Source organism: Wolbachia endosymbiont (group B) of Dolichovespula media (assembly GCF_947179505.1).
GTDB lineage: Bacteria > Pseudomonadota > Alphaproteobacteria > Rickettsiales > Anaplasmataceae > Wolbachia.
In genome coordinates, this window is the sequence record NZ_CAMXBR010000003.1 from 57,672 (window position 1) to 115,342 (window position 57,671).

Consider the following 57,671-nt stretch of genomic DNA (forward strand, 5'->3'; position numbering starts at 1 on the left):
TGCGTATACTATTGCAGAGAGAATAAGGAAAATTATTGCCAAAGAACCTTTTATACTTGTGGGTAAAAATACAACCCATAATGTAACTGTGAGCATTGGAATTTCAGCAATGCAAAGATCTGACCTTGATGATGTTAAAAAATTTATAGTACGTGCTGACAAATATTTATATAAAGCAAAAAACAGTGGTAGAAATAGAGTGGTTACTGGTTGAAGTTCTTTCAAATAAGTAGTAACTAAGATTCAAATGATAGCATAAAATTTCTCAACTCCGGAAATTTCGCATTTAACTGCAGAAATAGATATTTATTTAAAAAATACCCTGTAATTTTTAACCCTAGTCTGAATTCTTGATATGAGTAGCTATTTTGTAGGTTGTTATTGTATACATCATGCAACATCTGTGGAAAAGGTAGTAATTTATCTGCATAACAGTCACCTACTTTTTTTGACACTGCTCTACCAGTTTTTGGAGAAATAAATTGTAGATTTTCTTTCACACCTGTTACAGCACATTTTGATAGGTCTAACTTAAATCCAAGTTGCGTAAGAAGCAGAAGCTCTAAGTTAAGGTAATGACTTTGCCAAAACTGGCTATTATGTTTTATTACATCGATGAAGTGTCTAAAATTATCATACAACTTGATGCAGGATTCACTTTCTGGAAGCACTTTTTCTAATATAGACGAGAAAGAAACAATAGCAATGCTTTTTAACCTATCTTGAAAGAAATGATGAAATGGAGATTCAATCAATTCGCACTTTAAAAAACCTAGATTTTCAGGTAGCTTAGCACTCCATTCTGCATGTAATAGATTACTTATTTGAAACTTATAATTGCTATTGTTTGTTAACCTAGTTAATCCTCTGCACTTTCCATGATTTTTTGTAAATAGAGAAAGAATTAAATTTTTATCACCGTATTTTTTAACAGCTATAATAACACCTTCATCTTTCCATCTCATTTAGAGTATATTGACCATATGATATTATAGAGATAATAAAATTAGTGTAGCAAATTTGAGTTTAAGTCAACTGAAATATATTGACTTTATGTGCAATATTAGCTTTAAACCAGTAAAACAAGCTGCTTAACATATGCGCCCTCTCTATTTTAATTATATTCTTCTTTTGTTTCTATGTTGTTTTTTGCTTTTTTCAATGAAAGCCCAAACGGATGATTCGTCAGTTATTCCTATACCACAAAGAAAAAAAGAATTAGTTGAGTTAGTACAACCGAGGCAAATTATTGAAATACAGGAAATTGATGAGGATATTCCAATTCCCAAAAGAAAAAAGGGTGTAGAAAGAAAACTAAGAGAAGACATTAAAGAGGTGAAAAATGAAATAAGAGATAAGAAAAATATTGAGAACAAAGATGATGAATTGGCTGTAACAGAAATTATTAATTCTATAAGGGATAAACTGACAGAGTGTTGGAGCATTCCTGAGGGCATAGTTTATAAAGAAAGTTTTAGTATAAAAATTAACTTATTATTATCCAGTAAAGGTGAGATCGTTGTAGCCAACGTAGCAGATAGTAGTTCTTATCAAAATAATCCTCTTTTTAGATCAGCAGCAGATAATGCAATGCGTGCAGTATATAAATGTAGCCCGTTAATTGGCTTACCTGCTGAGCAGCATCACATTTGGCGCGAAGTCACGTTAGATTTTATTGTACCAAATTTGGGAGAAAAACCCTGGACTTAAAGTCCATCCTTTTAAGAATATAATTTTAAGGTGAAAAATCTCAAAGAATGTGGAATATTATAGAAAAAGCAGTCACTCTGTATATGTATCACATAGTGTGGATAACAAAATATCGATATCCAGTATTAGTTGGAGATATTGAACAGAAAGCTAAAGAAATTGTACAAGAAGTATGTGCAAATAATCAAGTAGAGAGGTAGAATTGCGTCAACATGTATACGTTTCTGTACCCCCATACTTAAGTATTAGTAAGTTAGTGCAGTTATATGTACTAGACACAACTTAATCTGACAGGTGAGAATTAACTTACAGAAGAATTGAAAACTAATATCAGTCTTTTGTTTAATGTTACTAATATTTTTCTGAAAAGCAATTTGTTTGCTATCAAGAAAAGTTTGCATAGGCATAGCAATATTTGCCTGAATGAGGCCTTGTCTCATTGTAAGAACGCAGCCAATGATCAACTCTGTAATAGTTTAGATTTGATCTGACAAGCAAACAAAGTAAGATAAAAATATAAACAAGTTTTAAAGGAGTGTCAGATATGAATACAACACAAGAAAAAATACTAAAACCAAAGTTGGGATTGCTAGAACTTGCAAAGCAATTAGGAAATGTATCACAGGCGTGTAAAGTAATGGGATATTCAAGGGATACATTTTACCGCTTCAAAGAACTGTATGAAACAGGAGGAGAAGAGGCTTTACACGAGATAAGCAAAAGCAAGCCATTGTATGCAAATAGAGTGTCGGAGGATATAGAAAAAGCAGTAGTTGAAATAGCAATAGAGTTTCCAGCATACGGACAAGAAAGAGCAGCAAACGAACTGAAAAAGAGAGGAATTCTCATCTCTGCAAGTGGAATAAGATCAGTGTGGCAAAGAAACGATCTTGAAAATTTTAAAAAGAGGTTAAAGGCATTAGAAGCAAAAGTAGCTCAGGATGGTATCATTTTAACAGAAGAACAGATAACAGCTCTAGAAAAGGCTAAGGAAGAATAAAGAGGCCCATGGAGAAATTGAAACAGAGCATCCAGGATACTTAGGTAGCCAAGACAGTTATTATGTTGGTAATATCAAAGGTATTGGACGAATTTACCAGCAAACCTTTGTTGATACCTATTCCAGAGTTGCTTTTGCTAAGCTTTACACAGAAAGGACTGCTATCACAGCTGCAGATCTTCTTAATGATAGGGTAGTACCGTTCTTTGATGAACAGAAAGTATCATTGCTACGTGTTTTGACGGATCGTGGTACAGAGTATTGTGGCAGACCTGAAAATCACGTTTACCAGCTATATTTAGGGGTAGAAAATATTGATCATTCTCGAACCAAAGCTCGTTCTCCACAGACTAATGGCATATGTGAAAGGTTCCATAGAACTATGCAAGATGAATGTTACAATATTATCTTTAGAAAGAAAATTTACACCTCTTTGGCAGAACTTCAGTTAGACGTAGACCATTGGGTGCATTCTTACAATAGATCTAGACCACATTCAGGTAAATATTGCTATGCCTATGCAAACCTTTTTTGATAGTATGCATATTGCTTATCAGAAAAATATTAGTAACATTAAACAAAAGACTGATATTAGTTTTCAATTCTTCTGTCAGATCAAGTCTAAACTATTACATGTTGCTACAGCGCGTCTAGTTATTTCCACATATACACAGTTTAATCTTGGGTAGCATTCTTCAGATCTATAATCCATTACTACTGTTTTTGCAATTTTATCGTAGAAAAGCTGTTTACGTTGATCAAATATTATAGGTATAAGCATTAGGACCAATACTGGTGAAATTAAAAACCACTCATAAGTATCGAGAAATACAAACAAAAACGTCTTGAAAGTGCTTCTTATTACTACTTGCATAAAAGCAATGTTTTTCAGTGTGTTTGCATCCTTTATGTATATACCAAATAGCAATTTTCCTGGAGTCCAACCAAGTCTTATTATCATTAATACTTCTAATGCTATATATACTAAACTTGCTAGTAATGTACCTAAGTCTTCTAATATTTCATATCGTTTTGATATGAGTTCTGTATCAATGTCAGTATCAGGAAAGACATAATTAAAAAAGTTAGTAAGAGATTCTTCTGGTAATATAAATGAAATTAATAAAAAAAAGAATGAACAGCAGACTAAAAATATTGTTTGGTCAACTAAATACGCTGCAATACGTTTAGTAACTTTTGCATAGTTCATTCTAACACCCATTTGTGTGTACCCAACACCATTATCTAATGTTATTATGTTAGTGCTTAAATAATAGTAAAATTGCTGCTGATTGAGAGCATGAGAGATATTTACGTTTATATAGAAAACATGGGTTCCTTTAGCATCATAAAAATCTTGAATGTTTACTTTTTTAAAAAACATAAAAACATCGTATATTTGTGAGAACAAGCCGCGTAAAAATAAGGTTATAAAAATAGAAGATTTAAATTATTTCTATAAGCTTGAGCAAATTAGTTCGTATGTAGATATGGATGAAATGGGCTAATATGGCTAGTTTTAGTGTATAGCAAAGTCAGAATGGCTTTGTTGCATAGCACTGATAGGCATGTAAATCACAGTGAATTTACGCAGCTAATTTAAATTTAGCCATACCTATATCAGTAAATTTGTTCAATAAGTAGCACTTAATTAACAGCTCTTTTTCACGATTTACCTCTGATTTATTTTTCAAGCTAAACCCAAATATTTGCTTCAACCTATAGAAAAAGACTTCAATATAAGACCGTGCTCCATACTTAACTTTTTTCTTCCATTCATTAATACCATCTTCATAATTCTCATATGACCTAATTCTACTAATATACTTGTTTCTTTCTGATAAGTAGTCAGCTAAACAAATTTTAGTATCCTTCCTAGGGCGAATAATAGGCACAATATTGTATTTTCTGCATTCTTTATACACACTTTTTATATCATAAGCCGCATCTGCTCGAATAGAACAAATGTTATATTTATCACTGACTTCTTCTAACATATCGCAGACCGGCAAATAGTCTACAGCAACACCACTAGTGTAGTTCATGCTTATTGCTTTCTTATCATTTATGTTTAAAACAACATGTAATTTTCTTACTTGACCATAACCACTGTATTTTCTTTTTCAAATATTAAGCTTACTATGCCCACCGTTATTATTGTAGATACTAACTCTAGTGCTATCTACGGCAATTTCAACATTTTCCAGATCATCTTTATTGCTTCTATGGTCATCAATCTTCAAATTAAGCTTTTTAAATCTTCTGGAAGCTTGTGTATAGCTGATAATCTTAAGTTTTTTGCCTATTTTTGTACCATATAACCTTTTACAGAACCTACAGCTTGTCTCAAGCCAATTCTAAAAAGATGAACTATTATGTGTATTAAAATTACAACTTTATCACTATAAGTGTTATTGCCACCTGCAACTTTTGGACTATTTTCATACCAATTTTCTATGGCTTGATTAACAAAATGAAAAACATTTCCTCTTTTTTTGAGAAACTCGTTATATTCTCTTTGGTTACTTACTCTCATTTTTTGTGGCATAAGTTGTACTTGTTTGAAAAATGCCTATTTTACAACAAAATGCGTTAGTAGCCATATATTAAAAAGCTTTTCTTCTTACAATAACCTCAACCAACACTAGCTATGCAACAAAGCCATCCAGAAGCAGATCCAGAACATCACATCAGAAAATCACTAAACACAATCCAAAGGACAATAAAAACCACCTTAGCTAAAAAGTTAGGACTAAACATCGATACGTAATGATTTGATTCAAACAGTTGGTTGGCCTGGATCATCGCGTAAAGATTATGGTTACCGTATTAACCCTTTCACTGTGCTGATAAAAGTAGTTCGTTAACTGTGTTGAAGAGAAGTAAAAGATGTTATAATGGAAAAAGTAAAATTTGTGACAAGGCTTGTGATCAAGTTTTAAAGAAGCGTTCTTTGGTTGGTATTTTACCCTAAAGTCACATCTAGCTTTAAAATACAGTTTTTGTCTCATCTAAAAAAATACAAATTCTCAATTATGTAACTTACCAAAAGCCTAAATTTCTTTTGCTTTCTTCAATCTTTTCTACTCTGTTCGTTTGCCGACTTTTGTGTTTTAAGCACATCTACACTCAATGACCCTATACTAATATATACCGGATTTCTTACTACTTTTTCCGGGATTTTTTGAAAAAAAAGTTAAAATAATTTTAAGATAGCTAAGGAATTAAAGAGCTTTGAAAATCAGCTATATCTTTTACAGTAGCTTCTTCGCTATTTGAGTTGTTTCCATTTTGGAAATAACTGTTTATTTGGGTTTAAAAGAGATTATATGAGCTTTTGGCAAAACATATCCTCCCCTATCTAAATCATCAATAACGCTATAATAGCCCTTTAAAATATTTTAAAGAATTAAGTTGCAGCAGAGAGATTGTTTTGGCTCCATCCCCTTTTTGTAAAGCTAAAGATACTAATGTTAGCAAACTCTATGAACTTAAGAATAACTGCAGAAACTACCATTTTTTAAGTCAGAAAAACCATTACTTACAATTCAATAATTTTCCAAAATCAATTATGTGTGAAAAGTAACCACTATCTATAACATCATCACTTACATCATTAACGTGGATAAGGACTGGACGACATGAAAAGCCTTTTGGACGATTTAGTGCATCTATTTTCTTTTGTACCTCTTGTATTATTGAATGACCAATTTTATCTTTTGAAAATTTGATTTCGCAAATGTAGAGAGTGTTAAACTTCGTTTGAATCATATAATCAATTTGACAACCTGCACTATTACGGGTTCTTTTCTGAAAAAATGGATTCTCGCTTATTATTCCATCAATTCCTAAGATATTATGTATACTCTTTCTATTGTTCAGCACCAAATTTTCAAATTGAAGCCCAATAATTGTATACCACTCTGGTAAGAACCCTATAGAATAGGTGTCACGACTAATTTTTCCTAGATCTTTTTCGATATATTTTAGATAAAACCTTAAATAATTATCTTGAAGTCTGTACCTCCTGAGTCGTGAATCAGTACCAGTTTTTATACTCCAAGTATGATCCTTTGCAATAAAACCAGCAAGCTCAAGTTCATATAGATACTCAGAAATGCGTCCATGTCTTACGATATTTAAAGTAGCACAAATTTCTTCTTGTTCTTTAGCTCCAGTAGAAAGAGCTCTGACTATTTGCTTATAAAAAGCAGTTTTTCGCATGAATAAATCTGAGAATATTTGATTAAATTCTTCAACTAAAAACCCACCTTTTGTAAAACAAAGCCTTTTAATATTTTCTTCAGCGCTATGTTTAAAATTTACCTCCTCTAAATACTTTGGAATTCCGCCAGTTACTGCAAGCACCTTAAACTTTTCATATGCTGAAATATTTTTTGGCCAAAATTCGTTGCAATCAGAAAGTGATAATTCTCCGAGTGTTAAAGTTAACGATATTCTCCCTACGAAACCAGTGCTGCTAAGTATATTTTTCTCGATCCAGGATGAAGCTGATCCACAAACAACAAAAATTAGCTTGTTATTATTTTTTAGCTGCGTATCCCAAAAATTTTTTATTTTGCCTAAAAAGGTTGGATCTTTTGAGCCCATCCAAGAAATTTCATCAAACAGCAATAATGTTTTTCCTGATAGTAGACGTTCACCAACTGCCCATAGTAAATCGCTCCAGTCATCATACCTAGCAAAAGATGTATTAAATTGTCTAGCAACTTGTCTAGAAAATTCATTAAGTTGGTAGGACGTTGTAGTATGCCTTTCTGGTGGCAAACCTATAAAGGAGTAATATTGTTCAAAATACTTACCAAACTCTTGAATTAAACGACTTTTTCCTATACGACGTCTTCCTTTGACTACTACAAAAGATGCAGTATTTTTGTCTGTAAGCTCCAGTAGTTGTTTTAACTCAGTTTTCCTACCAATAAATAATGGAGACATAAAACACAAAATATAAATCTTTGTCTCCATTATACGAGATAAAATTAGAGACGTAAATAAATAAATTTAGATCTTTGTCTCCATCTTGAACTATTGAGAGGGTTTTGTAGCTTCTGTTTCTTCTTCTATGGCAGTAGCTAGAGACTTTTTTCCTTGAGCTTCATCTACAATTTGCTGATTTCATCACTGAGAGTTTTGCAATTAATTGCTCAGAGGTTTTAAACAAAAGCTGTTCTACTGACATACTTTGCTATACCGAAATTATGAAAACTGTTTACTTTTTTGAAAAAATATTTTACAATGAATAAAAAACTTGATAAACTAAAGTGAGGTTTTTTTATAACAAGTAAAAGATAATTTAGAAATACCTCATAATCGAGTTTTAAGCTATCTTACATGATTAACCTAGGTCTTGGTAGTATAATTATACCCTGAAGTTGTAGAATGGCTTTAAAACGCAATTACGGGCCATTTGTTTTTTCTGAGCGTTTTCTTTCGTTTCTTTTATCAGATAACTTTGAAAGAGAGCTTTCCATAGCTTATTATTGTAAGTAAAAGAGAAACGAACAGAGTAGTATGTTTTAAAGTCATACTACTATATTATTATATAATAATAGGAGTTATTCTGAAAACTGAGAGTTGAACAAAACCCTCTATATTCCTGAACTTTTTCCCTATTGCTCAGCCTGCAGCTATAAAATTCAACAATCCCTCTAAGTTGTTGAAAATCTCGCATTTCTTTCACCCTTACTAAATTCAGTCTGCATAGACTAAGCAAATTCTGAAGACAAACTGAGCAAATCCGAAGACTGAAATAACTCATATTTTCTATTTTAATTTTATTAATTGCAGATGCTATGATGAACCCAAGTATTCGGATTTTCAACTGGTAAAATGCTACCATTCTCCAGTGATTTATAGTCGGTTGGTAAGACCTTTTCATAAATTGTCACTTCTTTATTCAGTTGATGATCAAATACCTTACTTTTCTTTTCCATGCCTGCAACACAAAGCACCCCATATCTAGTTCTTGCTCCATTTTTACCTTCTCTATTAAATTTTATATAGCCCTTTGTAGCTAAAGTATCAATACGTTCACGGATCAAATATTGACTACCAAGACCTGCTTTATTCTCAAATGCCTGACAGAACGAATTTATTGTATATAGACGTCCCTTCCGTGCTTCATCATAAATTAATTGTAGAATAGTATCATACCTACGCGAACGTTCTGCATCTAACCTTTGACCATAATCTTTATTCACAAGTCTTTGCGATTCATAATCAACTACGTACCAGTTATTGTTAATTTTATCAACGTATTTTGATGCAATAGCATGACCATTGCGTAACTCAAATATTAGCTGACGACAGCTTTGTTGTTCATTTGGTCTAAACATTATCATTCCTGTAGTATAAAAACTTCGCAATGAACCAGCTCCACTAAAGCTTTGAAAGGGATCTTCTTCTAATGATTTCTTTTGAATCTTTTTTGTATGATGTACTAAAATAACCCCTTCACCTTGATTAGCCAGCTTTCTCAATTTACCAACCCTTTCTTGTAGAAAGAATAACATAGCATTGTTGTCATTTTCACTACTATTCTCACCGGCATCAAAAATATTGCGTAGTGGATCTATTGCTATTATATCAACTGCATTCGAGCCAAATGAACTTTCTATTTTATCTAAAATAATCTCTATACTATCATCATTTAGAAGTAACTCCACTTGTGGTGTAATAACTAAGTTATATCCAGCAATTTCAAGAAGTTCTTCATTTAGTTTAATCTGCTGAAGACGTTCACGCATATAGTGATAGCCAATTTCAGTTTGTAAGTAAAAGATTTTCAAAGGTCTTGTGGGTATCATGTTCAAAAATGGAACTCCTCCTGCCATATGTAATAACCAAGAAATAAGAAAATCACTTTTTCCAACCTTAGGTGCACCTGCAAACACCAATAGTCCTCCTGGAGTTAAAATTCTTGGAGCTATTATGTCTTTCGGCATTGGTGATTTATCGTTTAAATACTTTATTACTGGAATTGCTGAAAGTGAAATGCAACGTCCTGCTTTTTGAACTTTCGAGAATTCCTCGGTAGTTGATAGTTTTTTCACATATGGAACTTGAGGAATTGAAGATAAGAATTTTTCAACATTTATACCTTCTTTCACGCAATCAGCAGCGTCCCAACCCTTTGGTTTATCTTTAGGTATTTCCAAAATGCAAAGTTCTTCAACTCCAAGACAAGTAAGTTTCATAGCAGATTTTTCAGCGTATTTCTTACCTGGTGCATCATTATCTGGCCATATAATAATGTGTTTACCTTTAAGTGGAGTCCAATCTGTCTTCTCAATAGGTGCTGCTCCTGACATTGCTGTTGTTGCAGTTATTCCTTTCTCTATCAGCGCTTCTGCACATTTTTCTCCTTCTACAAGAATAACTTTATCGGACTTCAAAATACCTGGAATATTATAGAGTGGCCTTATCTTCGGTGCACCACAGTCGGACTTTTTTATATCAAAAGGAAGATATCGCTTTCCATTATCATCATCGTAACGATAGATTCTAACGATAGCTTGGCCGTTTTCATCGTAATAATCCCAATATGTAGTTGGACTACTTGAAGTTTTGAAATGACCAAGCCACTGAGCTATAGAAGTCATTACTTCAGGAAACTCTATTCTCGTACTTTTTCTATGTACTCCTGCCCAAAGATCAATGATATCACCACCTTCTCCTGTTGCAAAATCATGCCATAGGCCAGCTTCACTGCCACTTAATTCTACTACTAGACTCTTTCCTTTATCACTTTGTACATTGCCTACATAAAACTTATCACCACGAAAAGTTCCTCTTGGTAATAGATATGAAAGGCATGATCTGATATTTAACAAAAGCTGAGCTTTTAGCTGTTCTTTTTCTAATAACGGTTTGTAATGTCCATGTGGTGCTGCTGTATTAAAATCACAATAGATGTCCATAAAATTCCCCAATATATTTAAAATTTAACTTATGAAATTCAACTAAGCTGTTTTCCAGTGTCCGTTAACTTCACTGATGAATTTTGTTGGTATGGGTCTTCCATTTTTGAGTTCATACATTACTTGCAGAACATTTCTATGCTGACTAGGTTTAAATATTACTACTCCAGATGTATATAAACTTCTTAAAACATTAGCACCACTCAATGCTTGAAATGGATTCTTTTTTAACGTGGTTGTTGACACTTTTTTGGTGTAATGTGTAACTATTACTCCAGCCGTAGGATTAGTGATAGAGCGTAGTTCATCAATACCATTTTGTAGAAAAGAGATCATACTCCTATAATCAAAAAGAGAGTCTATCACTATAAGATCAACTGTTTTTACATCGAGATTTTCCGACATAATTTCTTTTATTTTTTCCACATTCAAAGTTAACTGTACTTTTTTAGTGATAACTAAGTTTTCTGTTCCTGCATCAAGGGTTTTCTTGCTGATTCTTAGCTTCTGTAAGCGCTCTCTTATGTAATCATATTCCATTTCATTCTGTAGATAGAATATCTTAAGTGGCTTTGCAGGCTTCATACCAAGAAATGATACTCCTACCCCTACAACAACATTGCAAGCATTGATTTTTCTCCATATGAAAAGAGTCTGGAAGCTCTTTTACTCTAAACACGATGTTTACATCCTCAAAATTAATCTCAATTCGCTTAACTAACGTTCTAATAATATCACGTTTAGTTAGCCAGTCTGCATTATTAAGACTTGAGTTAATACTAGAGGAAAACCCCTCTAAATTTGTTACTACTAGAGTTAACTCTTGTGTGAGTTTTTTCTGATCAAATATCTTTTTCTTTTGTTCTTCAACCATTTTTAAGTTTTGTTTCATTGCTTTAATTCTTGGCTCAAATTCTTCTTGATCAATATATTCTTGAGCATAACTATCAATTAACCTTGCAATACCTCGTTTTAATTTATCTTCTTGTGTTTCAAGCAAAGCACTTTTTTGATCTAGTGGTGATTTTTTAAGTTCTGAAAGTCTACGTTTATACTCCTCTAATATTCTATTTGGATTTTTTAATAGATGTTTTACCTCTTCCCACACAGCCATGTCTAATGTATCTGTACGAATTAATTTGTTGTTACACATTTTATTACCGCCAAAACGGTATGAATCCGTGCCAACACAACGATAATATACCTGATTATTAGTTTTTTCCCCCTCCTTATTCCTTGCAGTGCTAGTACCATAATATGCATAATTGCAAAGCTTACATACTACTAAACCTTGCAATAAATGTCTTGCTCCTCTTTGTCTTGTTCTTGCTATTTTTCTATTCTCAGCTAATTGTTCTTGAACGATTTCAAATAAATCTTCGCTTACTATACTAGGTACTTTAATATAAATCCAATCCTCTTTTGGAACAGGATAAGTAGAATAATTATCTTTTGGATGCTCGCAGGAGTTTTTTTTCGGTCTTATATGTTTTAGTTTGACACCAAACCTTGTTTTACCAAAAGCTGCTTGTCCTTTATAAGCAGAGTTTTTTAACATACTCAAAACTACAGCCCTATCCCAATACTCTTTTCCAGTTCTCGTCATAATGGACATAGCACTTAGCCTACGACATACTTCTCCTATACTGGCTCTTTCTCTTCCTACCCAAGAAAATACTTTACGAACAACTTCAGCTTCTTCTTCATAAATCTCAAATAAGGCCTGTCCTGTTTCTGTATTTTTGTTTATATAACGATAGCCATAAGGAGCAGCACTCATTACACTTATACAACCCTTATTTGCTGCATAAATCTTTCCTCGACGACTTCGTTCCATGATTTTTGCACGTTCGTATTCTGCTATCATACCTTGCATTTGTAATAGTAATTGAGATTCTGGATTATCGCTAATTTGATGATTTAAAAAAATGACTTCCACTCCTAATTTCTTAAACTCTTCAAGTAATATCATCTGATATGCATACTTACGAGATAAACGATCAGGAGAATGAATATAAACCTTATCAATGTTACCTTCTGCTATTTTATCACGTAATTTTTCCAAACCAGGACGGATTATGTTAGAACCACTATAACCATTATCAATAAATTTATATTCATTTAATAATTTATGTCCATCCATACTAATTTGATTCTCTATAGCAGCAATTTGGCTTGCTATTGTATCTTCTTGTGCTTGCTTCCCTGAAGAAACTCTTGCATATAAACTAACTGTTACCATTTTACCGTCCTCAAATCTACTTTCTTATATTCAGAGTTTTCTTCCTTTTTGCTCGCTTTTATTGGTTTACTTAACACTAATTTTTCATACGCATCTAATAGATACAACTCTGCTAATCGATTTACTTCATAACTACAACTAATACGAACTATTAATTTCTTGTTGCCCATGAGCTCTACCATATATTATCCATCGAGACATATGGTTATTCGATCATTAGCTCTATAAATAAATTCAACTCTCCGTTCTTTTTGTAGAAGCTTTCGGGAAATAGTCTTCTCAAGTTTCAGGTTTATTGCAATATTGTTGGCGGAGTCCTTGCGCTTATTATAGCAATAATGATAAGTGAGATGAGCAAAAGATACATAGAAAAGGAATTTCAGAAAAAGATGTTTATGGAACTGGAAGAGTGTAGTTCTACTGTTAATGATGTTGAGATAGAGTCAATTATGAGTAGATGCAGACAATGATATACGCTAGAGCTTTTTCTGAAGGTTTAAGACCAGATCCAGAGCTTAAAGTATCAGAGTGGGCAAATGAGTATCGAGTTCTAGCACCAACTGCAGCATCAGAGCCAGGGAAATGGAGAACAGAAAGAACTCCTTATTTAAAAGAAATAATGGATTCACTTTCTCCTTCTTCACCTGCAGAAAAAGTAGTATTCATGAAAGGAGCGCAGATTGGGGGAACAGAAGCTGGTAACAATTGGATAGGCTATATCATCGATCAAACACCAGGGCCAATGATAGTAGTACAGCCAACAGTTGAAATGGGAAAACGTTGGTCAAAAGGAAGATTTGCGCCACTGATTGAAAGTACACCATGTTTAAAAAGTAAAGTAAAAGACCCAAGATCAAGAGATTCAGGGAATACTGTACAAAGTAAGGAATTTCCAGGTGGAATAGTAGTAATAACCGGAGCAAATAGCAGTGTAGGCCTCCGATCTATGCCAGTAAAATATCTCTTTCTTGATGAAATAGATGCCTATCCAGGAGATTCGGGAGGTGAAGGAGATCCAGTTTTACTCAGCATAGCCCGTACTAATACATTTGCACGGCGAAAGATTTTTTTAGTATCAACGCCAACGATTCATGGAATAAGCAGAATTGAGAAGGAATTTGAAGCTACAGACAAGAGATATTTTTTTGTACCATGTCCGCATTGTAATTATTACCAAATTTTAAAGTGGTCACAAATAAAATGGGAAGATAAAAATCCAAATACAGCACACTATATGTGTATAGAATGTGGTGAAAAGATAGAAAATCATCAAAAGACAGAGATGCTAGACCGTGGAGAATGGAGAGCTACAGGGGCAAAAGAAGGGAAGAAAAAAGGATTTCATCTTTCAAGTCTTTATAGTCCAGTAGGCTGGTATAGTTGGCAACAAGCAGTAGAGGACTTTCTCCATGCAAAGGAAAGCGAACAATTACTGAAGGTTTGGATAAATACTACGCTTGGAGAAACCTGGGTAGATAAAGGAGAAGTACCAGATTGGAAGCAATTATTTAACAGGAGAGAATTTTTTCCCGTAGGCACAGTACCAAAAGGTGAAGTGGTTCTCACAGCAGGAGTAGATGTCCAAAAAGATCGGTTAGAAGTAGAAGTTGTAGCATGGGGAAAAAGCCGTGAAAGTTGGTCAATAGACTACCGAGTATTTGAAGGAGATACAGGAGGAGGAGAAGTATGGGGAAAGCTTTCGGAGCTCCTCAATCATCATTTTATTGGTGAAAATGGTCTTGAATATATGATAAGTATGATGGCGGTTGATGCAGGGTATGCAACGCAGGAAGTGTATAATTGGGTAAGGAGTCATCAAGGCTCTGGAAGAGTAATGGCAGTAAAAGGTGTAAATAAAGCACTAGTGCCACTTAGCAGCCCAAGTAGAGTAGATATAACAGTTGGTGGTCAAAAGCTAAAGAGAGGAATAAAGCTATGGCCAGTAGGAGTATCGATATTAAAGTCAGAGCTTTTTCAATTACTTAATGTTTTAAAAGAAGGTGAAGAAGCTCCAGCAGGATATTGTCATTTTCCCGAATATGCACCTGAATATTTTAAGCAGCTAACGGCAGAGCAATTAGTCAGCAAAGTGGTAAAAGGATACACCAAACAAGAGTGGCAAAAGGTAAGAGAAAGAAATAAAGTGCTAGATTGCCGAATTTATGCGAGAGCTGCATCTATTGCGCTTGGAATCGATCGTTGGCCAGAGAGTAAATGGAATAGTTTGAGTGGAAAAATGGAAAGCAAAAAGCCTAAAAAAGTAAGGCAAAGCCAATGGTTGAATGAGAAGTGAAATGTATAACGAAGAATATTTAATTCAAGTCGAAGAAGCGATAAAGAAACTACAAAATGGAGAGAGAGTAGTATCAATTGCATATGGTGACCATATTGTACGGTACGGGGAAGTTCAAATAAAGGATTTATTGGAGCTCAGGCAACGAATAAAAGCGGGGTTAAAAGTTGCGGGCATGAAGCCAAAGAGGAAAATTGTTTTTTCAACGAGTAAGGGGATCATATAATGATGAAAATCGTTGAAAGGAACCGTATGACAAAAATTATAGCAAAAGAATATACAGAATTTTTAGAGCAGCTGAAAGAACAGATTGCTATTAGTCGTTATAAAGCAGCAAGAACAGTAAATAAAGAGCTACTACTACTTTATCATTATATTGGAACACAGATTCTAGAAAAACAAAAGAGCCAAGGTTGGGGATCCAAAGTAATTGAGCAGTTAAGTAGAGACTTAAAGGCTGAGTTTCCAGAAATGAAAGGTTTTAGCACAAGAAATCTAAAATATATGAGGCAGTTTGCAGGGGAATATCAAGATATTGAATTTGTGCAACAACTTGTTGCCCAATTGCCATGGGGACATAATGTATTTCTGATGGACTTAGTTCGGGACAAAGAAGCGAGGCTATTCTACATAAAAGAAGCTATAGAACATGGCTGGTCAAGAAACATCATGGTAATGCAGATTGAACTTGGGTTACATAAACGTCAAGGAAAGGCTATCACTAATTTTAAAGAGAAGTTACCTTCACCTCAATCAGATCTAGCGCATTACACGTTAAAAGATCCATATATTTTTGATTTTTTAAGTATAGGAAAGGATGCTCATGAAAGAGAAGTAGAAAAAGGTCTTGTAGGACATATGGAGAAGTTTTTGTTAGAACTTGGTGAAGGCTTTGCATTTGTAGGTAGACAATTTCATTTAGATGTTGGTGATGAAGACTTCTTTGTCGATCTATTATTCTACCATCTAAAATTACGTTGTTTTATAGTAATTGAATTGAAAGATAATAAGTTTAAACCAGAATACGCCGGTAAAATGAATTTCTACCTTTCAGCAGTAGATGACTTGCTAAAACACGAGACAGATCAACCATCTGTAGGGTTGATTTTATGTAAATCTAAAAATGATGTACTAGCAAAATACACTCTAAAAGATATGACAAAACCAATAGGACTAGCAGAATATCGAATAACTGAAAGTCTACCAGAGAATATAAAGACAGCTTTACCAACGATAGAGGAATTAGAAGCTGAGTTATCTAAAGTTTCAGATAAAGAGAAGTAATGCTACTCAAATCATTCAAACAACTATTTAGTAAGCCAAAAATCAAAAGCTCAGCGTGGGATGCAGCAGGCTCAGGAAGAAGATTTTTTCACTTTCAACCAGAGTTAGGAAGTATAAACAATTTGCTGTCTCAAAGCCTTGAAACTTTACGTAGTAGATCACGTGATATGGTGAGAAAAAATCCTTACGCTGCAAATATAATTGATACGATAGTAAGTAACTCTATTGGAACAGGAATAAAACCACAATCAAAAGCAAGAGATGGAGAATTTCGAAAGAAGGTGCAAGAATTATGGCTAAAATGGACAGATGAAGCAGACAGTAACGGAGTAAGTGATTTTTATGGATTACAAGCTCTAGTGTGCAGAAGTATGATAGAGGGAGGAGAATGTTTTGTACGTTTAAGAACGAGAAAGCTGGAAGATAGATTTTCTGTACCATTACAACTACAAGTACTTGAGTCTGAACATTTAGATAATAAAACAAATCAAACTTTAGGAAATGGTAATGTAATAAGAAACGGGATTGAGTTTAACAGGCTTGGGCAAAGAGAAGCATACTACCTATTTAAAGAACACCCTGGTGAAAGTATGTTTGGAGAATCAGTGAGAGTGCCAGCAAATGATGTTTTACATATTTATAGACCATTAAGACCTGGGCAAATCAGAGGGGAGCCTTGGCTTTCTAATATACTGCTGAAGCTTTATGAGCTTGATCAATATGATGATGCAGAGCTGGTGAGAAAGAAAACTGCAGCAATGTTTGCTGGATTTATTACGAGACTCGATCCAGAAGCAAATATCATGGGAGAAAGTGAAAGTAATGAGCAAGGAGTGGCACTATCAGGTTTAGAGCCAGGAACAATGCAGCTTTTAGACCCAGGAGAAGACATAAAATTTTCAGAACCGTCAGATGTTGGAGGAAGTTATGAAGCGTTTATAAGACAGCAACTCAGGGCAATAGCGATTGGTACAGGGATAACATATGAGCAACTAACAGGAGATTTAACCGGTGTTAATTATTCATCAATTAGAGCAGGATTAATAGAGTTTCGTAGGAGATGTACAATGTTACAGCATAACATAATGGTATTTCAGTTTTGCCGTCCTGTATGGGATAGGTGGTTAGAGTTAGCACTACTTTCTGGAGAGCTAGACATAGGTGAAGAATGGACAAAGGGAAAAGAAGGAGCAAAAAAAGAAGTAAAATGGATACCACAGGGATTTGATTGGGTCGATCCGCTAAAAGATCAGCAAGCACAGCAAATGGCAGTAAGAAATGGATTCAAGAGTCGAGCGGAAGTAGTATCAGAAATGGGTTATGATGTAGAAGAAATTGACCAAGAAATAGCAGAAGATCAAAGACGTGCAAGTGAACTGGGCTTAAGTTTTGATTCTGACGTTACGGCCAATCAAGAGGTGATATGAAACAACAATGGCTAAACAGATGTGTAATGGTAGAACCAAGGAGTTTTGAGTTACTGTCACTACAAACAGGAAAGCAGCCTATCTTTAAAAATATAAAACATGCAGTAAGAAATAGTGAAAGAGGAATAATACCGATACATGGCATTTTAACTAAAAAACCTGGTGCATTTGATGAAATGCTCGGAATGACATCATATGAGCAAATAGAAGAACAAATTACACAAGCATTAGCAGATAGTAGCATAGAGACAATTATACTGGAAATAGATAGCCCCGGAGGAGAGGTAAACGGTATATTTGACCTAGCTGACTTTATTTATGAATCAAGAGGAAAAAAGAGGATAATAGCGATAGCAAATGATGATGCATATTCTGCTGCGTACGCTATAGCTTCTAGCGCTGAAAAGGTATTTGTGAGTAGAACTTCAGGAGTAGGAAGCATAGGAGTAATAGCAAGTCATATAGATCAAAGTGGGTTTGATGAAAAACAGGGAATAAAATATACGACAGTATTTGCAGGAAGTAGAAAAAATGATTTAAATCCACATGAGCCAATAACTTCTGAGAGTTTAGAAAACCTAAAAAGCGAAGTGAATCGTTTATATGGAATGCTGGTTGAGCTAATAGCACGCAATAGAAACCTTTCTGTAGAAGCAATCAAATCAACAGAAGCAGGGCTATATTTTGGCGAGAAAGCAGTAGAGATAGGTCTTGCAGATGGAATTACAATTCTTTCATCTATTAATCAAAACAGGAGTATTATTATGAATGAACAAACTACAAATGACCTAAAAACTAATAATTTAACTAAGTATCGTACTGAAGTTGTTGAATTAATACGTTTGTGTAACTTATCACGAATGCCAGAGAAAATAGGAGAATTTATTGAGCAGGGTGTAAGTGTTGAGCAAGCAAGGGAGGTTTTAATGGAATTACTTGCAGAAAGAACAAAGAAGACAGAGATAATAAGTACAATACCACAGAATTCAGGAGAAGAGTTGATGATGCAGGTAGCGAAAAGTCGTAGGCATTTAAAATATATAACAAAAGGAGAAAAGCAAAATGAGTAGTATAACAGAACAAAATAATCTAGGTGACTTATTAAAGTATGAGGCATCAAGTCTATATTCAAGAGACCAAATAACGGTAGCAAAGGGTCAAAATCTGAAGCTAGGGACAGTTGTTGGTCGTGATAAAGACAACATGATTAGGATAATAAATCCAACTGCCACAGATGGCACACAAACAGCAATAGGTGCAATAGTAAGTGATGTAAATGCGACAGAAAATGCCAAAGCAGTAATTATTACTCGTAGTGCAATGCTAGCTGATTATGCAGTTGTATGGCCAGCAAATATCACTGAAGAGCAGAAAACTGCAGCAATAAAGCAACTTGAAGGACGAGGGATCATTATCCGCAAGGGAGTTTAACTAAAATTAATAAGGAGAAAAAGAATGCAAAATCCATTTACAAATACAGCATTTAGCATGACGGCACTAACAAATGCGATGAATATATTGCCGATAAATTATGGACGTGTTGGAAATTTAAATTTATTTCCAAGTAGATCAGTAAGATTTAGACATATTACGATAGAAGAACACAACGGAGTGTTAAGTTTACTACCAACGCAGTTACCCGGAGCACCAGCAACAGTAGGAAAAAGAGGAAAAAGAAAAGTAAGAACATTTACGATTCCACATATTCCTCATGATGATGTAGTGTTACCAGAAGAAGTACAGGGAATAAGAGCATTTGGATCAGAGAGTGAACTGAAAGCGCTGGCAGACGTAGTAACTGACCATTTACAGCTAATGAGAAACAAACACGCAATAACATTAGAGCATTTACGAATGGGAGCGCTGAAAGGAATAATTTTAGATGCTGACGGGTCAGAATTATTAAATCTGTACAACGAATTTGAAATCACGCCAAAAGTAGTAAATTTTGCACTAGGAACAGCAACAACAGATGTAAAGCGTAAGTGTATGGAAGTACTCCGGCATATAGAAGATAATCTAAGTGGTGAATATATGACAGGAGTACATGCTCTGGTAAGTCCTGAATTTTTTGATGCATTAACCTCTCACCAAAAAGTAAAAGAAGCATATGAAAGATGGCAAGAAGGAGCAGCACTTCGAAATGATATGAGATCAGGATTTACGTTCTGTGGAATTACATTTGAGGAATATAGAGGGCAAGCAACTGATCCTGAAGGAACCGTAAGAAGATTTATTGAGAAAGATACAGGTCACTGTTTTCCACTAGGAACAGCAAGCACATTTACAACATATTTTGCACCAGCAGATTTTAATGAGACGGTAAACACACCAGGACAGCCACTATATGCAAAGCAAGAACCAAGAAGATTTGATAGAGGAACAGATTTACATACGCAGTCAAATCCATTGCCAATGTGCCATAGACCTGGCGTATTAGTAAAAGTCGCTATAGCATAACATACTGGTAGAGTAACTACAAGGTGGTGAGGCACAGAACGACTCTACCGATATGCGCTTTCTTAGCATGTAAAGGTTAGTATATCAAAAAGAAATATGCAAGAGAATATTAAGCGATTATTAGAAGATTGTTTTGCCCATTTAGGAGAAGTGGCTTTGTATAAATCAAAGGATAAGTCATACATGGTACAAGTATTAAAGCAACAGCCAGATAAATTATACGAGATTGGTGAAGGACAATTTGTGGAAGAAACTTTAGCGTTAGAAGTAAGTGCGTTTGATGTGTTAAAGCCAATAGTGGGAGATGTTTTTGTTATAGGTGATCGAAGATATAAAGTACACTCACCGCCACTTAGAGACAAGTCTGGAATAACGTGGAAAATAAAAGCGTCTGGGGTGTAAAATGTCTGTTCATATAGAAGTTGAGGTAATAGAAAGTGTAAATGCTAAAAGAAGAAAAGTAGAATTAGCAACGGTAAAGGCATTAAACAAAACGGCACTATGGTTAAAAGCGCAAGCAGCTAAGGAAATCAGTGAGGAAAAGAAGATAAAATTAAGTTTGATAAGAAAGAGATTAAGAATTTTTAAGGCAAAAACTAGCAGATTAGACGTGTTAATTAGAGCAAATTTGTATGATATTAGAGTATCAGCAATGGGCAAGATGAGACAAACAAAAAGAGGTACAAAAATAGGAAAACATGAGTTTATAGGAGCGTTTACTGCAACAATGCCAAGAGGAAATAGTGGTGTTTTTAGGCGTGAAGGAAGAAAAGCTTTGCCAATACAAGAGGTAAAATTAGGACTGGAGCCAGAAGCATCAAAAATAATAAAGGAGCTAGTTAATTATGAGTTTGAAAGGATGTTTGGAAAGTTCTTTGAACGTGAATTGAACTATATTACAAGAAATGTATGAATTTTAAAGATTTGCATAATGCAATCTGCACTACGCTGAAGAGAGAAATATCATCGATACAGACATGCGAAGTATATCCAGCAATAAGAAAAGAATTAGTAGCACCAGCGGTTTTTGTGGAGCTTAGCGGATTTGAAAAGGGACATGATCCTGGAACAGAAGAGTTAGCACTAAAAGTAAGATTTGAGGCAAGGATTGTAGTTGATGGAACAGTCGAGTATTCCTCGTTAGTTGTAAGGTCATTAGCAGCAGAAGTAGCAAGAGTAGTAAATAAAAATACTTGGAATGTGGAAAATGTTTCACCTGCTGAATTTATCTCTGCGGAAGTTGACGGATTTAGGCCAGAGCTAGATGCTTATCTTGTGTGGCTAGTTGAATGGGTTCATGAGGTACACTCGGGTAAATCAGTATGGTCAACTGGCATAATGCCACATGTTATTGATATAGGTGAAGTGCATGTTAGACCATAGTTTTGCAATTTCAGAGCTAAATAGAAAAGTAGCGAATATCATTCGTATAGGAGTTGTAAAAGAAATAGATTATGAAAAAGCAAAAGTAAGAGTAAAAATAGGTGAACTTTTAACAGATTTTCTTCCATGGATAACTTCTAGAGCAGGAGAGGAAAGAAGCTGGCTACCACCAAGCATAAATGAACAGGTAGTAATATTGTCACCATTGGGAGAGTTATCATTAGGAGTAGTACTGTCTGGAATATATCAACAGAAGTATGCTGCACCAGAGAATAAAAAGGAAATAAATAGTGTAAAATTTCAGGATGGGACAAAGTTTACATATGATAAAGGGAAGCATCATTTAGAGATTGAAGTAGTGGACAAAATAACACTGAAGGCTGGGGAATCGAGTATAGAAATGACAAAAGATAGTATTAAATTAAAAGCAAGAAGAGTAGATTTAAATTGATATATATGAGTAAAGCAGTTGTTTGCATAGGAGATCATTGTACAGGTATGCCGATTCATGTCTGTGTGAGCGGGAGTGAAGATGTATTTGTTAATGGTAGACCTGCTTGTCGTAAGGGTGATATCTTGAGTATTGGGGAAACACTAACGCAAGGATCAAACAACGTATTTGTAAATGGTATTGGTGTAGCGAGAACAGGTGATGTGGCATCCTGTAGTTTTCAAATAGTAAGTAAAAATCAAAGTGTGTTTTCAAAATAAAAAAATTAAAATAGTCGAAAAATGAAAGGAATGGACGCTAAAACAGGTAAAGAATTAGAGGGAATAGAACATCTGAAACAATCGATAATTGATATATTGACCACTCCTATTAACAGTAGAATAATGAGAAGAGATTATGGCTCAAGACTATTTGAATTAGTAGATAAGCCAATAAATAGGGATTTAACTTTGGAAATTTACGCATCAACTGCAGAAGCACTGGGGAAATTTGAGAAGAGATTTAAGTTAGAAAAAGTAAAAGTTGAAGGAGTAAAAGAAGGAAAAGTGACGCTTGATCTAGAAGGATTGTATCTGCCAATGGGAAGAAAGATTCGCTTCGATGGGGTTGTAGTATAAAGATGCAGCAGCCAAATATTATTGAATCACTGAGCTTTGAGGAAATCTTTTCGAGAATGAAGGAAGAGTTAGTAAAGCGAGATGCAAGTTTTACAGGATTGGTGGAAAGTGATCCAGCAATGAAGGTATTAGAAGTAGCAGCATGGCGAGAACTTTTGCTTAGAGAAAGAATAAATGAAGCAGTAAAGAGTAACTTACTTAAATTTGCGACAGGAGAAGATCTTGATAATTTGGCTGAGTTTTATGGAGTAGAGAGAGAAAAAGAAGAAGAGGATGAAAGATTTAGAAAGAGGGTAAAAGCAAAAATAGCAGGTTGGTTAACAGGAGGAAGTAAGGAATATTATAAATATCATGCACTGTCAGCAGATAGTAGAGTAAAAGATGCACTAGTGGAATCAACTATACCAGGGAAAGTACAAATCTCAATCTTATCAACACAATTATCCATAACTGGCATAGCGTTAGAAGAGCTACTAGAAATTGTAAAAAAGCAGGTTACTAGAGATGATATAAGGGTTTTAACCGATACAGTAACAGTAATTGGCTGCAATATTATGGAAATAGATATCCACAGTAGAATGAGCATAAGTCCTTTAATATCAGAGGAAGAAATCAAGAAGCAGTTTATTAAGAAGTTTGAATTAGCAAAAAGATTAGGGTGGAGTGTAACAAGATCATGGATAATAGCGAATCTATTTGTAGATGGTGTAGAAAATGTGGAATTGATCGAGCCAAGAGAGGATGTTGTGGTTCTGGGAAATGAATCTGCAAATTTGAAAAATTTAAAGATTGAGTTGAATTAATGTTATTACCCCCAAACGCAACAAAGCAAGAGCAAGCACTGGTTGATGCAACAGATTATAAGGTTGATCCGAGCTGTATCAGAGGATTTAAGTTTAGTCTTAAAGATGAAATACTGCCGTGGATAATAGAAGAATATGGTTTAGAAGAAATACTGCGCTGGGTAAAAGATAGAAGAAAAGCCGTAATAGAAGGAGTAAAATTTCAAAGACTGAGAGGAACTCCAGCATCACTAAAAGTAGCACTAAAATGGGCAAATATAGAAGATATTACAATCATCGAAGAACCACCTGGTAAACACTTCTTTGAATTACAAATAGGAATAAAAGATGTTCCAAATGACTTTTTTGTAGATGCAGTAGTAGAACTTGCAAAACTATCGTTACCAGCAAGATCGCGGCTAATGAGGATTTTCAATGATCACTATAACGTTGATAGGTTTATTTTAGATGAAAGTTTATTTGGAAGTTTGTTATCAGACTACTCTGGTATAAAAGTTGAAAAAAATGGGCCAGTGTTATCGTTTGGAAGAATAAATTTTTTCAGCTCTAGAGGTCCGTTAGTAGAGATTGTAGACAACTATTTAAGAGAGCATTATGAACAAACATTTAGTAATGACATATATCGATTAGATGTAGCAGTACTTGGAGAAACAGAGCCTCACACAAAGGATTACAAAGGCATTTATGAAAGAAGTCATCAGTGGTATAACGTAAAAGCACTATATCCATTACCACAAAGTTTATTACCAGAAATTAAGTTTGCGAAAGCACAGATTGTACTGTCAGATAGCTGGAAATTAGGAGAAATAAATAGCTGTTTTCCTCTTTGTTATCAAGAAGAGATAGGAGGCACACTTTTCCTTGGTAATGATAAACTTTCTGATCAGCTATGGAACTTGGAATACACACCAATTTTGGAAAGATTTAATATCAGCTATGAATATGAAGCAAAGAATCTTACTGATCAAAAGGTTGCGAAAGCTAATTTAACGGAATATCACGTTAGTTGCAAAAATGATAGAAGTTCAGGAAAAGAAGATTCAATACACGAATTAGAAAATTACATTTTAGTGTTTTACCCAGGAGTACTGAAGTGGCATGAACATCGACATTTGCACAGAAGTTGGAAAAATAGTCAAGTAATATCTCTAATAAGTTAAATACTTATATTTAGATCCTCATATATTATATTAATAATAGGTTAAAATGTATGAAATAAAAAGAAAAGGACTTGCTTTCTCATGCTAAAAAGGACATGACTTGAATAGCGGCAGGTAAATATAAGAAATTTGTCTGGTGCTAGAAAAGCTAATTTTGTGAGGTAAGTATGAAGTTTAGCAAGAGTAAGTTTTTTAAAGAAGTATCAAGTAAAAACATTAATAAAAGAAATGAAGAAGGAGAGACGATCTTGCATCAAGCAGTAGAAATCTCTGATTACAAAACAGTGAAATTATTAATAAAAAAAGGATCAGAGGTAAATGCAAGAGATAAAAAGGGTTATACACCACTACACTGTGCAGTATTTGCGAAAAGCTTAGAAAATGTAAAAGTGCTGCTAAGGTCGGGAGCAGAAGTAAATGCCACTCAATATGTCAGTGGATGTACGCCACTGCACTCTGCGTGCAAAGGAGCAGGAGTTGAAATAATAAAAGAGCTAGTAGAAGCAGGGGCTGAAATTAATCAACTAAATAAGTATGGTGCAACACCAATGTATTATATATGGGAAAGTGAAAAGTATTCTCTGTGTGATAGTAAAGAAAGTGAAAAGGCGAGCAAATTTCTGAGAGAAAAAGGTGGAATAACAAAAAGCAGAGAACTGACGTGCTATGGAATAGAGAGGCTAGTAGGAGAAATAGCAGACATGTTGAATGGGAGCTATATGCCGGAGCTAAAAATAATAGAGATAGGAGAAATAAGGAAGAAAGATAAATCACTAATAAAGGAAGAATGTGAAAATTTAGCAAGCAAAATAATGAGCCAAGTAAGTGAAATGATAGATGAGGTGGTGAAAAGGAGGGCTTAAAGAAGGGGTTTAAATTCAGAGAAAAGGTGAGGTAGGTCATGAGTAAAAAAGGAAAAGAGGAGTCACTATTAGAGAACTCATTTAAAAATATTTATGCAAGAGACAGAATAGCTCTGCATTACGCGGTAGACGCAAAAACAGTGAAGTTATTAGTTGAAAAAGGAGCGAATGTGAATGTAGCAGATGCGGAAGGATATACAGCACTGCATCTAGCGGTAACGGAGAAACGTCTAGAAACCGTGAGAGAATTGATAAAATCAGGAGGGAATGTAAATGCGGAAGAATATGGAAATAAATGCACTCCATTGCACCTTGCATGTATGGTGGGGAAAGTGGAAATAGTGGAGGAGCTAGTAAAAGCAGGGGCTGAAATAGAGCAAGCAGATAAATTTGGAATGACAGCAATGGATTATGCGAAAAATAGCAAAGAGATAACCGAGATATTGAAGAAAGAAACGGACAGAATTGAAAAGTTATTTGAACAAATAGAACCTTCTATGAGAGGCTGAAAATATGGAAAGAGAAACAGAAAAGAAAGTAATGAATTTAGAGAGAAAACCTTTGGGTGAGCTGAGAAAAACGTGGAAGAAGGTATTTGGGGAAGAGGCACCTAAACACTCAAAGAAATATCTGATACCTAGATTAGCGTATAGAATGCAGGAGGAAGCTTATGGAAAAATGTCAAGAAAAGGAGCAAAAAGACTAGAGTATCTAGCAGATCAACTAGAGAAGGGAAAAAGAATAAGTAGTGACAAACTTCCAGTAGCAGGAACAGAGCTAATATTAGAGAGAGGAGAAGAGATGCATGCAGTAATGGTAACAGATAAGGGTTTAATCTACAGAGAAGAATTTTTTACGTCATTGTCAGCAGTAGCCGGAAAAATAATGGGAATGAGTTACAACGGCCCTTTATTATTTGGAATGGTGAAAAAAATGGAAGTTGAAAATGCTAAAAGAAGTAAGATGTGCAATATATACGAGAAAGTCAAATGAGGATGGACTAGAACAAAAGTTTAACAGTCTTGATGCGCAACGAGTAGCATGTGAAAAGTATATAAAGAGCAAAGAAGGCTGGGTAGCATTGGCAAAAAAGTACGATGATGGAGGATATTCAGGAAAAAATTTAGAAAGACCAGCGATAAAGGAATTATTTGAAGATGTCAGAGGAGGAGAGATAGACTGTGTAGTAGTATATACACTAGATAGGTTATCAAGAGAAACAAAAGACAGCATAGAAGTAACGTCATTTTTTAGAAGGCACCGAGTAAATTTTGTAGCAGTAACACAGATATTTGACAATAATACGCCAATGGGAAAATTCGTACAGACAGTATTATCAGGAGCAGCACAACTAGAAAGAGAGATGATAGTAGAGAGAGTAAAAAATAAAATAGCAACATCAAAAGAACAAGGTTTATGGATGGGAGGAACTTTACCGCTTGGGTATGATGTAAAAGATAAGGAATTAATAATAAATGAAAAAGAAGCAAAAACAGTGCAGCATATATTTGAAAGATATTTGGAGCTGAAGTCAATGGCAGAGTTGGCAAGAGAGTTAAACAGGGAAGGATACCGAACAAAAGCAAAAACGGATATCTTTAAAAAAGCAACGGTGAGAAGAATAATAACAAATCCAATATATGTGGGAAAGATAAGACATTATGACAAACAGTATGAGGGAAAGCATGAAGCAATAATAGAAGAGGAAAAGTGGAAAAAAGCACAAGAATTGATAAGTAATCAACCGTATCGAGGAGTAAAATATGAGGAAGCGCTACTAAAGGGAATAATTAAATGTAAGAGCTGTAGTGTAAATATGACACTGACATACTCAAAAAAAGAAAATAAAAGGTACCGATATTATGTATGCAACAATCACTTAAGGGGAAAGAATTGTGAATCAGTAAATCGAACAATAGTAGCAGGAGAAGTAGAAAAAGAAGTGATGAGAAAAGCGGAGCAGATATATGAAAATTGGAGAGAAAAGACCGAAGAAAAATGGGAAAATTTAAATTTTGGAAAGCAGAAAGAAGTAGTGAAAAAGTTAATAAAAGGAGTAATGATAAAAGAAGATGGAATAGAGGTGAGTTTAGAGGATAAGGTGGAATTTATACCAATAAAAAAGAAAGGAAAGAAATGCACAGTAACTGAGCCAGAAGGCAAAACAAACAATGCACTACTGAAAGCAGTGGTAAGAGCCCATCTGTGGAAACGGCAACTAGAAGAGGGAAAATACGAAAGTGTGAAGGAGCTGAGTGCCAAAATTAATATAGGTACAAGACGTATACAGCAAATTTTGAGGCTGAATTATTTAGCACCAAAGATTAAAGAAGACATAGTAAATGGGAGGCAGCCAAGAGATTTGAGGTTAGCTGAATTAAGGGAAATACCGATGCTTTGGGGTGAGCAATTGAAGAAATTTTACGGCTCAGCATCGTAACGTTTATAAAAACAACAATATGAAAAAACATCGAAAAAAGTATGTGCCAGAAAATTAAAAAAGGTTATTGCAAAAGGAGCTACTACAAAGAGCCACACAAAAGATGCTGAAATTGATATAGAAAAGTAAGTCAATGTTACAGAATCAATTATGTGAAAATATCAATATAAGTGATGAAGATTTTAGTATGTTAGATGCAATAATGGTAGAAAATGATCCAATTTTAGCTGCATATTTTAATAGTAGACCTGGAGTGTAAAAGGCAGCCCAGCCAATTGTATGTTCCATATCCTCATTTTGTAGCCAGCTTAAAAACAACATAAAAGAGTATTCTTAGAAGACATTGGTACGAACTCCTTAACCTATAAATTATAGTAGTTTATATTTAAATAATAATCTTCAACTTTTTTAGCAAATCAATCTACCTAGAAACTTCTCTCCTAGGATCAGAAGTCCTTCTTAACTCTTCACGTTCTGTCCATTTGTTGTTAGACTCGCTTATTACTTCAGGACGTATTAAATATCCACCAGATCTTTCAAAATATCCTTGCTCAATAGCATCGTAGACCCTATCTCCACCAAGTAAGCAACTCTCACCTAATTCTTCTTCATAACCTTTGAATTTTTCCAATACTTCCTCTTTATTACTCGCTTCTACTATAATTTTGCTTTTATCTTGTACGTCAGGATACAGTTTAACGTCTATCTTTCCCAAACTAGTATAGAAAGTCAGTACTATATTGCCCGTAAGGTTAGTATAATTTCTTATCCCATCTTCCGTTATAATTTCTACCTCACTTTCACCGATTGCTATTACATCTCTTCTAGATTCTATACTTCCATGAGTTAAATTTGCTTCATTTATGATTTTCGCAACCTCAACTACACTACTTTCTGAATATTCCAAATAGAGAATAGAGTTATCCACTTTTACATTTTTCACCTTGCCAGTAGTTGCACTTTTAACAATTTCCATAAATTTCAAACTACGCTTTGCATAACTTTTATAGGCTTTTACCATATTAGCTTTGTGGCTTTTAAACTCTTCTAGTTCATCAATGACAAGGATGCTGCTTATAGTATGTAGTACTACTCCTTTTGATACTAAGTTACATACTATACGACTAGCAACCTCTACATCACTTGCAATTCTAGAGTTCTTTTTTAATTCACTAATTTTTCTTATTATACAATCTGCAAAGCCATATTTACTCTCATATTTCTTGTCATATAAACTTCCTGACACAGCAAAGTTCAGCATTACTCCTGCTTCTATAGCTCTTTTTACAACTTGCTCTAACTCGTTCATGTTTTCGGCTGCATTGGCCATATCTAAAAAAGTTTTCAATTCCTCCCGTTGGTTTAATATTAAAATGTCCCATAAAGTGGAAGCTTTAGGTAAATGTTCTTTGTCCTTCCATCCTTTGTAATCAATTGCTCCTGCTTCTAACAGTAACCTTTCTGCTTCTTTAAAACGAATTTTATCACCATAACAAGCATCTCTAATCTTTTGAAAAATACGAGACTTTCCTTTGCAATCACGAAGATTTAAAATCTCTTTAAGACCTTCATTTCCTCTGTGCTGATTTAAAAACTCTCTTAGTTGATTAGTGTCAAGGCTATGACCGCAAATATCTTCTAAATGGCTTTTTGCTCTCATTTGCTCCTGAGTTAAAAAGATTTGTTCTAAAATATTCACTTCAAAAGGTTTTTTGTTAATAATTACAATATCTAGAGGAGTTTTTCCTTGTTTATCAGGTTGATTACGTGCTCCTTTGTTCAGAAGTAAAGGTATATTTAAAGTATTATAATAAGCAGCATAGTGCAAAGGTGTTTGTCCTTCACTGTCAACTATGTTAGGATCAGCTCCAGCCTTTAAAAGTAAAGTTATAAATGCTCCAACTGCCCAGGCCATATCTTTTTCTACTGCCAAACGCTCCATACTTTGTATTACATGCAGTATTGTCAACTTGGACTTTCCTCTTTGAAGATTGAGAACAATCTTTAGATCATCATTACTTTTGTTGTCTTGTAAAAAATTCTCAAACCTTGTAATGTTACAAAATGGAAAGTCTTTTAGGAGACTTAACAACGCCTTATTCAAATTTTTTTGGCCCTCTTTTAATAAGTCAGGTGCACCTGAAGACCACTCAGATATTAAATTATTGAATTCTTCCCTTTTTATAATAGAGATCAAAGAGCTGTTATCACTAAGCAGCAATGAGTATTTAAGTGATTCATATTCATCATCTACTTGCTCTTCTTTCTGTTTCGCTTCTCTCTTCTCCAAATTATCTATATCACCATCTTTAATGAGTGCAATTAAATACTTCAAAAATTCAACATTTCTATTTTCCAGTAAGGGACATGCTCCATTCTTCATAAGAATCGAGATCATTTTTGTATTTCGGCCAGCCAAGTATAATGGAGTCCTACCTTTTTCATCTACTGCATTAACATCAGCCCCATTATTTATTAGGTGCTCTACTATTTTTGTTTTGTTACCCAAGATAGCATAATGCAAAGGAGTACTTCCATCATTATATTTCTTCCTAACACTTGCCCCATTCTTTATCAGGACCTCTACCATTCGTGTATTTCTATGCAAGATAGCATAATATAATGGATCACGATCGTATCTATTTGTTTTAGCTTCTCTTCTACTTTTCTGAACACATTACTCTCACTTAAACCAACGTCAGTATCAATAGAAGCTAGTATTTCTTCCAACTTATCAAAACTCATAACTCTCCTCATTTTAAAACTCCATATTTTATTATTATATACTTGACATAAAAAACAAGAGCTATGTAACACTTACTCTTAAGGTGTAACTGGTTCTGGTAAATTTTGTCTCCCTATTTCATATTCATTTAGCTTAGTACTAGGCTTTAATATTGCATATGTAATGCCACTAGCAATGGCTCCAACTATCAATGCAGCAATAACTAATATTGATAAACTTATATGAGTAACAATACATCCAATGGTTACTGTCAACGTGGCTATTACACCTACAGAGAAACCGGTCTTTATTGCTCTTGAAGTTTCAGAATGCTTCTTTTTTTGAAAATTAAGATACTCAACAATATTTTTGTGGCCGCTTCTATCAGCTAAATCCAGGGGAGTATTACAATCAACGTCCTTTACATCAATAGTAGCCTTTTTTTCCTCTACAAGATATTGAACTATGTCTGAGTATTACAACATAAACTTGTCAAACTTTTTCGGACTTAACTTGCCAGCTCCTCTACCAGGGAACGCTTTCTCTACATATGAGCTTAAAATCCCTGAAATCTCATTAAATTTACCACTCATGACTTTTCTAGTAATCTCTTTTTGCATTCCCATATAATCAATATTTAACCGGTGCATTGATACACCACTTTTTAATCCAGCTTGCTCTACTACTTTCTCAAATCTCTTTGTAATATTGCGTGCATATCCCTGTGCTTCTAGTGGAGATATAGACTGATCTACTGTAGAAACATACTTTTGACCTGTAACTTTTCTAATGAGCATGTCAAGTAACATTATCGTACCATTTACATCCATTTTTGCATTTACTTGTGAGATTGGACTTGGAGTGCTCTCAGGTTTAGAACTTAACAATCCACTTACAGAGCTTTTTACCCAGCCAAATAAATCATTTATAGCTCTTTTTACAATAATCCGAACAGATCGTAATATGCTACTGGCCTGCTATAGCCATCAACACATATCTTATCTCATTCGGACTATTATAAGAAAAGCTATAATTTTAGGTATTCTTGTTGGGTTTTTCCCACTTGATAGGAGCTTTCCTGAAATTTTTTCATCAGCAATGCGACAAAAATCTTCTATGAAACAGTAAAGTTCTGTAATATCTTTTTTCATGGGTAACCTCTTAATTATTGCTAAAATACTCGAGTTTACCCTATTTCCTTCTTTATTAATTCTACTTTTATCTATTTTCTAATCCATAACTGGGGTCATTAAGTTAATATCTCAAGATAGTTTCTAAAAAATTTACTACTATGCTTATGGTTTTGGAGTATGATGAATTTTTCTTCTTTAGTATTACTTGGCTTTATTTTAGTTCAAAAGAGGTCATTTGAAGCATTTGGTGTTTCTATTGGAGCATTTTGGGTTTCTTGCTAGTTTCTTACACGTAGATTAAGTATATTAGGATTATTATTATCTTCTTTGTCTAAAATTGTAATAAATATACGTGTGATTAATAGAGGTTCTTATAACTTACTTGTTAGATTAAGTTGTGTCTATTACACATTCTTAGATTGAAAGATAAATCCTCCAGAAACGATGTTAATTTTCTGCTATTTCTCATGAATATTAGTTTGTATCTCAAGTTCGTTCACCTATTACTGTCTTGTTTTTACTTTCAATATTTACCTCTCTCACCTCGGTATTAGGTTCTTTAATATTGGAGGCAGAAAAACACTCACTACTTTGCTTACCTCTATGCATTGAAAATGATGTCCCTATCCACTTTTCAATACCATTGACTGCTTCATTAAACCTTTTTATATCTACGTTGTCTAGAAGTTCAAAGACTTGTAGAGAAACTTCCTCTGGAACTAACACTGGTAAATTACCAGAAACTTGTTCCAACAAATCCAGTATTTCTATCACTGATTTATTTTTACTCTCTATTAGGTAAGCAAGGATAGGAAATTCACTTTTAGCTTCTTCTAACTTGCTTTCCATATCTTTCTCTCGTAGAGAAGATGCTAATTTATTGGACTCCTTACTTGTCAGAACGTTATTCAGAATATTATAAAGAAAAGCTTTTGGTGGAAATACCTTGTGTAAATTACTCGAACCTTGTTCTAGTAAATCAAGTCTTCCTTTCCCTTTTTGATATTGACTTTCTATTCGTTCAGCAAAGATGGGAAATTCACTTTTAGCTTTTTCTAACTTTTCTCTCATATTTCTGTCTCGTACGTAAGATGCTAATTTATTAGCTTCCTTACTTTTCAGAATATCATACAATGTACAACTTTTGTTAATCTTTTTTCTTTCATTCTTTCTAGTTCATCTATACACCTACTACGATATTCTAACATTTGTTGCGCAAGATCGTGAGATAACCTACTTTGTATGAGATTATACAACTCTTCTCTGTTCTCAAAGTAATCTAATCTAGTTTCAAGTGCTATTAAGGTTTCTACCATTTCCACTCTTTCGGAAACACAATATTCTAAGAAAGTAACCTCAGAGTAGAAACTTACATCTGTATCAGCACCTTCTTCTATTAAAAGTTCTACTACTCCTTCATGGCAATTTTGAGCAGCAAACAACAAAAGAGTAGTATCACAATTAGAACCAATTTTTAACCTTTCATTAATATCTGGTTTTATCCTCTCTAATAGACATGATAATATTCCTTTATAGCCCTTTAGAATAGAAAGTTGTAAAGGAGTATACCATTTATCATTTCTTATATTTGTATCAGCACCTCTATTTAATAGAGCATCTACCACCACTATATTGTTCTTTGCAACAGAAATATGTAAAGGAGTATATCCCTCACAATTTTTTACATTTATATCAGCACCTCTATTTAATAAAGCATCTATCACCACTATATTGTTCTTTGCAACAGCAATATGTAAAGGAGTATATCCATGATAATTTTTTACATTTACATCAGCACCTCTATTTAATAAAGCATCTACTATCTCTACATTGTTATTTTCAGTTGCAACATGTAATGGGGCATTTCCAATTGCATCTCCTGCATTCACATAAGCATCATTTTCTATTAAAACTTCTACTATCCTAGTATTGCCACAAACAGCTGCCATATGCAGAGGAGTATTCGTGTTTTCATCTATTATGTTTGGAACAACAAAGTTTTTTATTATGTAAGACACTGCTACTATATTGCAAAGTTTAATAGCAATAAATAAAGAATTGCAGGCTAATTTATTCAAGCCACGTGCCCTAGCTAATCCTAAATAGTGGAGATTTGGGACACATTGCCTCTTCGGATCGCCCAACTAATTGGTGTATGATGAAGTATTTTACCATTTTGAAGTTCTAGAGTATGGCTGGTAGAGTTGAGAACCTTTTCTAGTTCACCCTTGTTTTTAGCTAATTTATGAATACAGCTAATGACTTCCTTAGCATCAAGCTCAAGAGCGATACCTAGTAATGTCATAGTTAATTTATGTTGACCAATACGACTGATTTTTCCATGGTGAGTATTAAAATGTTTTATACCATTAATTTCAGCTGATTTTAAAACACTTAGAAGGAACTCCTTCCTATTATCAGGAATGTGATCTTGTAATGGTTTATTCGATTTGGTAGCACTTTGCTGCTTTTCCTCAATACTGGTAGTCGGTATATCATCTGCTTTACTTGGAGAGTATTCCTCTATCCCTTGATAATTATTAATATCAAAACCTTTCTGTTCCCACTTTTGATATGTAGGTTTATTTTGTAATCTCGCCATTGCTTGTACGGACATATTACCTGCAACTGAGGTAATTTCAATTTCCACATCATCTAGCACTTTTTTTGCCTGATCAAGGCCAACAATCTCTACTGCTTGAGAAGAAGTTTTTAGCTTTTTAGAACTTGTATCTTCCATTCTATCTTCTTCAGAATCAATTTTAGTTCTTTTTCGTTGAGTCGATGATTGTTCAACTGAAGCTTGTAAGTTTTTATGATTTATTATCGGATTAAAATGTGCATTACCTGCATTGATTATGTGTACGGTATTCTGCTCATTATAATTTATATTATCTATAGACTTAGAAGTTTCACTGCTTATTAACTGATCTAGCCATACTTCTCTTTCTTCAACAATATGTTTTTCAAGAATATGTAACTGTACACCATATACTTTACAAATTATTCTCCCTTCAATATCACCTCTACCCCATATTGGTGAAACCATACCCAAGGCATTTGGCTCAGGCTTTTGTTCAACATCACCGACAGTAAATTCAATACGTGTAATATATTCATTAATTTGTTGATTTTCACCTTTTAAAGCCTCTTTAAGCCATGAGTAATCATCTTCTAGTTGACTTTCTGCGAATTTCTTACAAATTTCTCTCAAAGGTTTAACAGTAAAGACTATTTCAGGTTTCAATTGTCTTAGTCCTTGTGCAACTGAGTCGAAGAAACAATCTCCGCCACCCACTGCTTTTCCTACCTTAAAATTCTCTGGCAACTCTGGATTATTATCTGAGCGTTTGAAGAGGAGAGCGTTACTTTGCAAGTCTGGCTGCTTTAAATATTGTACCCCTTCTAATTTTTCCGAAATAGTTTTCTTTTTTGAATTTTCCATTTCAACCTCAACCCTATACTATAACAAACAGATTGATAATTATCAATAATTTTGATGCATATTATAGTATTTTACTTAGGCTATTTTGAGTGAATCATTATTAATTTAACGGTGTATCTTAATTAAGAAATAAAAAGTATAGTCACTTTCAGCAACCAAAACCAAGGACGGTGAGAAGTGTTTTTCTTGGAATCAATTGGTCTACCAAATGTACCGTACGAACTTTTCTTTATAGTAATTCTGCTATATCATAAAAGCAGCTATATTAGCCTACTTCAGCCATATTTACATACGAACCAATTTACTTGGCTTTGTTGCAAAAATTTCAAGCTTCTATTTTCATAACGCAGCTTTTGCTTAAATTGTTCTCACAAATATACGATCTTTTTATGTTTTTTGGAAAGAGTAAATAATTCAATTCCTTATAACACTAATTAGTATGGTCTTTTCATTAAATTTATCCTCTCAAAAAGACTGTGCTTTATCCATCTACTTTAATGGTATCATAATATTTTACACCTAAATCTATTCTATAAAAATTCACAATACGAATTAGTAAATAGATTATATTCAAACCGATTGTATTTATGATATATAGCGCATACAATATATTACTTGTTTATTTTAGTAGGGGGTATAGGTATGTTTAGTTCGAAGCAGATAGTACAATATAATTTATTTGGTAGTAACGTCCTTGAAGGCATTTCATCTTGTAAATTTGCACATTTTCCTGAAGAGGTATTTGAGATTAGCAGTGAAGAAAATCAAGTAATAGATAGTTTAGAAAGCAAAATAGAAAATCTACAACAGGAAAATTTTGATCTTAAAAAAAATGTAGAGTTACAAAAACACTATAAGAAAAGAGTAGAAGAGTATTACGAAGAAGTAAGTGAACTTACCAGAGAAATGCAAACCCTAGAAGGGAAAATTAAAAAGCTTGAAGTTAAATTACAAAAAAGTACAAGAAGTTTAACTGAAAATGATCAAGACATCGAACAGCTAAAACAGAAAGTAGAAATATTATTATTAGAAACTCAGAACAAAAGTGATGTAATTAAGAACTTAAATAACCAATTAAAAGAGGCAAAGAATGAAATTCAGTTAACAGACAAAATAAATGAAGAGTTACAGCAAAAACTGGATTTGACTGAAGCTGAGTTAAACAGAGTAAGAAAAGAAAGTACAGTGCTGATAAACAGTATAGAGGATTTGAAAGGTAATTATGAAAATCAGATACTAGAAAAAAAGAAGGAACTTAATGATATAAGAGATCAATTGTGTATTTATTTATCAGAGTATAAAGAGCTATTTGCAGAATTCAGTAGTCTGCAGAAGGAAAACGAGAGTTTAAAACAGAAAAATTTCTATATTAGTAATGAAGTGTCTCTTGCAGATGAAATAAACAAAGAAAACGTAAGAAAAGAAATAGCGAGAACTCAGTCTATACCTGAAGTAGAAACCAGGTGTATTAAAGATAATGATGATCAAGAACCAACCTGGCTATGTAGAGAAGGAGAAAATAATCAATATGATAAAACAAGTGAAGATAAAGACTCTGAAGATACTGACTACGAGATTGGAGTATGGAATGAAGCTGATAATGAAAGTAGCGATGATCATAAATCAACTCGGCTATATGGAAAAACAGAAAATTGTCTAACAAGTGAAGATAAAAACCTTGAAAATACCGATTTCCCGATTGAAGTATGGAATGGAACGGATAGTGAAGATGAAGACAATGTTAGCCCTTGCCCTGATTATGATGAAAGTTTTGGTAGGCGTTACAGTCAACTATTCTATACTGACGAGATAACCCGTAAAGAAAAAGGAAAAGATACTTTTCTTTTAATCCGTCAAAAAGACTCTTTTTCTCTAACAAAGGTAAAGCTGAATACAAGAGAAGAAGAAAAGTATGAAAGTATTTGGCAAAAAATAAATAAGATTCATGATTATCTAGACATTTTAGGTTACTCTGGTAGCGAAGAAGATTATGAGGAGTGCGAAAAAGAACTTGATAAAGTTATAAGCGCAGCACTGGAACAAGGAATAATGTTCACTTTTCCATATAAATCTGGTATGTCCTTGATAGATCGTATAGCTGACACATTTCAAAAGCTATATTTATCTGCTGACACTACTCGAATTCATGAGTTCTTACACAAGAGAAAAATATTTCAGGTAATATCAGAAGGTGCATCTTTAAATAGATCGAGCGACGAAGAGCATGAAGATTTTGTGAACATAATTTGTTCAGATTTAGACACTTTGAGTAAACGATCCGAAAACCTTTCAAAGCTTAAGGAATTAGCACTTGAAAGTATTATGAATAAAAGTGAGCAAATTGATGAATATGACTTTGAACTAGAAATAGATAATGGATATTTTTGCATAGATTATCCACAAAATAGTATTGTTGAAGTTGCAAGGATATTAAATAATCAAAAAGCTAAAGATTTAAATCTAAACATTGGTATACTTCAAGTTGGAAACAGTATAATTAGAGTTGAAAATATAGGAGGAAGGAGAAATTATACAGAGTTCTCGGGAGATATCATTGAAATGTCTTTTACCACTGAAGTAGGAGAGATCAGTATTCATCTATGTCCTAGTGAGAAAGATAGTAATAAAATAGAAGTGAGGCTTGTCGATGAAGTAAGATTTAACAAGTTAGAGAATAAATCAAGTTTAGGGCAGAGTTGTCTGTTAGGTGGGAAAAGTGTTTTGACAGCTATAGAAAATGGGTATTTCGAAAGAAATAGTAGTGCTTTTAAAGAGTTAGGTAAGACTATTAGACAGTCAGATTGTACAATGGAAAATCCATCTAGCTTTCCTAGAGGGAGTTAATATAAATTGTACTAGACACAACTTAATCTGACAGGTGAGAATTAACTTACAGAAGAATTGAAAACTAATATCAGTCTTTTGTTTAATGTTACTAATATTTTTCTGAAAAGCAATTTGTTTGCTATCAAGAAAAGTTTGCATAGGCATAGCAATATTTGCCTGAATGAGGCCTTGTCTCATTGTAAGAACGCAGCCAATGATCAACATCAATCTGCAAATCTTTCAAAGAGCTGTAGATTTTCTTTCTAAAGATAATATTGTAACACTCATCTTGCATAGTTTTATGAAACCTCTCGCATATTCCATTAGTTTGTGGAGAATTGGCCTTAGTTCTTGAATGATCAATGTTTTCAATTCCCAAATAAAGCTGATAAGCATGATTCTCTGGTTTGCCACAGTCCCTATCAGTCAAAATGCGTGATAATGGCACATTTTGTCCATCAAAGAATGGTATATTAAGAAGATCTGCAGCAGTGATTGCAGTTTTGTCTGTTTGCCATAGCAACCCTTGAATAGGTATCAATGAAAGTTTGCTGGTAGATCCTTCCTATACCTTTGATATTGCCTACATAATAAGTGTCTTGAGAACCCAAATAACCAGTGTTTCAATTTCACCATCTTTGTTCTTTCACTTTCTCTAAAGCTGCAAGTTGCTCTTCAGTTAAAATTATGCCATCTTGTGCAACCTTTGCTTCAAGGGCTTTAAGTCTTTTTTTGAACGTTTCAATGTCGTTTCTTAGCTATACAACCACCTTCGGATACCTCTTTTCTCAGCTCATTTGCAGCTCTTTGCTGTCCATATGCTGGAAATTCTGTTGCAATATTTACTACTGCTCTTTCTATATCTTCGGAAACTCTGTTTGCAAACAGCGGTTTTTTTCTTGCTGATTTCATGTAACGCCTCTTCTCCTCCATTTTCGTATAACTCCTTGAATCTATAAAACGTATCTCTTGAATATCCCATTACCTTGCACGCTTGAGATACATTCCCGAGCTGTTTTGCTAGCTCTAATAAACCTAGTTTTGGTTTTAATATTTTTGTTTGTATTGTATTCATTTCTAACACTCCTTTCTTTTATTATTTTATAACTTACTTTTTTAAAGTGTCAGATTAAATCTTGTTTAATACAGAGAAATCATATATTAGAGGGGTGCTTAGCTATTTAACTGGCTTTGTTGCATAAATGTTTATAAAGAGCAGGGAGTGTTCAATTGTATTAAATAAGAGTCTGATATTAGTTTTCAATTCTTCTATCAGTTAATTCATTCCCGTCAGATTAAGTTGTGTTTAGCACAATTTGTTCCACTGTTCTTCATCTAAAATTTCCACACCCAATTCCATTGCTTTTTTATATTTTGAACCTGGATCTTCTCCTGCAATTAAATAGTCAGTTTTAGTAGAAAGGCTTGAACTGATCTTTGCCCCTAAAACTTTAGCTCTTACTTTTGCCTCCCCTCTGCTCATAGCACGTAGCTTACCAGTAAACACTATAATTTTGTTATTCAAAAAAGAATTGCTAGAGTTGGAGCTCACGGGAAGAATTTGCAGATATGCAGTAAGGTCATTTAACATTTTAATGTTACGTTCCTGAGAAAAAAACGATTTTAAAGATTCAGCTACTTTTTCTCCTATACCATCTATACCTACCAACTCAACATCATTTGATGACATCGAATTATACCAGTTATCATAAGATACATAATAATTTGCGAGCAATTCTGCTGCAACTTGGCCGATAAATCTGATACCCAAAGAAAATATGAACCTATCTAGAGTGATTACTCTTCTGTTTTGTATAGCACTTAATAGATTAGCTATTGACTTCTCGCCCCAACCATGATGCTCTTTTAAGGAAAACTCTTTTAATCTTTCCTCTAAAATAAAAATGTCTGGAATTTGTCTTATTAGGCTAAGATCATAAAAAAACTTTATTTGTTTTTCACCAAGGCCAACAATGTCAAATGCATCTTTTGACACAAAATGTTTTAGTTTTTCTACTATTTGAGCCTTGCAATTAAATTCTTCAGGACATCTTACTGCTACTCCTTCAATCTGCACTTTACTGCCACATTCAGGACATATGTCAGGAAAAACAAATTCAGGCATATTTGTATGACGAGAACCTTCATCTACTTTGACAATTTGAGGAATTACATCCCCAGCCCTTTTAATTGTTACAACATCTCCCTCTCTTATATCTTTACGTTTTATCTCATCTTGGTTATGTAGACTTGCTCTGCTAACTAATACTCCACCAATATTGACTGGTACTAAATCTGCAACTGGAGTTAAAACCCCCGTTCTACCCACCTGTATAAATATTTTATTTAACTTTGTCTTCGCATAAATCGCAGAAAACTTATATGCAAGTGCTGAGCGTGGAGCTTTGTGTGTACTTCCCAGACGACTTTGTAGCACCAAATCATTCACTTTATAGACTATCCCATCGATATCATAATCCAAGTTATAACGACAATCATAGATCTCGTTATAGAACTTTAGCATTCCATTCAAACTACTTGTTAAGGAACGATGCTCATTTACGCAAAAACCAAATTTCTCAAGCTTTTCTAGTATCTCACTTTGACTTTTCTCTATTCCACCAATTAAAGAATAAGCAAAATATCTAAGAGGCCTTTTTGCTGTAATGTTCGCATTCAATTGCTTTAAAGAACCAGCAGCTGCATTTCGAGGATTAGCGAATTCATTATTTTCATTTAACTTTAAAAAGTCGCTGTTACTGATATATATTTCACCCCTTACTTCTAGTCTTCCTTGCACATCTTGTAAAAACTTAGGAAAGTCTTTTATTGTTGCAACATTGTGAGTAACATCCTCTCCTACAAAACCGTCACCTCGAGTTGCAGCTTTAACAAATTTCCCATCTTCATAAATTGCAGAAAATGACAATCCATCAATTTTTGGCTCACATAGTATTTCTATTTCATCTGCAATTAAAAATCTCTTTTTTTTAGACAAAAATTTTTCTACACCTTGCTCATCATAAGCATTCTCGAGAGAAAGCATAGGTTCTTGATGTTCCACCTTAGAAAATCTCTCATCAGGCGGAGCACCAACACTATCTTGTGTTGCATAAGCTTCTGGCTCTATTGCAGCTAACTTTTTCTTCAGTTCATCATATTCAGCATCACTTATCTCTGGCTTACTTTTTTGATAATATAAGATATTATGATAATTAATTTGATTTTGCAGTTTTTCTCTCATCTTTTCCAAGTCAGTCATGATACCAATATAATGCTCTTTGTCGTCAAGTCATGAATTTTTTCAAAAGGTACTATAAATTTATACTACTGCCCTGAAAAACTATACTAATATTAATATAATTTTTGTACTTGTATATTAATGTTAGTATAGTCTTTAAATTAAGGAGTACATTATGAAAGAATACAATTACAAAAATTTGGCTGACGAATCAAACTTCGGCTCTCAAGTGTATCGTGCAGGAATGTTTGATAAAATTCTTGGTATAAGCAAAACAGCAAAAGAAGCTGCGAATCAAGTAATATCTAAAATGGGTAACGATTTAAAACTAGAAGCTAGAAAAGCAGCTCAAGATGAAGTAAAAAAATAGAAGGAAAAATGCTAACTTTAGCTGAAGAGAAAGCTAACAAAATAGCTACCGAAAAAGCTAATCAAATAGAAAAAAAAATATCGACTTCAATTGATAAGACAGTAAAGTCAGTAGAAGCAAATGCTAAAAAAGCAGTGAAAAAAGTAGGACCGGAAGTTGCAGATCTGCTAAAGCCAGAAATAAAAACTCAGGTAGAAGAAGCAGTAAAAAAATACACTGAAGAAAAAATTGAAAGCCTTATAAAACCTGAAATCACAGACAAAATAGCCGATATTGTCACTTCACAAAGCAAAGAAATAAGAATACTTTTAGAAGATGAAATGAATAAATTAATCGAAGATGCACATAAAAATTTGAATGGGAAAATAGATCAGATTAAATGTGAACTTACAGAAATAAAATCTAATATCTTAGAAGCTAGTGCAAAAAGTTTCCTTGAGAGCGCAAAATTATTGTCTTTTGCTGCACAAGATGAAATATGTGAAAACCAAGATTTAGTGTATTTTTAATCACAACAGGGGTTTTATATAAGGTTTTTATGTTTTTTTTAACCCATAAAAACCTGAGGATAAATGAAGAGAAAAATATCTGTTAAGTTGCATGGCTACTGTGCAAAATATTGAAGCAAAAAGGTTTCATCCCAGTGCTCAGACACTGGGATCCATTGTTCCTTTCTGGATTACAGCGTCACGCGCTGGAATGACACCTATTTGTTTTTAGTACTTCCTTTCCTGTCATTCAATTAGCCTTTTCTTTTCATTCCAGTGCCTAGACACTGGTGCTCACAAGCAAACTAATCATAGGAGGTATTATAATAAAAACAACGTTTGCAATGAAACTACATAAAGCAAGTGTCACAAACCGGAATGACAACTATTATTGTTTTTACTTTATATCTTTATTTGTCTATCTTATTTTGCCATTCTGTTGAACGAATACAGGAAAATAAACTGTAATATCTAACTTTGATGCAAAAAGATCAACATATAACACGTAAAAGTTACTGAATCACTTTAGCCATATATAGAATTATTTTGTTAAATATTCTCTACTCCCAGGTTTCATTATGGGTAATTGTTTTAATTCACTTGGCAGTTCTTCCTCGCTATAGTTTTTGATATTTAGTTCAATCAAAGATATGATAGGAAAAGGTAGTTTTGTTTCACTATTTCTCTTGATCAAAGAAGCTCCAGCAACAACTTTACCTCCCTTCTCTTCTGCACATTTTACTGCTTCAAGTGAAGATTTACCTGTGGTAATCACATCTTCAATTAGTAATATCTTCTCACCTTGTTTAATCTCAAATCCACGGCGTAATTCAAATTTACCATTAACACGTTCGCAAAATATTGTTCGGATTCCAAGCTGTCTACCAATCTCATAACCCACGATTATTCCACCAATTGCAGGAGATAGTATTAAATCTATGGGTTCAATAAGCTCTTTTCTTATTTTATTCGCCAATAGCTCACAAACGTTCATTGCTCTGCTTGGATTTTCAAAAATTTTAGCGCATTGTATGTAAGTGTTGCTGTGCAGCCCTGATGAGAGTACAAAATGTCCGTGCAAAATCGCACCAGCCTCTTCAAATTCTTTTATTATTGTATTATCTAATATCATTCTTGAGTTTTAAATTCTTTATTAATTATCTGTGTTATACAGATATCAGACCACACATTTATTGCAGTTTCAAACATATCAATGATTGTATAAATAGGCACAATCAATCCCATAATGTACAAAGGAACATTCATTGATACCAAATAACTAGTTGCCATAAAATAGCACCCCATCGGCACTCCAGCGTTACCAATTGCAGCTCCTGTAGCTAAAAAAATCCATATGAACATCTCACTTAAGGAAAATGTGTGCCCATTCATCTCTGCAACAAACATCACTGTGATTAAAATAAATGCAGCACACGCATTCATATTGACTGTTGTGCATATTGGTAGAATAAAAGATGACAATTTCTTTGGTACCTTTAGCTGATTTTGCACACATTCTATAGTTGTAGGCAGCGTTGCACTAGATGATTTAGAAAAAAATGCAAGTGTAAGTGCTGGCATAACACCTTTCATCGTTTGAATTGGTGATATACCTTTATGCCACATGAGTAGTGGCAAAATCACAAATGCTTGCACGAAATTTGCAGACATTATGCAAGCAAAATACCAAAAAAGACTATGGAATTCGCTGCCACCTTTTAACTCGTATAAAAAACATGTGATAAAAGACCATACAGCAAGAGGAATAAACTTTAATAACCCTTGAGCAATTCTAAGAAGTGTATCAAATAGTGCAGAAAATATTTGGTGTAATATATCTTGTTTTTCTTTTGAGAGCGAAATAATAGCTCCACCCATCAAAAAAGCAATCAATATGCTGCCAATAACGTTATTTTCAAGAAAAACTTGCACAAAATTTGATGGAATGAGTGATTTTAAGTATGAAAAGTAATTGTGGTTGCTGTCACTCACACTTTCTATTGTGTTACTTATGAAATTTTTTCTTACTGGATCTATAAATAAATAGAAAGATAGCGCAACAAATGCAGCTATAATGGTTGTAAGCAGCGTATAAAACAGCGTCTTCTTAAGTAATACTTTAATTTCAATTGAGTCTTTAAACCCTGAAATTGTGGACACGATAGATAGAAAAACCAAAGGTAAACTGATTAATTTCAACAAACTGATGAATATATCACTAAATAGATTTGCTACTTCAAATATCACTTCATTATCTAAATAGTAAGCGACAACTGCAAATAGTATAGAAAAGAACATTGCAAGTTTGCGCATTGAAAATAAAACCTCAAAATGATATTATACAATAATTTTTGGAATTAGGTTAAGATAATCAGCAGCAGCTATCTACCTAACACTCTTATCTCCCACTCAAGTTCAATGTTAAATTTATCTTTTACTGCATCTTTTACTCTGTTGCCAAGGTTTTCTAAGTCGAATGCAGTTGCGTTATTGTAATTGAGCAGAAAATTACAATGTTTCTTAGAAATTTTAGCTCTACCGTTACTTAATCCTCGGCAGCCAGACTCATCAATCAGTTTCCATGCCTTGCAGCCTATTGGATTTTTGAACATACAACCAGCAGTTTTTCCTCTTACTGGTTGACTTTTATTTTTTTTATCAATAACTTCTTTCAATCTTTGCAATATAAGCTCATACTCTGAACTTACTCCTTTAAATTCAGCTTCAATAAAAATCCACCTGCCTTTTAGACTATGTCCACGATAAAAATATCCCATTTCTTCACTGGAAAATTCATATAAATTTCCATCTTCTAGATTCACTGCCCTTATAAACTTTACAACACTCGCAATATCACTACCATATGCACCTGCATTCATCTCTATCCCACCGCCAACTGTTCCTGGAATTCCAGCAAGAAACTCAAGCCCACTAATTTGCTGTTCCCCGGCAAAGTATGCAAGGTTACTAAGCAATGCAGCACCACCTGCAACAATGGAGTTATTATCTTTACATTTTATATATGCAAATTCCTTGCCTAATTTCACCGTTATTCCTCGAATGCCACTATCTTGCACTATTATGTTAGATGTTGCACCGATAATGCTAATTGGTAACTCAGTATCTTTTATCAAGCACATTAGATCTTCAACGTCACGTGGTTTAAATAGTACATCAGCTTGGCCACCAACATTTAACCAAGTCATTTTAGACATTGAAACATTATAACGGTAGATTCCACATACTTTAGGTAAGCTTATAAGCATTTTGATTTTAACTCTAATCCTGCATCCATACCCATTTTTTCTGCATCTTCTACAAACGAAGTGCGTTCAGTAAAGTATATAACTCTCTCGCCCGCTAACATACAATAAAGATGTAGCATGTTTTCACTCACATATTCTGCTAAAGCTGCAAGCGGTGTAAAGCATGAACCATTTACTGTCTTCATGAAACTGCGCTCTGATTTTGCCCTTATAAAAGACATATTATTATTAATTTTCTCTAAAAGATCGATAACTTTTATATCATTCTTTCGGCATTGAATGCAAATTGCCCCCTGCCCTACTGCGCTTAACATGACTTTTGGTGGCAATACCTCTGTAATTAAGTGATATTTTTTTAATCTTATCAGCCCTGCTTCAGCTAAAATCATTCCATCAAAATTCTGATTTTGCAGTCTAGTTGTCACATTTCCACGCAGTGACACTACATTTAAGTCTGGCCTGAGATTTAACAGCTGAACTTTTCTTCTTATTGAAGAAGTTGCAATTGTAGCCTGCTGTGGCAAAGTTTTTAGGCTCTTATATTTATGAGAAATAAATACATCACATGGACTTAGCCTCTCTAAAACACAAGGAATTGTTAAGTCCTTCGAGAAAAACGCAGGTACATCTTTTAGCGAATGAACCGCCATATCTATATTATTTTTGAGTAATTCAGCCTCAATCTCCCTGAGGAACAGTCCTTTACCTCCTATTTCAGCAAGGGTTACATTAGCATATTTATCACCAGAAGTTTTGATTTTAATGATCTCAACGGATAGATTAGGAAAAGACTCTAATAATCTTTGTTTTGCTTCCAAAGCTTGGATGATCGCAAGGTCGCTTCCTCTCGTACCTATTTTAACTAGCATATATCCTTCATATTATATGTCTATATTCTATGTCCATTTTTTATTATCTCCAGTTTAGTTATTGAATACTTTATAATTAGTGCATAGTATCACGAACATTTAGTAATCGACGAGTATGTATGTTTGATATTTTAAAAGATTCTAATGGCAGATTTAATAAAAAGAATATTTTACCTCTTGTAGGTGCCACTGTCGCTATTATTCTAACAGCATTAAGTGCAGTAGTAGCAATTCCCAGATTTTCCTCTCACCCCTCTCTATCTAGTCCTCTCGGTTGGAAAGATTTAAGTTATAATAAATTTCTTGCTAATCACATACCACTTAGCATAGTTATTTTCTTAACACTTGGTTTATGCACTTACCTTGCAATTGACAAAATTAGACAAAACAAACAGAGAATCTGAGAGCCAACTCTGAACCTAATACATGTGTTTATACTGCTTCAATAAATGATGTTCTAGAAGAACAAAATCAATTATAGAGATATTGGTTCTAGGCTTGTTTTTTATCTTTCACGGACCTTTTCATTTAGGTGCTTGTGATTAGCAACCATCCAGTTTACACTGTACCTAAGTATAGTTTAAATTTATGCTAAACAAGCTCACAGTTAAATCTCTTTCAGTATTGCTAATTTCTTTGTTATCTTTATATATAATACTGCCAAACTTCTTTGATAATAAGTTTCTCACCTCAAAAAAGAGGATAAATCTAGGGCTCGACCTGAAAGGTGGATCATCTATACTCCTGAACGTAGACTTAGATTTTTACTTCAAAGAGAAACTAAGCATGCTAACCGATGAAATAAAAGAAGGTCTGTTAACACAAAAGATTGAATTTAGCGCAAAAAACGATAAACAAGTGGTTGTAACTTTAAATAATATTGATGATTACAAAAAAGTTTCAACGTTAATACATAAAATAAACCCAAATTTAGAATTGAGTAGAAAAAATACTGCAATTTTCATTTCATATAAACCGCATTATAAGAATTCATTAATCAATGAAGTAGTTTCAGAGTCAATAGTTAATGTTCAAAGACGCTTAGATAAGCTTGGTACTAAGGAAGTAAGTGTGCAAAAACAAGGACAAAATAAGATATTAGTCCAAGTTCCTGGAGTAGAAGACACTCAGCAGATAAAATCTCTGCTTGGCAAAACAGCCAAGCTGGCCTTCCATTTGGCAAACACCAATGTAGCTAAAATGCAAGATATCGATCATGACACTACGATTATGCTCAAGGATTCTTTGGGTAATTCCTACCCGATATTCCGCAAAACTGAAATAGGCGGTGATTCATTAGTTAACGCATCAGTTAGATTTGGCAATTTAGGTAAACCAACAGTACATTTCAAATTCGACAGCATAGCAAGCAAAAAATTTGCAAAAATTACTAAAGAAAATGTAGGAAAGCCTTTTGCAATTGTTTTAGATAACACAGTCTTAACTGTACCAACAATACGTGAACCTATTCTAAATGGAGAGGGAGAAATTAGCGGTAATTTCACTGAAAAACAAGCGAGTGAACTTGCAATACTTTTAAAATCAGGTGCACTACCTGCACCACTTAAAATAATTGAAGAAAAAAACATTGGTCCAAGCCTTGGAGAAGAGTCAATAAAAGCAGGAGAAATTGCAGCAATAATTTCTATCATAGCCGTTGGTTTATCTATAATCATTACTTACGGCAAATTAGGCTTGTTAGCGTCTGTTGCACTCGTTTTTAATGTAATCTCTATACTACTCATTCTTACCTTACTTGAAGCAACTCTTACTCTCCCTGGAATTGCTGGAATTGCACTAACTGTTGGCATGTCGGTGGATGCAAATGTTTTAATATTTGAACGCATCCGCGAAGAAATAAGAGCAGGAAAAAGAACAGCTCGTGCCATTGAAGAAGGGTTTAAAAATGCAATAAAAACAATTCTTGATTCAAATCTCACTACACTGATTGCTGCAGGAATAATGTTCATTATTGGTAGCGGAGCAATTAGAGGGTTTTCTGTCACTTTATCGATAGGAGTTTTATGCTCGATGTTTTCTGCAATTATAGTCACAAAACTTCTGATAGAATTGTGCATCAACCCACAAAAGCTAGTACTTTAGTATCTGTTCAGCAGAGTGACAAAATAAGATAGACGAGAAAAGACAACTAAATGGTTGTCATGCAAGTAGCTATCCAGTCTTTTCGTCGTCAAAAACTTTGTAACATGCTTACCAATTTAGTGAGCATAAAACCAATATATTTGTGGAGGAAAAGGAAAAAAGAAACAGAAACCATCTTCAGGCTATCACAAAGGATATGGCCATAAGATTAAAGATATGGATAGATTTATCAAATTTCTGAATGGAAATCAGGATATTAGAATTGAAAAGATAATTGAAGAATTTGGTAATATGTGTAGAAGCACAGTATATAACTACCTTAGCAAAGTAAACTATACATATAAAAAAAACTTTTCTTTATCGAGAAAGAGATAAAGAGAAACGCAAAGAGTTCATAAAAAAAGTAGAAGAAATAAATAAAGAAAACTTGATATACATAGATGAGTCTGGAATAGAGGACAATGAATTTTATGAATATGGGTGGTCTCAAAGAGGCAAGAGGTTATTTGCCTAGGGTTCAAAAGAAAGAAGGTAAGCATGATTGGAGCACTGAATGAAGGAAAAGTTAAAGCACCATGGATAATTGATGGCTACTGCAACAGCGAGATTTTTGATGCTTATGTAGAAAATGTACTTGTCCCTGTATTTAAACCTGGACAGACTATTGTTCTCGACAATGCGAGTTTTTATAAATCTGCAAGGACGAAAAATTTGATAGAAAATATTGAGTGTAAAATTTTGTTCTTGTCTCCATACTCGCCAGATTTAAATCCAATTGAGAAGTTCTGATCAAGCACTCCATAAGAAAGGCTCTACAAACCTTTTGGCCCAATATTAATTCGGCTATTGATTTTGTCTTTCAGTGCTCGAGCAGATCTTACTTCGGTTAGCTATATCACTAAAATCTCGTATTCTACATTTGACTTTAATAGCTCTTTATCTTCCTGAAATCTGAATGTTTTATCAATGCATCTTCTATTCAGCCGTTAGCAATACTTTCACTTATTCCATAGCTTTGCGCTATATGGAAATATGTACGGTATTTACGCAAATATTCTAGTGCTATTAACAAACATGCATTGTTTATTTGGTTTTCCTCCTCTTGCCTTTTTCTTGGCCTCTTCCTCTATTAAAATTTCTATTATTTTTCCAATGTTTTTCTTTTTACTCCTCTTAGTCTTCGAAGCTTCTCTTCATCAAGTTTACTTACCTGCTCAAAATTTATACCTTCCCTAATATTGCTTCTACTACTTGTTTCTTAAGTTATCCAAGAAGTCTAATGGCAAGAAAAGAAGCACTGACCACTTTTGCTTCAGATGCCCTTGAACAGATATTATTACTAAAAATTAAACATCAAACCAACTTCAATATTATGAGTGGATATATCATCTGCAATAGGTATTGGGATACTAAAGTAACGATAGCCGAAAAAGGTTTTAACTTCTGGGATTATTGAGTAGTCAACACCAAGCTTTATTTGATAAGCAAACCAAGGAACATTCAGTGGCATTGAATTTTCTAGTGATCCATTAATCTTTTTTAATCTAAAAACTGTTGGCCCTATACCAAGACCAATATACGGAGCAAATTGTGTATCTCGAATGCTGGAGTTATAATAGAAGTTTAATAAAAATGCAAACACCCTTGCTGATTTCTCAAATACCGGAGGAGAATTACTATCTTCAATATTGGCTGTAGAATACATAGCTTCAAAATCAACTCGGCCATTTTCCCCAGCATAGTAACCTAAAGATACGCTCCTAAGCCACTGGAAATCAATTTTGCCGTTAAATTTCTCTATACTCTGAATTTCATCCACTAATCCCGCTTTGATAAACAATGATACTACTTTTTCTTGCAAAGAAAGATTAGGATTAGCTGTATTGATTAAATTAATAAACCTTTCTCCTATTGCCTTTATACCCTTTACAAATGTTTCTGAATTATCATGGCATATCTTACCACCGTTAGCACTAACATAGAAATCAAGTTTTTTTGATTTTTCCTTTGTAGGCTCAGCTTGATCTGCAATACTTGGCCACATATTTTTCTGATTAGCTACTTGGAAAACAGAAGGTGAACTACTTTTAAGTTCTTGATATTTTATTGGTATTTCTTTTTCAGCAACCTCTTCAGAACGTATTACACTTTCATTATTATCTGTTTCTAATTTTAACGGTTGTACTTGCTCAATGTGTGTATTGTTACTGATATAAGTAATAAAAAAATAGACACACGGAATGAAGATAAAAAATAAAGCAATAGATACTCTAATTATCATAAATGAATTATCACTTATAGTATAACTACTATATCATATATTCCTTTAATGTACAAAAATTAAGAAATAATATTTCCAATTAAACAATTATTTTCTATTCCTTTAACATGAGCTTTCACAATACTTTTAGCTTGAACTCTTGATGTAAGTTTTGTTAATGCAAAATTTTCTGTTCTACCAATATTATTCTGCTCAACCAAAACGCTTTGCTCAGTGCCGAGCAAAGATTGATAAAAACTGCTCATCATTTCTTTATTTATTTCTCTTAGATGCTTTACTCGTTCTTTACGTACATTCTCTGGTATTTGTGGCATCCGTGCAGCAGGTGTGTTTTTCCGCTCTGAATATGGAAAAGCATGTAGATAAACTACATTTATTTTTTTCAGTAAATCAACTGTATCCTGAAACATTTCATCAGTTTCTGTTGGAAATCCAGCAATAATATCAGCGCCAAATGCTATATTAGGTCTTAAGCTCTTCATTTTATGACAAAATTCTATCACTTGTTCTCTGTTGTGACGACGTTTCATTCTCTTTAGTATTAAATTATTACCAGACTGTAGACTCAAGTGTAAGTGAGGCATAAGTCTTGACTCATTAGCTATTAAATCCATTAGTTCATCATCAACTTCAGCAACATCAATAGAGGAAAGTCTTAGTCTCTTTAACTGTGGTATATCCTTTAAAACTCTTCTAATCATTGAACTGAGTGATTGCTTACCAAACAAATCTGTACCAAAGTCAGTAATATCAACACCTGTAAACACCACTTCTTGATACCCATTTTCTATAAAAATCTTAATTTGCCCTATAATATTGTTTACTGGCACAGATCGATTATTTCCTCTTGCCTCAGTAATTGAGCAAAATGTACAACTATGATTACAACCATTTTGAATTTCAATAAATGCCCTTGATTTATCTTCAAATCCATTAATGAAAATAGGTTCTACTTGGTTATCACTGACTAAGATTTCATCATTATTTAGTAGATAATTTTCAGCTCTTAGCTTGTCTTGATTACCTAGCACTTTACTTACACCAGGAATATCACTATATGATTTAGGATCTAATTGAACAGCGCAGCCAACTACGATAATTTCTTTACTTGGGTCGTTTTTATAGATCTTACGTATTTTTTGCTTCACTTGGCGTTCTGCTTCGTTTGTCACTGCACAGCTATGCACTACAACAACATTTTCTCTCTTTGCTTTTTTTAATGCTTCTTTGATTAACTCGCTCTCGTAAAAGTTTAGACGACAACCAAACGTTATCACTTCATTCATGCTTTTGCTTTAATAGATCTAAATTATATCAAATATCCAAGCAAAATGACTATTTTTTGGTGGATAAATGTATAACTAGTGCAAAAATACCATCAATCTCACTTTCTTCTTTTTAAATATAAAGATCTTTACACCAAGAAACATCATTGTGGCCAACCCTTTGATTATCGATCTTTTCTCCCTGGGCGAGATACTCACCACCATTTTCAATAAAGTTAACATCATATGATTGAGCCATATCTCTTAATTCACGGATAAAAGCAAGCTGAGCAATGTTTTGCTCAAAAAAATACGACTTTTCAGGTTTAGAATAAAGTATTGCACACATTATATCTTTTTCAGGCTTAGCTTGGAGTATCTCTTCAATTCTCTCTTTTCCTAGCTTTTCTTCAAATTTTGTCTTTATTCTATCTTGGCTAAGTATATTTTGTTTATAGAGAGTGATATTAGTTTTTCTGTCAGATTAAGTTGCGTCTAGTACAACTGACTATGCAAATAAGCTAACAGAACTTGAGATATTTTAATTATTATCAAGGTGAAGTTTCACGTTTTTTATTAAGAGGATCCACATCTGGATCTTCTATATAGTTTTGAGGTTGTTCTTGAAACACAAGACGTGCTCCCTCAAAGTTATACTCCTCACCTTCATATAAAGAATCTTCTTCTTCAAAATTGTGTTCTATTTCTACTTCAAACTTGAATCCTAACTTCTCGCAGAATTTGTAGAAATATTCTTTAATGGTATCAAATAAACTTCTGCCATCAATTTTGTAGTCTCTCAATTTTCGGGGCACAGTAAGTGACAATTTGCCATCTTTATATATCACATCATCTTTCCCATCTTGAGATTCAAGTGCGAATTCTAGTGAGCTGTTCAATTTACATAATTCTTCATTTGGCTTTACAAGTACGGTGGCAGAGATTAGCTCTTTAACTGTGACTTCTACACGTTCTGAATTACTGCAATTAATATATGTTGTATGACTGGAGCTGAAAGTTAATTCATGTATTTTAGTTACATGAAAAAGAGGACTATCCTCATTATATAATGCACCTACATAAGCAGCTTGGTTACAGTTAGTAACTAGTTCTTTTAAGATAGAATCGCTTGGAACTTGAGCTTCAGCATATTTGAACATTGCCTTGAAAACTTCTTTTCCAAACGCACGATAACTTTTATTTTCATCTCCTTCTTTTGGTAATAGATGAGCGTACCCTTTACCTAGATTATAAAACTTTTCAAACTCCTCTTTAATATTGGTCGGTTTTTTTATTGCCAGGTATCCCTTGATTTTTATAATACCTATCCCAAACTTCATCAAAATTGTATTGCTTAGCTCCGTCTATCAATGCACCAATTAAACTTTCGTCTAGATTTTTGCTGTTAATAACAAATCTCATTCTTCGAAAATCTTCATACATCTGCTCACCAGTGTTTGCTGACTCATTGGTTTTATCAGCCCTTAACCTGCTAAAATCAAACTTTTCCGCTTGAGCCTTTAGCGTAACTACTGGATTTCCCTTTTTTTCCTGTATAGAGTTGTTCATTGTTAATACTTTGATATGAATTGCTGATAGTATAATAATACATAAAAATAGTTAATATGTCAATAATATACTTAACATAGACAGTCATAATAGGGTGACAGGATTTTAGTAAGGCTCTATTATGAATAAACGGTTTTATACAGTATGAATGTTGATGAGCAGTCAAGTGTGCTGACTTTTCTAAATAGTAAAATTGAGAATATACCAAGGTTTTATTCCGCAATATTGCCTAAACTTTGCGGTGGAGAAAGAGTAATGAACTTGCTGTTTTATAGGCCGCTCAGCTATGTGGATAGAAGTAAATCACTACCTGATGCTCAAGTGGGAGAATTTACAACTTTTGTGGCAAAAGTGTATGAGCACCAGCGCCCCACTGTTAGAGGTAGGCCATATAAAATAATCGTTGAAAGTGAAAGTCAGTATTTATTTATAGTTTTTTTTAATTACTCAGTTAAATATTTGTATAAATTATTTCCAGTTGGAACAGATATAGTAATCAGTGGTAAACTTGAAAAGTTTGCCGAACATTGGCAAATTACTCACCCAGATTACATGTTGTCTGATATCAATCTATTTAAAGAAATAGCCTGCATAGAGCCAGTTTACCAATTATGTCGCGGTATTACTAACAAGAGCATTAGAAACATAATAAGTTCTAATCTAAAAGATTTGCCTGATTTGCCAGAGTGGATAGATGAAACATTAATCAAGCAAAAGAAATGGCTGAATTGGAAAGAAAGCATCATAAGATTGCACAGACCGAGCTCACTCGCAGAAGCAGAAGTTTGCAGAGAAAGACTTGCTTATGATGAGCTATTTGCGTACCAGTTGGCACTAAAGCTTGCAAGGGAAAATCATGTAAAAAAAGAGGGAAAAGAATTTATAATATTGAGTAAATACAAAGAGCAGGTCTTAAATGAATTACCGTTCCAATTAACAAATGATCAAATTCGAGCGATAGATGAAATCTCAGAAAGACAAAAATCCAGATACCGCATGGTAAGTCTGCTGCAAGGTGACGTTGGGAGTGGCAAAACTGTAGTTGCACTCTTTGCGATGCTGAATGTGGTAGAAAATAACATGCAAGCAGCTCTAATGGCACCAACTACTATCTTGGCTGAGCAACATTATAATTGGATCGAAGAAGCTCTATCTTGTACTGATATAAAAGTTGCTCTGCTTACTGGTAAAACTGCGCGCAAGGAAAGAAAGACTATCATGAACGAACTTGCAAATGGTATTCTAAATATAGTAATTGGTACTCATGCATTATTTCAAGCCAACGTTACATTTAAAAATTTAGGACTCGCAGTCATAGACGAACAACAGCGATTTGGAGTGATACAGAGGAATCGGTTGGTAGGAAAAGGAGAAAATACCGATATACTTTTTGTTACTGCAACTCCCATTCCAAGAACCTTGCAGCAAGCTATGTATGGTGATGTTGAATGTTCTATTTTAAGAGAAAAACCAAAATCTAGATTGCCAATAAAAACCGTTATTATGAACGTTAAAAAAGTATCAGATATTATTCAAAGACTGAAAGATGCTATAAATAGAGGCGAAAAAGCATATTGGATTTGTCCATATATAGAAGAAAACGAAGAACTCAATATTGCCGCAGCAGAAATGCGCTTTCAGGAACTACAAAAGACATTTTTTGATAGAGTTGGAATAATACACGGAAAACTAACTCAAGAGCAGAAAGATCAAGTGATGTTTTCCTTCAAGAGGAATGAGTTTTCTCTGCTTGTTGCAACCACTGTGATAGAAGTTGGTATAGATGTACCAGATGCAACTATTATGATTATAGAGAATGCAGAGCAGTTCGGGTTATCGCAATTACATCAGTTAAGAGGTAGAGTAGGACGAGGAAATAAACCGTCTTTTTGTGTACTGTTATATGACAATCTCAGTAAAAGTTCGTATTCAAAGTTAAAGATTATGTGTGAGTCACAAGATGGATTTTATATTGCTGAAAAGGATATGATGCTGAGGGGTAGCGGAGATATTCTAGGCACAAAACAATCAGGGTGCATGGAGTTTAAATTTGCTGATTTATATGAGGACAGAGAATTGCTCAACCTTGCATATAATAGTGCAAAAGGTACAATAGCTAATTTTGAATTACTGCTTGATATATTTGAATATAGAAGTAGACTACATTTTTCAAAATTTCAGTAATCTTCCAAGCCATAACCTTCATGAGTAGAAATTCCTTGACAGACGGGAGTATTTAACAAACCATATGCGTCAAGTTAAGGAAAAATAAGAGTGAAGAAGAAGTTTTTACCATAAGAATAAATTGTGCAGAGTTAATAGCAGGCCCTGTAAACAAAATGTTAGCAGGTCAAATTAATCAAGGGCAGGAAGTATAAAAATGGAAAAAAAGCAGTAACTTAGCCTAATGACAATAAATATATATATAGAAGGTACCGTTTTAAAGAGCACAAAAGGAATACACAGTAAAAGCGAGAAGAAGTTGAGAATATGTATGGAAGCAGTGTGGAGAAGTGGCTGCCAATGATCAAAAATTTACCACAATTACAGAAGTATACACAAGAGGTTTAAAAGGTGATGCAAAAAGGGAATTTTGGCAAAATGACTTAAGTATGCACAACAAGATCCAGATTTGCATAATTGATGATCAGATGTCATTCATGCTGAGCCTATATATAGAAAAAATTCTCAAGCTCAAGAGGGCTTAGGGTGGAACTAAAATTCATGGACTTGTTGACGCACGTAATTAATTTCTTTTTTTTAAGTTAATTAATGTTAACAAGCCACGTCTGCCTGTAATCATGTTAATACCAAAATATAATGTAAGAGAAGAAATGGGCAGTGCTATGGTTAAATACAACAATTTTTGTTTCTTTCTAACCATGCTTCCATATGAAAAACATATGACATAAAAAGGAAAACAAAAAGCTAAGAACCTTGACGCGCTTTACATCTTGGCTTTACCTTATTTATAATATAAACCTTACCACCCCTTTTCACAACTTTACAATTTTTATCTCTGTTACGATGAGATTTTAGTGACCCTTTAACTTTCATATCTACAGTAAGAATAGAATTACCTTACATTATGATCACTGACAGAGAGTTAGTCAATTGATAAATTTTTCACATTTTATTAAAATACTGTATAATTGTTGCTGATACTTCTTCGATTGACCTTTGCGTGACATCAATAATTGGCCAGTTATTTTGCTTAAAGAACTCCTCTGCTTCTTTAATTTCCTTTTCTACTTTTCTAGGGTCAGCATATATATTATTACCTTCATTATTAATTGAAGTCAGTCTATTTTTGCGTATTTCTATTAGCCTTCTTACGTCTATTGTTACTCCTATAGTCAGTTTATTTTTTAATTTTGCTAAGTCGACGTAAAAGGGTATCTCGCTAACAAAAGGAACATTTGCAACTTTATAGCCTCGGTAAGCTAAATACATACTGGTGGGAGATTTTGATGTGCGTGAAACTCCAACCAAAATTATATCGGCTTTATCAATATCTTGAATATTTTGTCCATCATCATGATTAATGGTATAGTTTATTGCCTCAATGCGCTGAAAATATTCGTTATTTATCTCAGCATGTAAGTCAAGTTTTTCGTCTTTTTCAATTTCAAGATAGGATGAGATTTCCCTAATAATGTGTGATAATATCGCTCTGTAGGGAATTTTTAGCTTTATACAATTATTTTTTAGATATTTTCTTAGCTCATCATTAGTAATAGTGCATATAACAAAATTATGCTCATCACTTTTTCTATTAATTTCCTCTAAAATTTTGTCAATCTGCTCTTCTCCTTTTACGAAAGACCAAACATATTCGATCGTTTCTACAGAACGAAAGTGTTTCAGAGCTGATTTTGCAACTGATATAACAGTTTCACCACTTGAATCTGACACTAAGTGTAGGTTAAGCTTTTTAAGGATCATCAACGTTATACTAAAAATAATAGCAAGCAATCTGGTACTGAAATTGTGCTAATTTATTATACTACGTAAATA

The 57,671-nt window shown here is 33.8% G+C and carries 54 protein-coding genes and 9 pseudogenes (1 of these 63 only partly in view); 33 read left to right on the forward strand and 30 right to left on the reverse strand.

Features of this window, described 5'->3' with window-relative positions:
- Positions 1 to 214, forward strand: partial view of a PleD family two-component system response regulator gene (locus tag OM967_RS02805; RefSeq protein ID WP_007302914.1) — the 3' portion only. 1,163 nt of this gene lie to the left of the window's left edge; 214 of the gene's 1,377 nt are visible here — the last part of the coding sequence; its start codon lies off the left edge, out of view; it ends in the stop codon at positions 212 to 214.
- Positions 215 to 236: 22 nt separating this feature from the next.
- Here the strand turns inward: OM967_RS02805 and recO are convergent, their stop codons facing one another.
- Positions 237 to 965 (reverse strand): DNA repair protein RecO, encoded by a 729-nt coding sequence (gene recO, locus OM967_RS02810; RefSeq protein WP_007302913.1) that lies wholly within the window; start codon positions 963 to 965, stop codon positions 237 to 239.
- 196 nt (positions 966 to 1,161) lie between these two features.
- Here recO and OM967_RS02815 point away from each other — a divergent pair, with 196 nt between their 5' ends.
- Together OM967_RS02815 and OM967_RS02820 are read left to right on the forward strand one after the other, a co-directional pair.
- Positions 1,162 to 1,710, forward strand: coding sequence for a hypothetical protein (locus tag OM967_RS02815; protein WP_264337583.1), 549 nt, complete (start codon positions 1,162 to 1,164; stop codon positions 1,708 to 1,710).
- Positions 1,711 to 1,759: 49 nt separating this feature from the next.
- A pseudogene (locus OM967_RS02820) lies at positions 1,760 to 1,975 on the forward strand (transposase); the annotation flags it as partial.
- Here OM967_RS02820 and OM967_RS02825 read toward each other — a convergent pair.
- Positions 1,956 to 2,175: pseudogene (locus tag OM967_RS02825) on the reverse strand (hypothetical protein); the annotation flags it as partial. The pseudogenes OM967_RS02820 and OM967_RS02825 overlap by 20 nt on opposite strands.
- Before the next feature lie 79 nt (positions 2,176 to 2,254).
- Between OM967_RS02825 and OM967_RS02830 the strand changes: the two are divergent.
- Positions 2,255 to 3,399 (forward strand): annotated as a pseudogene (locus OM967_RS02830) (IS481 family transposase).
- Here the strand turns inward: OM967_RS02830 and OM967_RS02835 are convergent.
- The 7 genes and pseudogenes from OM967_RS02835 to OM967_RS02870 form a co-directional block, all read right to left on the reverse strand.
- Positions 3,321 to 4,094 carry an RDD family protein gene (locus tag OM967_RS02835; RefSeq protein WP_264337584.1) on the reverse strand — a complete coding sequence of 258 codons (774 nt, stop codon included), beginning with the start codon at positions 4,092 to 4,094 and terminating at the stop codon, positions 3,321 to 3,323. The pseudogene OM967_RS02830 and the gene OM967_RS02835 overlap by 79 nt on opposite strands.
- Positions 4,095 to 4,296: 202 nt before the next feature.
- Positions 4,297 to 5,258: pseudogene (locus OM967_RS08225) on the reverse strand (IS5 family transposase).
- A gap of 989 nt (positions 5,259 to 6,247) precedes the next feature.
- A complete protein-coding gene (locus OM967_RS02850) occupies positions 6,248 to 7,666 on the reverse strand; it encodes an AAA family ATPase (protein ID WP_211908129.1) in 1,419 nt (472 codons plus the stop codon).
- Positions 7,667 to 8,508: 842 nt separating this feature from the next.
- Positions 8,509 to 10,650, reverse strand: coding sequence for an AAA family ATPase (locus tag OM967_RS02855; protein ID WP_264337586.1), 2,142 nt, complete (start codon positions 10,648 to 10,650; stop codon positions 8,509 to 8,511).
- A 42-nt stretch (positions 10,651 to 10,692) separates the two neighbouring features.
- A complete protein-coding gene (locus OM967_RS02860; protein ID WP_264337587.1) occupies positions 10,693 to 11,235 on the reverse strand; it encodes a helicase RepA family protein in 543 nt (180 codons plus the stop codon).
- On the reverse strand, positions 11,213 to 12,892 hold the full coding sequence (locus tag OM967_RS02865; protein ID WP_264337588.1) for a recombinase family protein: 1,680 nt from the start codon (positions 12,890 to 12,892) through the stop codon (positions 11,213 to 11,215). The genes OM967_RS02860 and OM967_RS02865 overlap by 23 nt, the downstream gene beginning before the upstream one ends.
- Positions 12,886 to 13,074, reverse strand: a complete 189-nt coding sequence (locus tag OM967_RS02870; RefSeq protein WP_038249248.1) for a hypothetical protein — start codon at positions 13,072 to 13,074, stop codon at positions 12,886 to 12,888. The genes OM967_RS02865 and OM967_RS02870 overlap by 7 nt, the downstream gene beginning before the upstream one ends.
- Before the next feature lie 123 nt (positions 13,075 to 13,197).
- Between OM967_RS02870 and OM967_RS08120 the strand changes: the two are divergent.
- The 21 genes and pseudogenes from OM967_RS08120 to OM967_RS02970 all read left to right on the forward strand — a co-directional run.
- A pseudogene (locus OM967_RS08120) lies at positions 13,198 to 13,362 on the forward strand (ankyrin repeat domain-containing protein); the annotation flags it as partial.
- Complete coding sequence (locus OM967_RS02875; protein WP_264337589.1) at positions 13,359 to 15,185, forward strand: phage terminase large subunit family protein; 1,827 nt, start codon at positions 13,359 to 13,361, stop codon at positions 15,183 to 15,185. The pseudogene OM967_RS08120 and the gene OM967_RS02875, both read left to right, overlap by 4 nt.
- 1 nt (position 15,186) lies before the next feature.
- Complete coding sequence (locus OM967_RS02880) at positions 15,187 to 15,411, forward strand: hypothetical protein (RefSeq protein ID WP_211908700.1); 225 nt, start codon at positions 15,187 to 15,189, stop codon at positions 15,409 to 15,411.
- A 26-nt stretch (positions 15,412 to 15,437) separates the two neighbouring features.
- On the forward strand, positions 15,438 to 16,469 hold the full coding sequence (locus OM967_RS02885; protein ID WP_012482036.1) for a PDDEXK nuclease domain-containing protein: 1,032 nt from the start codon (positions 15,438 to 15,440) through the stop codon (positions 16,467 to 16,469).
- On the forward strand, positions 16,469 to 17,896 hold the full coding sequence (locus OM967_RS02890; RefSeq protein ID WP_262986412.1) for a phage portal protein: 1,428 nt from the start codon (positions 16,469 to 16,471) through the stop codon (positions 17,894 to 17,896). The genes OM967_RS02885 and OM967_RS02890 overlap by 1 nt, the downstream gene beginning before the upstream one ends.
- Entirely contained in the window at positions 17,893 to 18,966 is a 1,074-nt protein-coding gene (locus OM967_RS02895) for a S49 family peptidase (RefSeq protein ID WP_264337590.1), read from the forward strand. Before OM967_RS02890 ends, OM967_RS02895 begins: the two co-directional genes overlap by 4 nt.
- A complete protein-coding gene (locus tag OM967_RS02900; protein ID WP_264337591.1) occupies positions 18,959 to 19,327 on the forward strand; it encodes a head decoration protein in 369 nt (122 codons plus the stop codon). Before OM967_RS02895 ends, OM967_RS02900 begins: the two co-directional genes overlap by 8 nt.
- A 24-nt stretch (positions 19,328 to 19,351) precedes the next feature.
- Positions 19,352 to 20,356 carry a major capsid protein gene (locus OM967_RS02905; RefSeq protein WP_264337592.1) on the forward strand — a complete coding sequence of 335 codons (1,005 nt, stop codon included), beginning with the start codon at positions 19,352 to 19,354 and terminating at the stop codon, positions 20,354 to 20,356.
- Between the two features lie 96 nt (positions 20,357 to 20,452).
- Positions 20,453 to 20,758: a head-tail joining protein gene (locus OM967_RS02910; RefSeq protein WP_262986521.1), complete on the forward strand. Its 306-nt coding sequence runs from the start codon at positions 20,453 to 20,455 to the stop codon at positions 20,756 to 20,758.
- 1 nt (position 20,759) lies between these two features.
- Positions 20,760 to 21,269, forward strand: coding sequence for a phage tail protein (locus OM967_RS02915; protein ID WP_264337593.1), 510 nt, complete (start codon positions 20,760 to 20,762; stop codon positions 21,267 to 21,269).
- Complete coding sequence (locus OM967_RS02920; RefSeq protein WP_264337594.1) at positions 21,266 to 21,739, forward strand: hypothetical protein; 474 nt, start codon at positions 21,266 to 21,268, stop codon at positions 21,737 to 21,739. Before OM967_RS02915 ends, OM967_RS02920 begins: the two co-directional genes overlap by 4 nt.
- Positions 21,726 to 22,190 carry a phage baseplate assembly protein V gene (locus OM967_RS02925; protein WP_141456719.1) on the forward strand — a complete coding sequence of 155 codons (465 nt, stop codon included), beginning with the start codon at positions 21,726 to 21,728 and terminating at the stop codon, positions 22,188 to 22,190. The genes OM967_RS02920 and OM967_RS02925 overlap by 14 nt, the downstream gene beginning before the upstream one ends.
- Before the next feature lie 5 nt (positions 22,191 to 22,195).
- A complete protein-coding gene (locus OM967_RS02930; RefSeq protein WP_065095513.1) occupies positions 22,196 to 22,450 on the forward strand; it encodes a PAAR domain-containing protein in 255 nt (84 codons plus the stop codon).
- A 21-nt stretch (positions 22,451 to 22,471) separates the two neighbouring features.
- Entirely contained in the window at positions 22,472 to 22,807 is a 336-nt protein-coding gene (locus OM967_RS02935; protein ID WP_262986416.1) for a GPW/gp25 family protein, read from the forward strand.
- 2 nt (positions 22,808 to 22,809) lie between these two features.
- Positions 22,810 to 23,610: a baseplate assembly protein gene (locus OM967_RS02940; RefSeq protein WP_264337595.1), complete on the forward strand. Its 801-nt coding sequence runs from the start codon at positions 22,810 to 22,812 to the stop codon at positions 23,608 to 23,610.
- Positions 23,610 to 24,770, forward strand: coding sequence for a phage tail protein (locus OM967_RS02945; RefSeq protein ID WP_262986419.1), 1,161 nt, complete (start codon positions 23,610 to 23,612; stop codon positions 24,768 to 24,770). The genes OM967_RS02940 and OM967_RS02945 overlap by 1 nt, the downstream gene beginning before the upstream one ends.
- Positions 24,771 to 24,937: 167 nt before the next feature.
- Positions 24,938 to 25,633, forward strand: coding sequence for an ankyrin repeat domain-containing protein (locus OM967_RS02950; RefSeq protein WP_264337596.1), 696 nt, complete (start codon positions 24,938 to 24,940; stop codon positions 25,631 to 25,633).
- A gap of 38 nt (positions 25,634 to 25,671) precedes the next feature.
- A complete protein-coding gene (locus tag OM967_RS02955; RefSeq protein WP_264337597.1) occupies positions 25,672 to 26,142 on the forward strand; it encodes an ankyrin repeat domain-containing protein in 471 nt (156 codons plus the stop codon).
- A 4-nt stretch (positions 26,143 to 26,146) separates the two neighbouring features.
- Positions 26,147 to 26,626, forward strand: a complete 480-nt coding sequence (locus tag OM967_RS02960; protein WP_264337598.1) for a DUF2924 domain-containing protein — start codon at positions 26,147 to 26,149, stop codon at positions 26,624 to 26,626.
- A complete protein-coding gene (locus tag OM967_RS02965; protein WP_264337599.1) occupies positions 26,580 to 28,073 on the forward strand; it encodes a recombinase family protein in 1,494 nt (497 codons plus the stop codon). The genes OM967_RS02960 and OM967_RS02965 overlap by 47 nt, the downstream gene beginning before the upstream one ends.
- Before the next feature lie 133 nt (positions 28,074 to 28,206).
- Complete coding sequence (locus OM967_RS02970; protein ID WP_264337600.1) at positions 28,207 to 28,332, forward strand: hypothetical protein; 126 nt, start codon at positions 28,207 to 28,209, stop codon at positions 28,330 to 28,332.
- Between the two features lie 162 nt (positions 28,333 to 28,494).
- Here the strand turns inward: OM967_RS02970 and OM967_RS02975 are convergent, their stop codons facing one another.
- The 8 genes and pseudogenes from OM967_RS02975 to OM967_RS03010 all read right to left on the reverse strand — a co-directional run bounded on the left by OM967_RS02975 (position 28,495) and on the right by OM967_RS03010 (position 35,376).
- Positions 28,495 to 30,663 carry an ankyrin repeat domain-containing protein gene (locus OM967_RS02975; RefSeq protein ID WP_264337601.1) on the reverse strand — a complete coding sequence of 723 codons (2,169 nt, stop codon included), beginning with the start codon at positions 30,661 to 30,663 and terminating at the stop codon, positions 28,495 to 28,497.
- Entirely contained in the window at positions 30,657 to 30,818 is a 162-nt protein-coding gene (locus OM967_RS02980; protein WP_264337602.1) for a hypothetical protein, read from the reverse strand. The genes OM967_RS02975 and OM967_RS02980 overlap by 7 nt, the downstream gene beginning before the upstream one ends.
- Positions 30,819 to 30,896: 78 nt before the next feature.
- Positions 30,897 to 31,073 (reverse strand): hypothetical protein, encoded by a 177-nt coding sequence (locus OM967_RS02985; protein ID WP_264337603.1) that lies wholly within the window; start codon positions 31,071 to 31,073, stop codon positions 30,897 to 30,899.
- A gap of 201 nt (positions 31,074 to 31,274) precedes the next feature.
- Positions 31,275 to 31,685, reverse strand: a complete 411-nt coding sequence (locus OM967_RS02990; protein WP_246433180.1) for a latrotoxin-related protein — start codon at positions 31,683 to 31,685, stop codon at positions 31,275 to 31,277.
- 144 nt (positions 31,686 to 31,829) lie between these two features.
- Positions 31,830 to 31,949, reverse strand: a pseudogene (locus OM967_RS02995) (IS982 family transposase); the annotation flags it as partial.
- Positions 31,950 to 32,417: 468 nt separating this feature from the next.
- Entirely contained in the window at positions 32,418 to 33,002 is a 585-nt protein-coding gene (locus OM967_RS03000) for a hypothetical protein (protein ID WP_264337604.1), read from the reverse strand.
- Between the two features lie 47 nt (positions 33,003 to 33,049).
- Positions 33,050 to 34,075: an ankyrin repeat domain-containing protein gene (locus tag OM967_RS03005; RefSeq protein ID WP_319606904.1), complete on the reverse strand. Its 1,026-nt coding sequence runs from the start codon at positions 34,073 to 34,075 to the stop codon at positions 33,050 to 33,052.
- The gene (locus tag OM967_RS03010) at positions 34,030 to 35,376 is read right to left on the reverse strand and encodes an OTU domain-containing protein (protein ID WP_264337606.1); all 1,347 of its coding nucleotides are present in this window, start codon (positions 35,374 to 35,376) and stop codon (positions 34,030 to 34,032) included. Before OM967_RS03010 ends, OM967_RS03005 begins: the two co-directional genes overlap by 46 nt.
- A 642-nt stretch (positions 35,377 to 36,018) precedes the next feature.
- Between OM967_RS03010 and OM967_RS03015 the strand changes: the two genes are divergently transcribed.
- The gene (locus OM967_RS03015) at positions 36,019 to 38,220 is read left to right on the forward strand and encodes a coiled-coil domain-containing protein (protein WP_264337607.1); all 2,202 of its coding nucleotides are present in this window, start codon (positions 36,019 to 36,021) and stop codon (positions 38,218 to 38,220) included.
- An 84-nt stretch (positions 38,221 to 38,304) separates the two neighbouring features.
- Here OM967_RS03015 and OM967_RS03020 read toward each other — a convergent pair.
- Together OM967_RS03020 and ligA are read right to left on the reverse strand one after the other, a co-directional pair.
- Positions 38,305 to 39,277: pseudogene (locus OM967_RS03020) on the reverse strand (helix-turn-helix domain-containing protein); the annotation flags it as partial.
- 231 nt (positions 39,278 to 39,508) lie between these two features.
- Complete coding sequence (ligA, locus tag OM967_RS03025) at positions 39,509 to 41,464, reverse strand: NAD-dependent DNA ligase LigA (protein WP_264337608.1); 1,956 nt, start codon at positions 41,462 to 41,464, stop codon at positions 39,509 to 39,511.
- Between the two features lie 154 nt (positions 41,465 to 41,618).
- On the opposite strand from ligA, the gene OM967_RS03030 reads away from it, so the two are divergent.
- Both OM967_RS03030 and OM967_RS03035 read left to right on the forward strand, forming a co-directional pair.
- Positions 41,619 to 41,813: a hypothetical protein gene (locus OM967_RS03030; protein ID WP_246433227.1), complete on the forward strand. Its 195-nt coding sequence runs from the start codon at positions 41,619 to 41,621 to the stop codon at positions 41,811 to 41,813.
- An 8-nt stretch (positions 41,814 to 41,821) separates the two neighbouring features.
- On the forward strand, positions 41,822 to 42,322 hold the full coding sequence (locus tag OM967_RS03035) for a hypothetical protein (protein WP_264337609.1): 501 nt from the start codon (positions 41,822 to 41,824) through the stop codon (positions 42,320 to 42,322).
- Between the two features lie 520 nt (positions 42,323 to 42,842).
- Here OM967_RS03035 and pyrE read toward each other — a convergent pair.
- The 4 genes from pyrE to hemC all read right to left on the reverse strand — a co-directional run bounded on the left by pyrE (position 42,843) and on the right by hemC (position 46,436).
- Entirely contained in the window at positions 42,843 to 43,433 is a 591-nt protein-coding gene (gene pyrE / locus OM967_RS03040; RefSeq protein WP_211908390.1) for an orotate phosphoribosyltransferase, read from the reverse strand.
- Entirely contained in the window at positions 43,430 to 44,614 is a 1,185-nt protein-coding gene (locus OM967_RS03045) for a dicarboxylate/amino acid:cation symporter (RefSeq protein ID WP_211908392.1), read from the reverse strand. The genes pyrE and OM967_RS03045 overlap by 4 nt, the downstream gene beginning before the upstream one ends.
- Positions 44,615 to 44,682: 68 nt before the next feature.
- Positions 44,683 to 45,567: a UDP-N-acetylmuramate dehydrogenase gene (gene murB / locus OM967_RS03050; RefSeq protein ID WP_211908394.1), complete on the reverse strand. Its 885-nt coding sequence runs from the start codon at positions 45,565 to 45,567 to the stop codon at positions 44,683 to 44,685.
- Positions 45,558 to 46,436, reverse strand: coding sequence for a hydroxymethylbilane synthase (gene hemC, locus OM967_RS03055; protein WP_211908397.1), 879 nt, complete (start codon positions 46,434 to 46,436; stop codon positions 45,558 to 45,560). Before hemC ends, murB begins: the two co-directional genes overlap by 10 nt.
- Positions 46,437 to 46,555: 119 nt before the next feature.
- On the opposite strand from hemC, the gene OM967_RS03060 reads away from it, so the two are divergent.
- From OM967_RS03060 to OM967_RS03070, 3 genes are all read left to right on the forward strand, one after another.
- Positions 46,556 to 46,840: a hypothetical protein gene (locus OM967_RS03060; protein ID WP_246433229.1), complete on the forward strand. Its 285-nt coding sequence runs from the start codon at positions 46,556 to 46,558 to the stop codon at positions 46,838 to 46,840.
- A 184-nt stretch (positions 46,841 to 47,024) separates the two neighbouring features.
- On the forward strand, positions 47,025 to 48,539 hold the full coding sequence (gene secD / locus OM967_RS03065) for a protein translocase subunit SecD (RefSeq protein ID WP_211908399.1): 1,515 nt from the start codon (positions 47,025 to 47,027) through the stop codon (positions 48,537 to 48,539).
- A 537-nt stretch (positions 48,540 to 49,076) separates the two neighbouring features.
- Entirely contained in the window at positions 49,077 to 49,328 is a 252-nt protein-coding gene (locus OM967_RS03070; RefSeq protein ID WP_211908401.1) for a transposase, read from the forward strand.
- A gap of 199 nt (positions 49,329 to 49,527) precedes the next feature.
- Here OM967_RS03070 and OM967_RS03075 read toward each other — a convergent pair.
- The 5 genes and pseudogenes from OM967_RS03075 to OM967_RS03095 all read right to left on the reverse strand — a co-directional run.
- Positions 49,528 to 49,764, reverse strand: a pseudogene (locus tag OM967_RS03075) (transposase family protein); the annotation flags it as partial.
- A gap of 114 nt (positions 49,765 to 49,878) precedes the next feature.
- A complete protein-coding gene (locus OM967_RS03080; protein WP_211908405.1) occupies positions 49,879 to 50,820 on the reverse strand; it encodes an outer membrane protein in 942 nt (313 codons plus the stop codon).
- A gap of 59 nt (positions 50,821 to 50,879) precedes the next feature.
- The gene (gene mtaB / locus OM967_RS03085) at positions 50,880 to 52,106 is read right to left on the reverse strand and encodes a tRNA (N(6)-L-threonylcarbamoyladenosine(37)-C(2))-methylthiotransferase MtaB (RefSeq protein ID WP_264337610.1); all 1,227 of its coding nucleotides are present in this window, start codon (positions 52,104 to 52,106) and stop codon (positions 50,880 to 50,882) included.
- 112 nt (positions 52,107 to 52,218) lie between these two features.
- The gene (locus tag OM967_RS03090; RefSeq protein ID WP_211908407.1) at positions 52,219 to 52,434 is read right to left on the reverse strand and encodes a hypothetical protein; all 216 of its coding nucleotides are present in this window, start codon (positions 52,432 to 52,434) and stop codon (positions 52,219 to 52,221) included.
- A gap of 202 nt (positions 52,435 to 52,636) precedes the next feature.
- Positions 52,637 to 53,654 (reverse strand): annotated as a pseudogene (locus OM967_RS03095) (hypothetical protein).
- A gap of 144 nt (positions 53,655 to 53,798) precedes the next feature.
- Here OM967_RS03095 and recG point away from each other — a divergent pair.
- A complete protein-coding gene (gene recG, locus OM967_RS03105) occupies positions 53,799 to 55,838 on the forward strand; it encodes an ATP-dependent DNA helicase RecG (protein WP_211908408.1) in 2,040 nt (679 codons plus the stop codon).
- Positions 55,839 to 56,167: 329 nt separating this feature from the next.
- Positions 56,168 to 56,362: a hypothetical protein gene (locus OM967_RS03110; protein ID WP_010402151.1), complete on the forward strand. Its 195-nt coding sequence runs from the start codon at positions 56,168 to 56,170 to the stop codon at positions 56,360 to 56,362.
- 220 nt (positions 56,363 to 56,582) lie between these two features.
- Here OM967_RS03110 and ykgO read toward each other — a convergent pair whose 3' ends face one another.
- Entirely contained in the window at positions 56,583 to 56,711 is a 129-nt protein-coding gene (ykgO, locus tag OM967_RS03115) for a type B 50S ribosomal protein L36 (RefSeq protein WP_006015378.1), read from the reverse strand.
- A 69-nt stretch (positions 56,712 to 56,780) separates the two neighbouring features.
- Complete coding sequence (locus OM967_RS03120; protein WP_010402159.1) at positions 56,781 to 57,599, reverse strand: pyruvate, water dikinase regulatory protein; 819 nt, start codon at positions 57,597 to 57,599, stop codon at positions 56,781 to 56,783.
- Between the last annotated feature and the right edge of the window lie 72 nt (positions 57,600 to 57,671).

What these genes read in the sequence shown, in the direction of transcription:
- recO (WP_007302913.1), bottom strand. Translation starts at nt 965, where the DNA reads ATGAGATGGAAAGATGAAGGTGTTATTATAGCTGTTAAAAAATACGGT.
- OM967_RS02815 (WP_264337583.1), top strand. Translation starts at nt 1,162, where the DNA reads ATGAAAGCCCAAACGGATGATTCGTCAGTTATTCCTATACCACAAAGA.
- OM967_RS02835 (WP_264337584.1), bottom strand. Translation starts at nt 4,094, where the DNA reads ATGTTTTTTAAAAAAGTAAACATTCAAGATTTTTATGATGCTAAAGGA.
- OM967_RS02850 (WP_211908129.1), bottom strand. Translation starts at nt 7,666, where the DNA reads ATGTCTCCATTATTTATTGGTAGGAAAACTGAGTTAAAACAACTACTG.
- OM967_RS02855 (WP_264337586.1), bottom strand. Translation starts at nt 10,650, where the DNA reads ATGGACATCTATTGTGATTTTAATACAGCAGCACCACATGGACATTAC.
- OM967_RS02860 (WP_264337587.1), bottom strand. Translation starts at nt 11,235, where the DNA reads ATGAAGCCTGCAAAGCCACTTAAGATATTCTATCTACAGAATGAAATG.
- OM967_RS02865 (WP_264337588.1), bottom strand. Translation starts at nt 12,892, where the DNA reads ATGGTAACAGTTAGTTTATATGCAAGAGTTTCTTCAGGGAAGCAAGCA.
- OM967_RS02870 (WP_038249248.1), bottom strand. Translation starts at nt 13,074, where the DNA reads ATGGTAGAGCTCATGGGCAACAAGAAATTAATAGTTCGTATTAGTTGT.
- OM967_RS02875 (WP_264337589.1), top strand. Translation starts at nt 13,359, where the DNA reads ATGATATACGCTAGAGCTTTTTCTGAAGGTTTAAGACCAGATCCAGAG.
- OM967_RS02880 (WP_211908700.1), top strand. Translation starts at nt 15,187, where the DNA reads ATGTATAACGAAGAATATTTAATTCAAGTCGAAGAAGCGATAAAGAAA.
- OM967_RS02885 (WP_012482036.1), top strand. Translation starts at nt 15,438, where the DNA reads ATGACAAAAATTATAGCAAAAGAATATACAGAATTTTTAGAGCAGCTG.
- OM967_RS02890 (WP_262986412.1), top strand. Translation starts at nt 16,469, where the DNA reads ATGCTACTCAAATCATTCAAACAACTATTTAGTAAGCCAAAAATCAAA.
- OM967_RS02895 (WP_264337590.1), top strand. Translation starts at nt 17,893, where the DNA reads ATGAAACAACAATGGCTAAACAGATGTGTAATGGTAGAACCAAGGAGT.
- OM967_RS02900 (WP_264337591.1), top strand. Translation starts at nt 18,959, where the DNA reads ATGAGTAGTATAACAGAACAAAATAATCTAGGTGACTTATTAAAGTAT.
- OM967_RS02905 (WP_264337592.1), top strand. Translation starts at nt 19,352, where the DNA reads ATGCAAAATCCATTTACAAATACAGCATTTAGCATGACGGCACTAACA.
- OM967_RS02910 (WP_262986521.1), top strand. Translation starts at nt 20,453, where the DNA reads ATGCAAGAGAATATTAAGCGATTATTAGAAGATTGTTTTGCCCATTTA.
- OM967_RS02915 (WP_264337593.1), top strand. Translation starts at nt 20,760, where the DNA reads ATGTCTGTTCATATAGAAGTTGAGGTAATAGAAAGTGTAAATGCTAAA.
- OM967_RS02920 (WP_264337594.1), top strand. Translation starts at nt 21,266, where the DNA reads ATGAATTTTAAAGATTTGCATAATGCAATCTGCACTACGCTGAAGAGA.
- OM967_RS02925 (WP_141456719.1), top strand. Translation starts at nt 21,726, where the DNA reads ATGTTAGACCATAGTTTTGCAATTTCAGAGCTAAATAGAAAAGTAGCG.
- OM967_RS02930 (WP_065095513.1), top strand. Translation starts at nt 22,196, where the DNA reads ATGAGTAAAGCAGTTGTTTGCATAGGAGATCATTGTACAGGTATGCCG.
- OM967_RS02935 (WP_262986416.1), top strand. Translation starts at nt 22,472, where the DNA reads ATGAAAGGAATGGACGCTAAAACAGGTAAAGAATTAGAGGGAATAGAA.
- OM967_RS02940 (WP_264337595.1), top strand. Translation starts at nt 22,810, where the DNA reads ATGCAGCAGCCAAATATTATTGAATCACTGAGCTTTGAGGAAATCTTT.
- OM967_RS02945 (WP_262986419.1), top strand. Translation starts at nt 23,610, where the DNA reads ATGTTATTACCCCCAAACGCAACAAAGCAAGAGCAAGCACTGGTTGAT.
- OM967_RS02950 (WP_264337596.1), top strand. Translation starts at nt 24,938, where the DNA reads ATGAAGTTTAGCAAGAGTAAGTTTTTTAAAGAAGTATCAAGTAAAAAC.
- OM967_RS02955 (WP_264337597.1), top strand. Translation starts at nt 25,672, where the DNA reads ATGAGTAAAAAAGGAAAAGAGGAGTCACTATTAGAGAACTCATTTAAA.
- OM967_RS02960 (WP_264337598.1), top strand. Translation starts at nt 26,147, where the DNA reads ATGGAAAGAGAAACAGAAAAGAAAGTAATGAATTTAGAGAGAAAACCT.
- OM967_RS02965 (WP_264337599.1), top strand. Translation starts at nt 26,580, where the DNA reads ATGCTAAAAGAAGTAAGATGTGCAATATATACGAGAAAGTCAAATGAG.
- OM967_RS02970 (WP_264337600.1), top strand. Translation starts at nt 28,207, where the DNA reads ATGTTACAGAATCAATTATGTGAAAATATCAATATAAGTGATGAAGAT.
- OM967_RS02975 (WP_264337601.1), bottom strand. Translation starts at nt 30,663, where the DNA reads ATGGTAGAGGTCCTGATAAAGAATGGGGCAAGTGTTAGGAAGAAATAT.
- OM967_RS02980 (WP_264337602.1), bottom strand. Translation starts at nt 30,818, where the DNA reads ATGAGTTTTGATAAGTTGGAAGAAATACTAGCTTCTATTGATACTGAC.
- OM967_RS03000 (WP_264337604.1), bottom strand. Translation starts at nt 33,002, where the DNA reads ATGAGAGAAAAGTTAGAAAAAGCTAAAAGTGAATTTCCCATCTTTGCT.
- OM967_RS03010 (WP_264337606.1), bottom strand. Translation starts at nt 35,376, where the DNA reads ATGGAAAATTCAAAAAAGAAAACTATTTCGGAAAAATTAGAAGGGGTA.
- OM967_RS03015 (WP_264337607.1), top strand. Translation starts at nt 36,019, where the DNA reads ATGTTTAGTTCGAAGCAGATAGTACAATATAATTTATTTGGTAGTAAC.
- ligA (WP_264337608.1), bottom strand. Translation starts at nt 41,464, where the DNA reads ATGACTGACTTGGAAAAGATGAGAGAAAAACTGCAAAATCAAATTAAT.
- OM967_RS03030 (WP_246433227.1), top strand. Translation starts at nt 41,619, where the DNA reads ATGAAAGAATACAATTACAAAAATTTGGCTGACGAATCAAACTTCGGC.
- OM967_RS03035 (WP_264337609.1), top strand. Translation starts at nt 41,822, where the DNA reads ATGCTAACTTTAGCTGAAGAGAAAGCTAACAAAATAGCTACCGAAAAA.
- pyrE (WP_211908390.1), bottom strand. Translation starts at nt 43,433, where the DNA reads ATGATATTAGATAATACAATAATAAAAGAATTTGAAGAGGCTGGTGCG.
- OM967_RS03045 (WP_211908392.1), bottom strand. Translation starts at nt 44,614, where the DNA reads ATGCGCAAACTTGCAATGTTCTTTTCTATACTATTTGCAGTTGTCGCT.
- murB (WP_211908394.1), bottom strand. Translation starts at nt 45,567, where the DNA reads ATGCTTATAAGCTTACCTAAAGTATGTGGAATCTACCGTTATAATGTT.
- hemC (WP_211908397.1), bottom strand. Translation starts at nt 46,436, where the DNA reads ATGCTAGTTAAAATAGGTACGAGAGGAAGCGACCTTGCGATCATCCAA.
- OM967_RS03060 (WP_246433229.1), top strand. Translation starts at nt 46,556, where the DNA reads ATGTTTGATATTTTAAAAGATTCTAATGGCAGATTTAATAAAAAGAAT.
- secD (WP_211908399.1), top strand. Translation starts at nt 47,025, where the DNA reads ATGCTAAACAAGCTCACAGTTAAATCTCTTTCAGTATTGCTAATTTCT.
- OM967_RS03070 (WP_211908401.1), top strand. Translation starts at nt 49,077, where the DNA reads ATGATTGGAGCACTGAATGAAGGAAAAGTTAAAGCACCATGGATAATT.
- OM967_RS03080 (WP_211908405.1), bottom strand. Translation starts at nt 50,820, where the DNA reads ATGATAATTAGAGTATCTATTGCTTTATTTTTTATCTTCATTCCGTGT.
- mtaB (WP_264337610.1), bottom strand. Translation starts at nt 52,106, where the DNA reads ATGAATGAAGTGATAACGTTTGGTTGTCGTCTAAACTTTTACGAGAGC.
- OM967_RS03090 (WP_211908407.1), bottom strand. Translation starts at nt 52,434, where the DNA reads ATGTGTGCAATACTTTATTCTAAACCTGAAAAGTCGTATTTTTTTGAG.
- recG (WP_211908408.1), top strand. Translation starts at nt 53,799, where the DNA reads ATGAATGTTGATGAGCAGTCAAGTGTGCTGACTTTTCTAAATAGTAAA.
- ykgO (WP_006015378.1), bottom strand. Translation starts at nt 56,711, where the DNA reads ATGAAAGTTAAAGGGTCACTAAAATCTCATCGTAACAGAGATAAAAAT.
- OM967_RS03120 (WP_010402159.1), bottom strand. Translation starts at nt 57,599, where the DNA reads ATGATCCTTAAAAAGCTTAACCTACACTTAGTGTCAGATTCAAGTGGT.